A 57,671-nucleotide genomic window follows, 5' to 3' on the forward strand; every position below is an offset into this window, starting at 1 on the left:
TCCGTCCCTCCTCCCTTCCGAAGATCGTGATGTGTCTTCCTCATCCGATACCCGTGGAGGGGGAGGGAGAATCTGACGGAATCACGAACCTTTGTTCGTCATATTTGTCACAGGGGGAAAAGTTTTTTGGACCGGGCGATTCATCTCCCACCTACGCTGGGCTACGCCCCGAGACGCTTAGAGGAGGGAGAATTCTCGCCTGCTTTTGTTAAATCCCATCCCAACAGCTTCACCTCCATCTATTCGTTGCACTATTGATTATAACGAATACAGATAGGAAGTGGATTGCAGTGCTTCATACAGGAGCAGAAAACTCTCTTTTGATTTGTTCGATATCAATCATTGTCTTTTCATGAACATACTGAACGAGTGCATCATACTGTTCGACCGTGTTCAGTTTTTTAAATTTATCTACATCGCCTTTAAAACCTGCGAAATATTCACTTTGATATTCTGGGTTGTTGAAAAGTCTCAAATATTCCATATAGTCTTTGATGGTCATTTGGCTCACGATATGAGATAAAATGGTCTCCCACTCTTTTATCCGGCCCTCATGAATCTGTTTTTTGATGACAATGTCTCGTGCTTGCTCCATTTTGATTTGTTGAATACAATGCTCCACTTCCAACTTATATTCAAGTAACTCATCACGATTTCGAGTATCCAACGTAGGAGTCACTTCAGTTAAATAGTATTGATAGCGTTGCTTTCGCGGATGCATGTTCTTGCCTTTGACTATCTTAGAGCTTTGATTGGAATCATCGGATTTATTTAATCGTTTCTTTAAATTGACTGACCCTAGAGCTCCAATGATTTCTTTGTTATGTTTTAATGCAAGTTCGACCACTGTCGGACCATATTTTTTGACTCCATTCACGATCATTTCCGTCGATTTTTTAGACATGAGGAATTCTCCTTTGGTATGTATATTTTCATGACGATTTTTAAAAAACAACTCGTAGTTTCTATTCAACAAAGGGATGCTCAACCCCTTGAATCCATTCGAAAATCTAATGAACAGTGTCTGTTACCCATAAAGAAAAGGATTAATGAGCAGATACTCAATAATCCTTCGTCAAATCACTTCTTCTCTTGTTGCTTCTGCAAATACGCTTCACGAAGCTTGTTCAATCGTTCCTTCTTGTTCGAGACAGTCGGCTTTTTGCCGTCTTGATACTTCGCCGCAGCTACCTTGCTTCTCGTGTCTAATTGATATTTCCCCATGCTCTTCACCTTCCTTTCTCTGTGGCTGACTCTCAATCAAAAGCAAAGACCCTCTAATCTCAATGAAATTAGAAGGTCTTCATGAAAATCATTGATCGCAGTCGTTACAGACCGCTTAAAATGGAGACGGCGGGAGTCGAACCCGCGTCCGAAGGCATCGTAACGTATGCTTCTACGTGTGTAGTTTATCTATTGAATCTCGATGTGACACTGCCGATAAACAGGCGTTGTCGCATCCAGTCTGTTTCATCTCTTCTTCGCGCCCTCAGACGGCGAGGTTGAAGCGTAGCTTGCTTAGTTTGAGACCCTGAAAGTCATCCACACAAGCGATGGATGTCAGGATCCGCAGGGCACTTAGGCTGCTGCGAGTTGTGTGTTAGTTTTGCCAGTTATAGGCGTTTGCGTTTTAACGAGGCCGCCCCCTCGACACGCCACATACGACCGACCTACCCCCGTCGAATCCATAACGTCCCCGGGGTGGTAATTGGTACTATATTTAATATACCACAATCAGGATTCGTTGTCAGTATTTTTGCCGATCGCGCATTGCACGGTCGACGTCACGTTTCGCGTCTTTCTTCTTCAAGTCCTCACGTTTGTCGTACTTCTTCTTCCCTTTTCCGACGCCGAGCAGGCACTTGGCAAACCCGTTCTTGATATACACTTTGAGCGGGATGATCGTGTAGCCGTCACGCCCTGACGCCCCGATGAGCTGATTGATTTGCTTCTTATGCAACAATAGCTTTCGGACGCGGAGTGGTTCATGGTTGAAGCGGTTCCCCTGGTCGAACGGGCTGATATGACAGTTGTGAAGCGTCGCCTCGCCCCCGTCGAATCGGACGTACGCATCCGCGATGTTAATCTTCGATTGACGGACCGACTTGATCTCCGTCCCTGTGAGCACCATGCCCGCCTCAATCGTATCCTCGATCGCGTAATCGAAGGACGCCTTGCGGTTTTGGGCGAGTGCGTTCGAATCTTTCTTCTTGGCCATACACATTCAGTCCTTTATCTACAAGATACGGAGGAAGGGACGAGCCCTTCCCCGTCAGCGACGTTTCTTCGCTCCTCGTTTGGCGTCGCCTTTTCGTTTGTGCTTGTCTTTCTTCTTCAGGTCGAGTGCCGAACGGCCTTGGGAAGACTTCTCCCCGTCTCGTTTCGGTTTCTCACCTGGTTTACCCGGCTTTCCAGGTCTTCCTGGTTTGCCACGCTTCTTCTTGTCGTCCCGACCTCGACCGCCACGACGGTCTTTCTCGTCCTTCTTCGGACGACCGCCTTTCGCTTTGATCGTCGTCGGTTGGCGACGTGTCGATGGTTCCCGTTTCGGCATGCCGACGACCGTGAAGTCGATCGTCCGCTCGTCTAAGTTGACGGCGTCGACTTTGACACGGACGGCGTCCCCGATCCGGAACTGACGTTTCGTCCGCTCCCCGAGGAGCATGAGCTGTGATTCGTCGAAGTGGTAGTAGTCATCCATCGACTGGAGACGCACAAGCCCTTCAATCGTATTCGGGAGCTCGATGAACATCCCGAAGTTCGTGACGCCGGCGACGACACCATCGAACTCTTCACCGAGATGGGCTTCCATGTATTCGGCTTTCTTGAGTGCCTGCGTCTCGCGCTCGGCGTCGACCGAGCGACGTTCCCGTTTCGATGCCTGTTCGGCAATCGCCCCGAGACGGTCCTCGTACTTCGCAATCGTCTGCTCCGACAAATCGTTGTTGAAGACGTACGTGCGCATGAGACGGTGGACGATCAAGTCCGGGTAACGACGGATCGGTGACGTGAAGTGCGTATAGAAGTCCGTCGCGAGTCCGAAGTGACCGAGCGAGACGTCGTCATACTTCGCCTGTTGCATCGAACGAAGCATGATCGTGCTAATGACCGGCTCTTCCGGTTCCCCATCAATCGCCTTCAAAATCTTTTGAAGCGTCTTCGGTTCGACCGTCTGGCCCTTGATACGTTCAATGTGAACGCCAAAGTTTGCGACGAAGTCGAAGAAGAAATCGAGCTTGTCCGGTTTTGGATTGTCGTGGACACGATAGATGAACGGTACGTCCATCTTGTGGAAATGTTCCGCAACTGTCTCGTTGGCCGCGAGCATGAACTCCTCGATCAACTTCTCAGCGACCGAACGTGGACGAAGCACGATATCCGCCGGCTTCCCTTCCTCGTTGACGACGACTTTCGCCTCGGCGAAATCGAAGTTGATGGCACCGCGCGAGTTGCGGCGTTTCCGAAGCACTTCCGCGAGCTCTGCCATGAGGTCGAACTCACCGATGAACGGTTCGTACTTTTTCAACGTCTCTTCGTCATCGCGCTCGATAATCTCACGGACGTTCGTATACGTCATCCGTTCCGTCGTCTTGATGACACTCGGGAACAAGTCGTGGCGGACGACCTTCCCGTTTTGCGGGGAGATCTCCATGACGCAGCTGAGCGTCAAGCGGTTGACGTGCGGGTTAAGGGAACAGATGCCGTTCGAGAGTCGGTGCGGCAACATCGGAATGACGCGGTCGACGAGATACACACTCGTCCCGCGCTCGAGTGCCTCGACGTCGAGCGGTGAGCCCTCTTTCACGTAATGCGAGACGTCGGCGATATGGACACCGAGCTCGTAGTTCCCGTTATCGAGTTTTTTGACGTGGACGGCATCATCCAAGTCTTTCGCATCTTCGCCGTCAATCGTGAAAATCGTCTCGTCACGAAGGTCGACACGACCGATGAAGTCTTTCTCATCCGCCTCGTCCGGTACGGCGTTCGCCTGAGCGATCACGTCCTCCGGGAACTCCGTCGGAATGCCGTGCTTATAGACGATCGACAAGATGTCGACGCCTGGGTCGTTCTTATGCCCGATAATGCGGACGACGTCACAGGCACCGGCAAAGCGTCCGTCCGGATACTTCGTGATGCGCACGACGACTTTATGCCCGTCGACGGCACCGAGTGATTTGTCCGGGTTGACGACCGGCCAGAAGTTGATGCGCTTGTCATCCGGCTCGATGAAGGCGAACTGGTCGAGTCGACCGCTCGGGAGCGTATACGTCCCGACGAACTCCGAGAGTCCGCGCTTTAATACTTTCAATAGGATTCCTTCTGTCTTGCCACGGTTGTCCTCACGTTTTTTGACGAGGATTGTATCGCCATGGTAGACGTCCTTCAGTTGGTCGGGCGGCAAGAACACGTCTTCCGCTTCCCCTTCGACCGACAAGAAGCCGAATCCGCGCTGGTGAATCGAGATGATCCCCGCGACTTGGCCGAGCGAGGCGAGCGTCCCGTAACGGTTCGTCCGCGTCCGGCCGATGGCACCCTCTTCTTCGAGGGCATTCAATGTGCGGATGAGTTCTTTGAAGTCATCCGTCGACGCGAGCTGTAGTCGCTCGGTCAGTTGATCGACAGAGAGCGGTTTCTCGCTCGCCTGTAAGATCTCTAGTAATTGGTCACGTAAATTCAACGTGACACCTCCTTCTTAAACTGACCAGTCTAACGTTTCGAGAAAATCGAGCACGTCCTGGTGCAGTTTCTCTTTTTCTTTGTCGAGCGTGATCACATGTCCCGAGTTCTCATAGATGAGCAACTCTTTTTGGAACGTGTTGACCGCCTCGTAAATCTGATTCGCCGATTCCGGGTCGATCATGTTGTCTTTGGCGCCTTGGACGACGAGTGTCGGGACGAAGATGTCCTCGAGTTTCGACGCCGTGTCGCGGACGAAGGCACGGAGGTCTTTTAGCGTTGGCATCGGTTTGAACTCTGCCATCTCCTGCTCGATTTGTTCCGGCGACTTTTCTTCTCTACCCTTATATTCTCGGGCATATGCCTGGACTCCTTTGTACAAGCGGTCCTCGGCATCGATTCCAGTCGGCGCGCACATCGGGATGACCGCCTTGACGTCTTTCTCCTCGGCGAGACGGAGCGACATCACGCCACCTAGCGATAGTCCGCAGACGACAATCTCCTCATGGCCTTTGTCTACGAGTGTCTGGTAGGCGTTCAAGACGTCTTCCCACCAGTCTTCTGGTCCATATTGGAGTAAATCTTCCGGTGGGACGGCATGACCACGATAGATCGGTCCCATACATGTGTATCCTTCTTTTTGAAGGAAGCGACCGAGCATGCGGACATCCGCGCTCGATCCAGTGAAGCCATGTAACATCAACACGGCACGTTTTCCGCCCTCGAAGAAGAACGGTTTTGGTGCAGTCACTTTCATTTTATCTGTCATCTCCTCGTATCTACATTATTCCCAAAAAATAAATCGAAAAAACAAAAGCTGACCGCCTCACGTGAAAATCGAGAACGATCAGCCTTATCATCATAGTGATGCGACTAGTAATCCTAAAATGAAAAACAAAGTGCCTAGTACAGCTGCAGTTCGGTTCAAAACAGCATCGAAGCCGCGCGCTTTCTGGCGTCCGAACAACTGCTCCGCGCCACCTGCAATCGCTCCAAGACCTTGCGACCGACCTGACATGAGCAGTACGACGACAATCAATAAGACAGCCACGACAAGTAGGCTGATTGTAGCGATCGTTTGCATAGTAGTCAGTTCCTCCTTCTATTTACACGCCTTTTATTATATAGAAGTTATCGTCAAAACACCAGCATTCAAATTATCGGGACGGGTAGCTGAACCCTTCCCCGATGACTTCCTTCACTTGGTGGATGACGACGAAGGCACGGTCGTCCGTCACTTGGACGATTTTTTTGAGTGGCGCAATCTGCCGTTTGTCGACAATCATATACAACATGTTCTTATCTTGCTTCGTATAGTAGCCATGTCCATGGATGATCGTTGCCGAGCGCCCGAGCGTTTCCGTCAAGACGACGGCGAGCTCTTCTTGCTTGTCGCTGATGATCGTGACGGCCTTGCGGATATTGAGTCCTTCCGCTACGAGGTCGATGACCCACGAGCCGATGATGATGGCGATGAGCGTATAGAGGACGACCTGCTCCCCTAAGAAGAAGCCAGATGTCGCGACGACGATCGCATCGATGATGAACATCGAGACGGCGACACTCAAATGGAGATAGCGCTCCATGAGGCGGGCGATGATGACGCCCCCACCGGTCGTCCCGCCGACACGGAGCACCATGCCGATCCCGACCCCGATCATGATCCCGGCGTAAACGGCCGCGAGCAGTTTGTCCTCAGCAGGGCTGCCCCAGTCGTGCGTCAAACTAAGGAAGAATGACGTTGCGACGACGGCGATGACCGAATAGACCATTGTCCGACGGTCAAGCAGTTTATAGCCGACGATAAAGAGAATCCCGTTCCCGATGATCGACGTGAGCCCGAGGTCCCAGCCGAACACGTAGTACAGGATGATCGTGACCCCGAGCAGGCCACCTTCCGAGAAATCGTTCGGTACGGTGAAGTAGTTGACCCCGAACGAGAGAATGAATGAGCCCGTGATGATCCAGGCGATATCCTTCACCGAGATGGTTTGTAGCTTGCGCCATACTTGTTGACGTAATAGATGTTGCTGTTGACGTTTCATAAATGTCCTCCCTCCATATAAAAAAGACCGCGGCCAAAGCCGCAGTCTTAAGATTGTACTGGCTTTGGCGCACCGTCTTTCATAATCGGCAACTTGCGCTCCGCAGCATTCGCGTAGACGTTCAAGAGTGCCTCTTTTTCCAAATCCCAGTTATATTTCTCACGCGCGGTCTTCGTGTTCTCTTTGACACGCGCATAGAGTGCTTGGTCTTCAATCATACGGTTGACGCCGTCTGCGATCGATTGTGGATCGTGCGAGTCGACGAGCACCCCGACATCGTTCCCCGCAACGACCCGTTCGATTTCAGGGAAGTCACATGAGACGACCGGTACTTCGGCCATCAAATACTCGAACAATTTGTTCGATGATGCCGAGTAGTGGTTGAAGCAGACGTTGTTCAACACTTGGAAGCCTAGGTAGGCGTTCATCGTATAGTAAGGTAACGCTTCGACCGGTACTTTGTCAATCATCTTGACACGATCGCCGACGCCTTCTGTCTCGATCAACTGTTGAATCGTCGGTTTGAGCTTCCCGTCCCCGATCATAACGAGCGTACCTTCTTTGAAGTATTTCGCCGCGAGCACGAGCTGTTCGAGACCGCGCCCTGCTTGGATCCCACCTTGATACAAGAGGATCTTCTCGTCTTTTGGCAAGTCGAGGAGCGCATGTAAGTCCTTACGGAGCGAGAAGTCGAGCGGACGATAGAACGGGTAGTTGTGGAGCACGTACGGATAGAATCCGTATAACTCTTCGTTATGTGCCGCACGTGTATGATTCTCGACCATCATCGTGTCGACGAACGGCAAGAGCCATCCTTCAAGGTTACTTTGGATGTAGCCGTAACCGGTACGGTCCGTCTGTACCTCGTGCGAATCATAGACGATCCGGCCTTTGTTGAACACTTTTCCGGCGAGGAGTGCCTGCGGGAGCGTGTTCAAATCGTTCGCATGATAAAAGTCGTATGACTTCTTCGTCGACGTGAACACCATCTCGAGCATCGCACTCGCGTTGACGATTTGCTTACGCACTTGCGGCAACAAGATTGTCCCGACCGCTGCCCCGAGAGCGAGCATCGTGAACGGTGCGAGTAGGAACAAGCCGGCACCGACGAGTCCGGCACCGATTTGACGGGTCCGTTTCTCGCTCACCCATTGGTACGTCTTCTTCGCGAACTTGAGCGCGTTGACGAGAATCGATGGCTGACGCTTCACGCGGATGACGCGGAAGCCTTCCGGACGCATCTCTTCTTTCGGTAACTCTTTATTTTTTGGATCTTGAAGCGCAATCAAATCAACTTCATAACCTGCCTCAGCGAGTGCCGAGCATTCGCGAAGGACGCGCGCATCATTCGTAAAATGGTTCCATACAAACATACATACTGACTTCATCGTGTTTCCTCCATCACTAACTGTTGTACGACTTGATCTAACACGTCGATATTCTCTTCCCAACATAAATTCTCTTTGACGTAACGAATCCCGTTCGCCCCGAGCGTCTCCCGAAGGTCCGGTCGGTCGAGGAGCTTGCGCAGGATTCGTTCAATCTCATCGATATCTCGTTTCCGTGAGACGAACCCGACCTCGGCCGCTTCAATGACATTCGCCGCATGGCCTGACACTGCTGCGACAATCGGTTTGCCGACCGCCATATAGTCGATGAGTTTCCCCGGAATGACCGTATCGAACACTTCTTGCTCGATCAGGCTGACAAAGGCGACGTCCGCATTTTTAATCGCCTGGAACGCCTCGGTCCGTGGCATCGCTTCTAGGAACAAGAAGTTTTGGAAGCCACGCTCTTTGATCGTCTGCTTCAACTCTTCTTTCCGGTACCCGTAGCCGATCAGTTTGAAATGAATCCGTGGTTCGTCTCGGAACCGTTCGGCGAGTTCGAGCAAGAGCGAGACGTCCTGCGCGAGCCCCATGTTTCCGGCATATAAAATCTCCATCCGGTCGTCCGGTGGGATCGTCCGCTCAAGCGTTCGTTCCGATTCCCGAATCGAGTTCGGCATATAGTGAATCTTCTCGTTCGGGACACCGCGTTGACGAAGATAGCTGCGGAATCCTTCCGAGTTGATGATGACCTCGTCGGCGGCACGATATAACCGCTTCTCGAGCCAAAATGCCGGTGCGAGCACCCAATCGTGTTTGAACACACCGACCCCTTTCACCGATTCCGGCCAAAGGTCACGGACGTCTAGAATGAGCGGGACACGGTATTGCCGTTTCGCATATACTCCGACAAACGCCATAAAAAAAGAAGGGGTCGTCGCAAATACGACGTCTGGCTTCAATTTTAACTGACGGACGGACCCGATCCCTTTCACCATCTGTTCAAGGAACAAGAAGAGACGGCTGACCATGTTGGACGTATGTTTCCGCTTCTTCGTGATGAGCCGTTTGATGAACGGTTGGTTGTTCAGCTCCCGGTCATTCCAGAAACGGTCGTCCTGATACATATCAAAGCTCGGGTACGAAGGGGCGGCCGTGATGACCTCGACTTCATACCCGCGCTGCTTCATCAAATGCGTAATGTTTTGCATCCGGTTGCCGGCACTGCCGATCTCCGGATAATAGTTTTGACACACCATGAGCATTGTTTTCAAAAATAACACACCTTACTGTTGATCAAGTTCGTCCACGAGCCGTTTTAACAAGGCATGGACGTCATCTTTTAAATCAGGATCGCTGAGCGCGTGGCAAATCGTCGTCTCGACGAATCCGATCGGCTCCCCGACGTCATAGCGTCGACCGTCGAACTCGTAGGCGAAAATCGTCTGCGCCTCATTCAAGCGTGCGATCGCATCCGTCAATTGAATCTCGCCGCCGGCACCTGCTTCTTGCCCCGATAACGCCTCAAAGACGTCCGGTTTCAGGATGTAGCGACCGAGGATGGCGAAGTTCGACGGGGCCTCACCGATGGGTGGTTTCTCAACGAACGTCCGCACCGGAATGAGCTTCCCTTCGACGGCAAGCGGGTCAATTATACCATATCGGTTCGTCATTTCATACGGGACGCGCTGCACACCGATGATGGAACGGTCATGTGCCTCGTATTGATCAATCAACTGCTTCGTCGCAGGTACGTCGGATTCGATGATGTCGTCCCCGAGCAAGACGGCGAACGGCTCGTCCCCGATGAATTTCCGGGCGCACCAGATCGCATGACCGAGACCTTTTGGCTCCTGTTGGCGTATGTAGTGAATATTCGCCAAATTCGAGGAGTGTCGGACGGATTCGAGTAAGCGGGTCTTCCCTTTTGACTCCAAGTTTTGTTCCAACTCGAGCGCGCGGTCGAAATGATCTTCAATGGCACGCTTGTTCTTACCCGTGACGATGATGATGTCTTCGATTCCAGAAGCGACGGCTTCCTCGACGATGAACTGAATCGTCGGCTTGTTGACGATTGGCAACATCTCTTTTGGCATGGCTTTCGTGGCTGGTAGGAAGCGGGTACCGAGACCGGCGGCTGGGATGATAGCTTTACGTACTCGTGTCATAAGCAATGGCTCCTTTACGCATTATGTAAAGAGTATACCCAAAATTTGTGTGTTCTGACACAAAATAGAGGTCATGACAAAATCGTCATGACCAATCGTCGTCGCGCTTCGTTCTCAGATAGTACCACACTCCAAATGCGATCAGACCGATGACCAGAAGAATCCCTAGCATCATCATGAGAAACGCCTCCCTCATTTATGCTTCACTAGTTATATTCCCTTCCCACATCGCTTCAGAACCATTTCGATCCATGCATTTGAATGAAACGAAGTTCTTCTTGATAATGATCGTAATGCCCTTCATCCATCATCTTTTGAAAGGCGATATCCCCTTCGTTCGCTTTCCGCTTCATCAAGAGGCAGAGTGCCTCGATGCGTAACTGTAGCATCTCAAACAAGTCTTCTTTTGCGTCATCCCAACCATATGCCTTTAAGAATAATGAAACACGTTTTTTATACGTCTCATTATCTCGAACCGCATCGTAATAGATGGCCTCTCCCGATTCAGCTTGATGGCGGCGACTGAGCGGAACGAATGTGTAGAGTGCGTAGACGATGTCCCAAGCTCTCGGACCTGGCGCAGCCAAATCAAAGTCGATGATCCCCGATACTTTCCCCTCATAAAAAATCGTGTTGTAGACGGCGAAGTCATTATGGCAAATGACCTCTAACGGTTGAGGTGTGTTGTCAATCGGTACCCACTCCGCTGACCACTCAAAATCTGACGACGCATCATGTAGCCGTCTCATCAGTCGTGCAGCACCTTGAATCGCCTCATCGGACCACATATAGGATTTGAGAGGATAGTCTGCAGTTTCTCCATTTAAATACGTTAAGATTTCGCGACCTTGCTCGTCGATTCCCACAAACCGTGGAACCTCTGAAATCCCCTTCGCCTCCAGATGCCTCAACAACCGATGAATATTCGAACTGCCATCCTTCTGCGTACGATAGACGTAATTCCCTTTTTTATAGACGGTCGATACGTTCCCCCCGCTCAGTCGTTCTTCTTGTTCATTCAATTCGTCCACCCAATCCCCCCTACTGTTTTTCAGTCATGTTCAGTATACAGCAACATAAGATATCGATGACGAGGAGTTCCGACACAGAGCGTTCACGCCCGTCGATTGAATGGATATTCCACAAAAAAACAGGCCCGCCATGCGGCGAGCCTGAAAACAATCAATTATTTTTTGAGGTTGTAGAACGACTTGATGCCGTCGTATTTCGCTACATCGCCGAGCATGTCTTCGATGCGGAGAAGTTGGTTATATTTCGCGATACGGTCTGTACGTGAAAGTGAACCAGTTTTGATTTGTCCAGCGTTTGTCGCAACAGCGATGTCCGCGATTGTCGCGTCTTCTGTTTCACCAGAACGGTGTGAGACAACTGCTGTGTAACCAGCTTTTTTAGCCATTTCGATCGCGTCGAATGTTTCTGTGAGCGTACCGATTTGGTTAACTTTGATGAGGATCGAGTTCGCGATTCCTTTTTCGATACCTTCAGCAAGTTTAGATGTGTTCGTTACGAAGAGGTCATCCCCAACGAGTTGAACTTTGTGTCCGATTTTGTCTGTGAGAAGCTTGTGGCCATCCCAGTCGTTTTCGTCACAACCATCTTCGATTGAGAGGATTGGGTACTTGTCAACGAGCTCAGCGTAGAAGTCTACAAGCTCAGCAGTTGTGAGTGACTTGCCTTCACCAGCGAGTTCGTATTTACCAGTTGACTTGTCGTAGAACTCAGAAGATGCAACGTCCATTGCGAGGTAGACGTCTTCGCCTGGTTTGTAACCAGCTTTTTCGATCGCTTCAAGGATAACTGTGATCGCTTCTTCGTTCGATTTCAAGTTTGGTGCGAAACCACCTTCGTCACCGACTGCTGTGTTAAGACCCATACCAGAAAGAACTGATTTGAGGGCGTGGAATACTTCAGCACCCATACGGAGCGCTTCACGGAATGTCGGTGCGCCAACAGGCATGATCATGAACTCTTGGAAGTCCACGTTGTTGTCCGCGTGTGAACCACCGTTGATGATGTTCATCATTGGTGTTGGAAGTGTCTTCGCGTTGAATCCACCGAGGTATGTGTAAAGTGGGAGACCAAGCTCATCTGCTGCTGCGTGAGCTGCTGCCATTGACACACCGAGGATTGCGTTAGCACCAAGTTTAGCTTTGTTTGGCGTACCGTCGAGTTCGATCATTTTCGCATCGATTGCGTTTTGGTCGAAGACATCGTAGCCGATGAGTTCTGGTGCGATTGTGTCGTTCACGTTCGCAACTGCTTTCAAGACACCTTTACCGAGGTAACGTGACTTGTCGCCATCGCGAAGCTCAACTGCTTCGTGCTCACCTGTTGATGCGCCTGATGGGACGAGGGCACGGCCGAAACCGCCGTCTTCTGTGAAGACTTCTACTTCTACTGATGGGTTACCGCGTGAATCTAAAATCTCGCGTGCGTAAATTTCTGTAATCATTGACATGAAAAATCGCTCCTTTTCGTTTGAAAAATAGTTGTATTATTTTGTAACGATTGATGAACCAGTCATTTCAGCTGGCTGCTCTCCACCGAGAAGGTCGAGAAGTGTTGGGGCGAGGTCGCAAAGTGCGCCTTCGAGAACTGGTTTCAGTTCGACTCCCTCTTTTGTGATGATACACGGAACAGGTTCCGTCGTGTGCGCCGTCATCGGCGAGCCGTCCGGGTTCGTGACGATGTCTGCGTTCCCGTGGTCTGCTGTGATGATGGCCGCGCCGCCTTTAGCAAGTAATGCGTCCACTACTTTACCGAGGCACTCATCGACTGCTTCGATCGCTTTCTTCGTCGGCTCAAGCTTACCTGAGTGACCAACCATATCCGGGTTCGCGAAGTTGATGATGTATGCATCATACTCATCCGACTCGATACGCTCGAGCAAGCCGTCTGTGAGTTCGTACGCACTCATTTCTGGTTGCAAGTCGTATGTCGCGACTTTCGGTGAAGGTACGAGGAGACGATCCTCGCCTTCGAATGGCTTTTCTTTTTGCCCGTTCAAGAAGAACGTGACGTGTGGGTACTTCTCTGTTTCTGCGGCACGGAGCTGTTTGTATCCTTGCGCAGAGAGTGTTTCCCCGAGTGTGTTTTTCAAATCTTCCGGTGGGAAGACGATGTCCGTGTCGATATCATCCGAGTACTTCGTCATCGAAACGAGAAGAAGGTTCTCAGGATGGTTTTCAGAGAGTTTGAAGCCTTCGAATCCAGCTTTCTCTTTGAATACTTTCGACAACTGGATCGCCCGGTCCGGACGGAAGTTGAAGAACATGATCGCATCGTTGTCTTGAATTGTTGCGATCGGCTTGCCATCTTTTTCGATGACTGTCGGTAAGACGAACTCATCCGTCAAATCGTTCTCATACGACTTCTTGAGAACCTCGACTGGGTCCGTACCGACTTCGCCTTTTCCGTTTACGAGGACGTCGTATACTTTCTCGACGCGCTCCCAACGGTTGTCGCGGTCCATGGCATAGTAGCGACCAGACACGCTAGCGACTTGACCGACACCGAGTTCAGCGAGCTTTTCTTCTGTTTCCTTGAGGAAACCAGCACCTGACTTCGGATCACAGTCACGGCCGTCCGTGAACGCGTGAATGTACACTTTTTCAATACCGTGGAGTTTTGCGAACTCAACGATGGCATACATGTGTTTGATGTGCGAGTGAATCCCACCATCTGACACGAGGCCCATGATGTGGAGGCTCGAGTCATGTTTCTTCACATGTCCTGCCAAATGGTTCATCGCCTGACGGTCGAAGAACGAACGATCCTTGATTGCGTTGTTGACGCGTGAGAGTGACTGATAGACAACTCGACCGGCACCGATATTTAAGTGACCGACTTCCGAGTTCCCCATCTGCCCTTCTGGAAGACCGACGTACTCGCCTTTTGCGTTTAAGAGCGTATGTGGATACTGCTCCCAGTAGCGATCGAAGTTCGGCTTGTCTGCAGCCAAGACCGCGTTACCGAACGATTCGTCACGCATCCCGAAACCATCTAAGATGATGAGTGCGACTGGTCTAGCCATTTAAATCGCCTCCAACAATTTGAGGAACGAAGCTGCTTCAAGTGAAGCACCGCCGACGAGTGCGCCGTCGATATCTTCTTGTGCCATGTACTCTTTGATGTTCTCAGGTTTTACAGATCCACCGTATTGGATGCGTACTGCAGCCGCTACGTCTTCGCCGTAAAGACCTTTCACCACGTCGCGAACATACTTACAAGAGCTTTGTGCGTCAGCTTCGTCCGCTGATTTACCTGTACCGATTGCCCAAACTGGCTCATACGCGATGACGAGTTGTTTGACTTGGTCAGCAGAGAGGTCAGCAAGACCGCCTTCGACTTGTGTTTTGATGACTTCTTCGAACTTGTCGCCTTCGCGCTCCTCGAGTGTTTCACCGACACAAACGATTGGCGTAAGACCGTGTTCGAACGCTTTTTTCGTTTTGCTGTTGATGAACGCATCTGATTCGCCGAAGTACTCGCGACGTTCTGAGTGACCGAGGATGACGTAAGTCACGCCGAGGTCAGCGACCATAGCTGGGCTGATTTCGCCAGTGTAGGCACCGCTATCTTTGTCGTACATGTTTTGTGCACCGAGCTTCAAGTTTGACCCTTTAGCTGCTTCTACCATCGGTGCGAGGAAAAGTGCCGGAGCACCAATCGCTGCATCTACTTTGTCAGTAGACGGGATGTTGTTTTTAACTTCCTCTACGAAAGCGACTGCTTCCGAGAGTGTTTTGTTCATTTTCCAGTTACCTGCAATAATCGGTTTACGCATCGATAACCCTCCTCTAAATTACTTGTCGTTAAGCGCCTCGACACCTGGAAGTTTTTTGCCTTCCATGAATTCGAGTGACGCGCCACCACCAGTTGAAATGTGACTCATCTTGTCAGCAAGACCAAACTTGGCTGCCGCAGCGGCTGAGTCGCCACCACCGATGATTGAATATGCATCGCTGTCTGCAAGTGCTTGAGCGACACCTTTCGTTCCGTTTGCGTATTTATCAAGTTCGAATACGCCCATCGGTCCGTTCCATACGACAAGTTTCGATTCGCGAATCGCGTCCGCGTAAAGTTCGACTGTCTTCGGTCCGATATCAAGACCCATGTGATCCGCTGGGATCGAGTCGATATCGACTGGGCCGACATACGTTTCTTCGCCGAATTCTTTCGTGATGACACAGTCGACAGGCATCAAGAACTTCACGCCTTTGTCTTCTGCTTTCTTCATGAATTGACGAGCGAGGTCAAGCTTATCCTCTTCAAGGAGCGACGTCCCGACTTCGTGCCCGAGTGCTTTCGAGAACGTGTACGAGAGTCCGCCACCGATGATGAGTGTGTCAACGATGTCAAGAAGGTGGTCGATGACCCCAATCTTGTCAGCTACTTTCGACCCGCCGATAATCGCCGTGAACGGACGGTCTGGGTTAGAAAGAGCTTTACCGAGAACTTCAAGTTCTTTTTCCATCAAGAGACCAGCAACGGCTGTATCCACGTGGTGTGCAATTCCTTCAGTTGAAGCGTGTGCACGGTGAGCCGCGCCGAACGCGTCGTTGACGTATACGTCAGCAAGTGCTGCGAATCCTTTTGCAAGTTCAGCGTCGTTTTTCGTTTCACCTGGGTAGAAACGAACGTTCTCTAAAACGACGACATCGCCTTCAGAGAGTTTAGCGACCGCTTCTTCTGCGACCGGACCGTATGCTTCTTCGACGAGCGGTACATCTTTTCCGAGGAGCTCAGCGAGACGCTTCGCTACTGGAGCAAGTGAGAACTCAGGGTTCTTCTCGCCTTTTGGACGGCCGAGGTGGCTCGCAAGGACGAGTTTCGCACCACCGTCAAGCAAATGCTTGATTGTTGGAAGTGCGGCTTGGATCCGAGTTTCATCTTGGATGACGCCATCTTTGAGTGGAACGTTGAAGTCAACGCGGCAAAAGACGCGTTTCCCTTTTACATCGATGTCACGAATAGACTGTTTGTTCATAACTTTCGCCTCCATATGTCGTGCGTGTCATTTCATAAATAGAGCGGAGAACAATCTCTTGTTTCCGCTCCTATTTGATTCTATTTAGTTCACGAAATTACTTCGCGATGTTAGCGAAGTGCTTAACTGTGCGAACCAATTGTGCAGTGTAAGACATTTCGTTGTCATACCAAGAAACTGTTTTAACGAGTTGCTTGTCGCCAACTGTCATTACTTTAGTTTGAGTCGCGTCGAAGAGTGAACCGTATGTGATTCCAACGATGTCAGAAGAAACGATTTCGTCTTCAGTGTAACCGAATGACTCGTTTGCTGCTGCTTTCATCGCTGCGTTTACTTCGTCTACAGATACTTGCTTGTCGAGTACAGTTACGAGCTCAGTAAGTGAACCTGTAGCAACTGGTACACGTTGTGCAGCACCGTCAAGTTTTCCTTGAAGTTCAGGGATTACGAGACCGATTGCTTTAGCAGCACCTGTTGTGTTAGGTACGATGTTCGCTGCAGCTGCACGTGCACGACGGAAGTCACCTTTCGGGTGTGGAGCGTCAAGCGTGTTTTGGTCGCCAGTGTAAGCGTGGATCGTAGTCATGAGACCTTCAACGATTCCGAACTGGTCTTGAAGTACTTTAGCCATTGGTGCCAAGCAGTTTGTTGTACAAGAAGCACCTGAGATGACTGTTTCAGTACCATCGAGGATGTCGTGGTTTGTGTTGTAAACAACAGTCTTCATGTCACCTGTAGCAGGAGCCGAGATAACAACTTTCTTCGCGCCAGCTTTCAAGTGAAGCTCAGCTTTTTCTTTAGAAGTGAAGAATCCAGTACATTCGAGAACGATGTCTACACCGAGGTCTCCCCATGGAAGTTCTTCAGGGTTACGGTTAGCAAGCGTGATAACTTTCTCTCCGTTTACGAGGAAGTGATCGTCATGTACTTCAACTTCTCCGTCGAAACGACCTTGAGTCGTGTCATACTTGAGAAGGTGCGCAAGCATCTTCGTGTCTGTCAAGTCGTTGATTGCAACAACTTCGATCCCTTCGTTTTTGATGATCTCGCGGAATGCCAAACGACCGATACGTCCAAATCCGTTAATACCAACTTTTACTGCCATGTTAATTTCCTCCTTAGGGTAGAAGCTATTTATTGAAGAGCCAACGGGGGGTCAACTCTTTAATAACAAGTTAATAATTCTTTCGCCGCACCTTCGTCTGTGACGAGGATGATGTTCGACGTGTGTTTCGCATAAGCGGCGATCGCCTGTGCCTTCGATTTTCCTCCAGCAACCGCGATGACGGTATCCATGTCATCCAGCTCTTCGAGTTGGATCCCGACCGTCTTGACGCGATGAACGATCTCACCTTCCGCATTGAAATAATATCCGAATGCTTCGGCGACGGCGTCATGCCTTTCAATCATCCGCAAATGCTCCGGTGATGCATGACGGCGTTTTGCCATCGTTTCTGCCTCACCAATTCCATGTACCACAATTCGCGCCGCTCTAATCATTTCCAGTACATTTTTAATACTAGGTTCCTCCACCATCCGGTCGAATGTTTCTTGTGACACTTCATCCGGAATATGTAGAAGATGATAGTCTGCGTGGGCCCGGTCCGCCATGCGTGAGCAGACGGTATTCGCTTGAAGTTCAAGCGTTTCACCAAGACCTCCGCGTGCGGGCACAAAATGCATCGGGCGTTCTTTTTTATCGGGCGACATCATCGCCGCAACCGATGCCATCGTCGTTCCACCTGTTACCGCAATCACGTTATCATCCGGTGCGAGCCGCGCTTTTAACTGCGTGACCGCTGCCCGTCCGATATCGCGTTGGACCCAGAATGTCTCATCTGAATCACCTGGTACAATGACGACTTGGCGAACCCCTAATTTCTCTTCGAGCTCTCTTGCCACTTCTGAGATTCCGAGAAGTTCTCCCATGATCTCGTGCAAGTCCCGTAAGACGTTTCGTCCCGTCTCACTAAGGGAAATTCCTTGAGTAGCGACGTAAAGAAGACCTTGGTCTTTCAAAAAGTCGACTTCTCGTCTGAGCACCCGTTCGGTCAGTCCCAAACTCGTTGCGAGTGTCCTGCGGCCAATCGGCTGCATCAAGCGGACATAATGTAAGATATCGTAACGATGTCGGAGCGTATCGAGCAGGTCAGGGACAATTTGCTTCTGAACGTGAATCAGTTGCTGGATCATGCTCTTCCCCCCTCGACTTTCAGTGTGGACAACTTTTGTCCCACTTTTTTATTTGCGTCCCACCGCTACGAGTTCATCTTATCAATCACTTTTCCGTCTGGCAACCCCTTCAAACGTTTTTTTTCGATGTAAGCGTATACTTAACAAAATCTTCAACTTTGTTGTCATCATATCGCCCTTGACTGATGACTTGTCCTTCGTGTATAAGAACGGGGATTTCGAAGAGGTACTTCGCCTCAAGTACCTCGTCTCCCGTGATGTCGACCTGTTCGAGTTCGATCGGATAATCTTCCTGCAACCATTCGAGCATGACGATTGCCTCGTCACAGAGTGAACAATTGTCACGTTTATATAATGTAAATTTCATTTTCGTCATCCTTTCCATAACTGTCGCTCACGCTCACGTGAATTGCCGAATCCGAGTTCTTCACGATAGTTCGTCACGGTCCGTCGCGTCACGAGATATCCGTATCGGGCGAGCTCTTTAGCGAGGGCTTGATCACTTTGCGGCGCCTTCTCTCGTTGGATGAGTTCCGCGAGCGTCCGTTTGATCATGAACGGCGAATGCCCATGACTCGTCGACCGGACGAAAAAGTGTCGCCATTCCATGATTCCGCCCTCGGTCTTCGCGAACTTCCCTTGTATGGCACGCCCGACCGTTGATTCGTGCTTTCCGATTTGTTGCGCGACGGTACGACGTGTCAACGGATGGAGGACAAGTTCTCCTTTGAGCCACTCGGTCTGACGCGACTCGATGACCGCCCAAATGTCTCGAAGCGTCTCGTTACGCATCGCAAGGGATGTCATCCACCATTTCGCCTCGCGGTCATTCCCGACACGCGTCTCGTCAAGTTCAGGACTGAGCCACGTCGTGACAAGCTCCCCGTCCTCCACACACACTTCGACTTCCGGATAGACGTGCCCCGTTTCTTCATATAATAAAGGACGCTTCGGGAGTGTCGCGACAATCCGTTCTAGACGGGCTAGTTCTTCTTCCGAAATCGCGAGCGCGCTTGCCATCTGTTGATGGCTCACTCCACTCTCAATCGCATCGAATACATCGACGACGCGCGGGTCCTCATGCTCAATCGCATGCCGATACTGACACTCCCGTTCCGTTCTTGCCCCGATCCCCGTCGGTTCAAGAAATAGGAGTGCCTGTCTCGCCTGTTCGATTTGAGAGACGTCGATACCGAACCGCTCCGCCAATCCCTCATTCGTGTCCGGCAACAACCCTCGATGATCGAGCAAGAGGACGAGTTGTCGTCTCAGCTCCTTCTCCGTCTCGCTTCCGCTTCCTTCCCGAATCTGCGTGAACAGCTTCTCTTCGAACGCACTCGCCGCATCTGCAATCCATCCGAGATCCCCGCTCCCGAAATGAATGTTTGGATTATGTCGCGCGAGCCGTGCTAGACGAAACGTGAGCGCGAGACGATCCGCCTCGAGTACCGGCAGCCGTTGCACAAGGTCTTGTGTCATCTGTTGCTGTTGCACCTGTTTTTGTTCTTGCCGTTGCATCGTTCTCCCCCCTCTCTTCTATTGTAACGAACCCGCTCCACTCGCGCTCAAAAAAGCGTAATGAACAGGATTGCTTTTTCAATAAAACAAATGTATAATAAATTCGTGTCACACACATGCACCCGTAGCTCAGGGGATAGAGCACTGGTTTCCGGTGCCAGGTGTCGGGAGTTCGAATCTCTCCGGGTGTATTACATAAAAGGACGAAGGCCTAATTAAGGTCTTCGTCCTTTTTTTTGTTTTCTCCCTCAATTTCAAACCACCATCCTTTTTATGTATCCTTTATATAGTATATTTAAGTAAAAGGATTGGAAACGAGGTGTCAATTAATGGCTCATACTGTTCCTGAAACGATTCGTTCATCCGCAACAGCAGGAGAGCGGCTCGTATTTCGTACGTTGAAACGCTACCTTCCAGACGATTACATCGTTTATTTTGAACCCAATATACACGGTCGAAGACCTGATTTCGTCATCATCGGACCTGATTTAGGGTTAATCGTTTTAGAAGTGAAAGACTATACGCGTTCTACTCTCTACCAACTGAACCATGATGAATGGATGATCACTCCCGCAAACGGATCTCAAAAGAAAGTAAAAAGTCCATTTCTACAAGCCCGTGAAAATATGTTCAAACTGACTGACGTCCTAAAAAAGGATCAAAACCTGATTCAACACGAAGGAAAATATGCGACGACATTAAAATTCCCTTATGGATCAGGCGTCATTTTTACACGATTGACACAAGATGACTGTATTCGTCATGGACTCTATCAAGTCATTGATCCTTGTTTTTCTCTGATGCGTGATGAAATCAACCCGGATGATTCACAATTCTCAGAAGAAATCCTCATCGAAAAAATTCTGAATATGTTCACGGTTCCTTATCGCCTGAGGCAACCGTTGACTAGTGAAGAAATCGATGCGATTCGTTATCATCTCTTCCCAGAAGTTCGAATCAGCGCCGAATTTAAAAAAGTCACACCATATCAAGACCAGCTTTTACTATCCCTTCACAACATCCGGGCGATGGACCTACATCAAGAGAACTTGGCCAAACAACTCGGTGATCAAAATCGTTTAATTCGAGGTGTTGCAGGTAGTGGCAAGACCCTCATTTTGGCGAGTCGCGCTAAACTGTTATCTAAACAACATCCCGAATGGAAGATTTTAATCCTATGTTACAATATCTCGCTAGCCCGTTTTATCGAACAGATGGTACAACAGATGATGTTAGAACCGGATGATTTATTCGATTTCGATCCTCAGTTGAAACAGAGGAACCATTTGATTGAAGTTCGAAATTTCCACGCCTGGTTGCAGAATGATTTACACATCTCGGAAAGAAGAATACCGGCGATACTTGAAAAGTTAAGGAAGCGAGAAATCATCTTCCCGTCTTACGATGCGATTTTGATTGATGAGGGACAAGACTTCGAACCCGAATGGCTCGAACTTGCAAGCGAACTTTTAAATCCTGAAACGAAATCGCTTTTACTCGTCGAAGATCGAGCGCAGTCTATCTATAAACGAAAACGTAGTTATGTACAGGATACCGGTTTGGATTTCCGAGGAAGGTCCAAAATTCTAAACATTAATTACCGAAACACTTCTCAAATCGTATCGTTCGCCTGGTCGTTTTATCAATCCAATTCCTCCCTAAAAGATAAAGTTGTGACGAAGGAATTAGATGGTGAAATCATTGCTCCTCAAAGTACGCTTCGAAGAGGTCCTGAACCAGCCATTATTAAATGTGATCATTTCTTCAAAGAGGCAGATCTCGTTGCTCGGCAAATAAAAAAATTACATGACGAGAAAAAAGTCCCCTATTCTGAAATGTTGATCCTGTATCGCGTCCAGAAGTTCTCGACGATGCATTATGTCGACACGTTACAACGTGCCCTAAACTACTATGGAATCGAGTACTTTTGGATTACGGAGAGTAGCGAGACGAAACGTACCTTCTCAAAAGATGATCAACGCGTAAAAATTAGTACAATTGACAGCAGTAAAGGTCTTGATTTTCAAGCCGTTTTTATCGTAAACGTTGAAAATATGCCGTTTAAATATGAAGAAGATCTTGAGCGTGAAGTCTCTCTCCTTTACATCGGAATGACGCGTGCTAAAGAATATCTCTTCTTATCCTATTCAGGTGAATCCACTTTCACACGTTATTTTGAATCACGTCGGGTAATCAAACCAGCTCGTCCAAAGCTAAATGGGTAACCATCACGTCTTGAGACGTTTTACACATCGAGGGTCGTGGAATAAGCAGTAGAAAGGGTTTCTGTTTGACCAACATTGACTATACAGGTATGATGAACTTACAACCTACATAAAGGAGGCAGATTCAATGTTAATTCCAACAGTTATCGAACAGACAGGCCGTGGGGAGCGCGCGTACGACATCTACTCACGCTTGCTCAAAGACCGTATCATCCTTCTCGGAAGTGCGATTGACGACAACGTCGCGAACTCAATCGTCGCACAGCTCCTCTTCCTCGCAGCTGAGGATCCAGAAAAGGACATCTCGCTCTACATCAACAGCCCAGGTGGTTCGATTACAGCAGGTATGGCGATTTATGACACGATGAACTTCATCAAGCCAAACGTGTCGACGATTTGTATCGGAATGGCTGCATCGATGGGTGCCTTCTTGCTCCAAGCCGGTGAAAAAGGAAAACGCTTCGCACTTCCGAACGCAGAAATCATGATTCACCAACCGCTCGGCGGCACACAAGGCCAAGCGTCAGACATTAAGATTCACGCAGAACGCATCATCAAAATGCGTGAGAAATTGAACCAAATCATGGCTGAGAACACAGGACAGCCACTTGAAGTCATCGAGCGCGACACAGAGCGTGACTACTTCATGGCAGCTGACCAAGCGAAAGACTACGGTCTCATCGACAAAGTCATGACACGCTAATCATACAAAAGACGTTTCCCGATTGATTGGGAAACGTCTTTTTCTATTCGATGGGCATCCAGACTTCAATCATGTCATCCGCCCCTGCCTGCCCGTGAATGTAGCGTTCAAAGTCGACCGCATCGCGAAGCGTCACGTCTGGAACGTTTAACAGTTGCTCATATGTCGTAGGAATCATCGGGATGCCCCCTTCGACCGTCGCGACGATATAGTTCCCTTCCGTCAGTTCGACTTGTCGCGCTCCTTCCCCACTCACGGGCTTCGTCATGCCAGCCACATAGCCGTTCTCATGTGGGAGGCAGACGCCATATGACTCATCTGTCGTCAATTCTGGTTGAAGTTTCACCCATACCTGAGGGATTTCTTCTAGCGTGCTCCCATAACCATATACTAAAATCGGTTCACGCAATGTTTCATATCGAATGTTCATGTCGTCCCCTCCTGACTGCATCGACCGAATCTGTCCCTCGATTCGATGAAGCTGTTCAATTTCCGTCCTGACTTCACGTAACCGCGTTTCAAGCAATGCCTCGATTGATAAATTAGACTGGATTTGTTCCATACTCAGTCCAATCTGACGCAATCGTTTGATTTCGCTTAAACGTCGAATCTCGTCCATCCCATACATTCGATAGTGATTATCGGATCGGATTGGTCGCACGAGACCTCGTGCTTCATAAAATTTGATGGCTTTGACCGACAACCCGGTCACATGCGCCACTCTCCCAATTGGAATCAAAGTTTCCCCACCTCCTATCTTCACTGTACAGCCGTCCCTTGGAGGCAGGTCAACCCATTAGTTTTCAGGTACCCTGACACCGAACACGTATCGGCTGTCGCCTTGTGTCCATTCCCCACCAACCTCATATACATAAATACCTGGTTCGTCTGGCACGACCGGTTCAGCCGGGACGAGTTCTCCGTCGTCGACTCGATAAAAAGTCGATTCCATCGGGTCGGCATGGTAGACGACGTCAATCGCATCACCCGGTTTGACCGTGATCAGTTGCAGGTCCTCGGCTTCCGGCAAGCCGTAGTCGGCGCACGTTGCACGATTGCCGGCTTCCCAACAATAGGTCGATTGCTCCACTTCCGCTGTCACCGAGCCGACACGAACCGTCGGGAGCGGCGGCTTGACCGGGTCGTCCCCATCACCGAACCAAGACACTGCGACATAAATCATCCCCACACCGACAAGTAACCCAATCAATACGATCCAAAAACGTCGATTGCTCTTCACGGTCTCATCTCCTTTCCTCACTCATTCCCTATCGTGCGGTAAAATCCCTACTCCAACAAAAAAAGACCCACTTCCGTGAGTCTTGTGCGTCATTTCGGACGACGCAGTCCTTTCATCATATAGCCGCCTTTGAAGTCGATTGGGTCGAATGCGACGAGAAACGCCTTCGGCTCATGCTTCTCGACGAGTTCACGCAATTCTTTCATCCGTGTCCGGGCTGCCAAGACGTCCAGACGATAACGGACACCGTCTCGCCCTTGACCTTGGTAATGCGTCACCCCGTAACCATTGTCACGCATCTGTTGGATGAGCTCCGCCGGATACTCTTTCGTATGGACTTGAATCATGTTGTAGCCGATGGCGAGTTTACGTTCAACGTAGCCACCGAGTAAAATCCCAAGTCCGAACCCGACCGCATAAACGATCATACCGAGCGTCGTCAAATCTTGGAATACAATCCCGAGCGCGAAGATGTAGATGAGCGTTTCAAGCGTCCCGAACAGACCCGCGATGACCGTCTTCCCTTTCACGAGCATAATCGTCCGGAGCGTGAGCACCGGGACGTAGATAAGTTGTAGCAATAGGATGAGTAAGATTTGACCCATTCGATCGACCTCCGTTCAAATTCATTACCACCACTATTCCAAATTTCCGAGAGAGATGCAACTAAAAAAGGCTGACCGAAGTCAACCTTATTATTTCGTATCTAGATTTTTCACGCTTGTGAGCAATTCGTAGTCTTTACGAATCACTTCGTAGATCGCGTTCTTATCTCCGTTCAACAACTCTTCCGCACGAAGCTGGTTCAAGAGAAGGCTTGTTGCGAACGTGACGAGTGCACTCTTCGGAATTCCGATTTCTTTTGCGCGCTCCGTGATGACTTGGTCGAGCTTAGCGTCAATCGTGAGCGATAATCTTTTCTTTTCATTCGACATAGTGATGAAGCTCCTTTAATTCCTATTCAGTAAACCTATTCCAGTTGCTTATTATATAGGAAGAATGGTTTTGGTGCAACCGCGTCACGAAGAGGCGATCTCATCGCCGCTCCGCACACGCTCTGCAATTTGGTCAATTTTACGAAGTCGATGGTTGATTCCAGACTTCGAAATTGGACCAGACTCGAGCATTTCCCCGAGTTCTTGTAACGAGACGTCTTGATGCGTGACGCGCAGTTCAGCGATTTCTCGAAGTTTTTTCGGCAAGACATCGAGGCCGACCGTCCGTTCCAAGAACTTGATGTTCTCGACTTGGCGTAACGCCGCCCCGACCGTCTTGTTCAAGTTGGCCGTCTCACAGTTGACGAGGCGGTTGACGGAGTTGCGCATGTCTTTGATGATGCGTGCATCCTCAAATTCGAGCATTCCTCGTGTCGCACCAATCAACTTGAGGAAGTCGGAGATCTTCTCGCTCTCTTTCATATAGAGGATGTGCCCTTTTTTCCGTTCGAGCGTCTTCGCGTTCAAATCGAACCGATTCGCCAGATCGCGTAGCGCCTGGTTATGGTTTTCATACAAGCTGTAGACTTCGAGGTGATACGACGACGTCTTCGGATGGTTGATTGACCCTCCGGCGAGGAAGGCCCCACGCAAGTAGGCGCGTGCCAAGTTCTCATCACGTGTCATATCTGAGTTCAGCGTCCGAATCATCTCATAGTGCTCCCCGAGAATCTCGAGGTCACGAAGCATCGTCTCCGCATGCTGTGACACACGGACGATATAGACGTTATTCTTTTTCAGACGCATTTTCTTCCGTACGAATAAGTCTAGCGGATGGTCATAGAGGCGTTTCATCAACGAATACATCCGACGGGCGATCGAGGCGTTTTCGGTCGAGACGTCGAGCGTCATGCCTCGTCCTAGGGCGAGTGAGATGACGCCGTTCATCCGAACGAGTGCCGACAACTCTGCTTTCGCCTCGGCGTCGTTCACTTCGAGTTGTGTCAATTCTTTCTTCACATCTGATGCAAAGCTCATCGAGTCCCCCTCCTTTCTATCTTTCAAACAATTCTTATTTCAATTCAAGCTGCTGAAACGAACGTGGTTTCTTGATTCGGAGCACGCGTTGCATGACGAGTCCGGCGATGGCGTCGGAGTCATGACGGATGTAATCCCGATTGTAATCGACGATATCCCCCGCAAGGACATTCGTTCCATAGTTTCGGAGCTTTTTCCGGTCGAAGCGGACTTCTTCCGATCCGTCTTCGAGGTAGCGCTCCAAATATTCTTCATCGATCGGCTCATTATTGACGACGATCGTATCAATCGACGCCTTCCCGAGATAGGCTTCGATGGCCTTCAAGTGCTTCATCGCATCATAGCCCTTCGTCTCGCCCGGTTGCGTCATGACGTTACAAATATAGACGACCGGGACTTGTGAGCGGACGATGGCTTCCCGCACCGCTGGAATGAGCAGGTTCGGGATGATGCTCGTATAGAGGCTACCTGGACCGAGCACGATGACGTCGGCCGACTCGATTGCTTCCACGACCCCTGGGGCCGGCTTGATGCCGTCCTCGAGTAAAAACAGGCGTTTGATCGGCTGTTGATGAAGCGGGATCTTCGATTCGCCTTTGACGATCGTCCCGTCCTCAAACTCCGCCGCGAGCGTCATGAGCGTCTCGGTCACCGGCAACACTTTCCCTTGTGCGTTCAAAAGCTGTGACATGACGTCGATTGCTTTGACGAACGACCCTTCACAAATATGGGTCGCCGCCGTCAGCATCAAGTTTCCAAGAGAGTGACCTTCTAGGCCGTATCCCGTGTCGAAACGATACTGTAAAATCTTATCCATCAACGGCTCGACTTCTGACAAGGCCAAGATGACGTTACGGATGTCTCCCGGAGGCAACATATGAAACTCGTCACGCAGGCGCCCTGAACTGCCTCCGTCGTCTCCTACCGTGACGATGGCAGTGATGTCGAGTGGATAATGCTTCAAACCACGGACGAGGGTGGACAATCCCGTCCCCCCACCGATGGCAACTACTTTCCGTTCTCGTCTCATATCATTTCTCCTTCGTCGCGTGGGCAAGGTCACGGTGGACCGTCTTCACGTTGTAACGCTCTGCGAAATGCTCTGACACTTTCTCGGCGAACGTGATCGAGCGGTGTTTGCCGCCTGTGCAACCGAATGCCACCACGATCTGCGTCTTCCCTTCCCGCTTATATTGCGGAAGCAGGAATTCGAGCATATCAATCAACTTCTTATAAAATGCCCGCGCCTCCGGATGCGACATGACGTAGTCTTGCACTTCCGTCGTCTGACCCGTGAGCGGTCGAAGTTCAGGGATATAGAACGGGTTCGTGATAAAGCGGACATCAAACAGTAAGTCCACATCGAGCGGGACCCCGTGTTTGAACCCGAACGACATGAAGTTGACCGTGAACGGAATACGTTCCTCGTTGAACTGTTGCAAGATACGGTCCTTCAGCATCTGCGGCTTCAAGTCACTCGTATCGTATAGCGTATGGGCACGATCGCGGAACCCTTCTAACAGTTCGCGCTCCATCTGGATGCCGACGAGTGGCGCATCTTCTGGGGCGAGCGGATGTGACCGCCGCGTCTCTTTATAGCGACGAACGAGCACGTCGTCGCGCGTCTCTAAGTACAGAAGATGCGGGTGTACATTCTTCTTTTCCAAATCGTCAATGACGATGAACAAACTATCGATAAAATCTCTCGTACGTGTATCAATGGCGACCGCGATTTTCGGTCGGACCGAGCTGATGACATCAATCAATTGTGGTAATAGAACCGGTGGTAAGTTATCGACACAGAAATAGCCGAGATCCTCGAAACTATTCATCGCGACGGACTTCCCAGCCCCGCTCATTCCGCTGATGATGATCAATTCTTCTAATCCTTTAAAATCTTCCATCTCGCTGACGCCCCCTTAAAATTGACAACCGAGCCGTGTGTGTAGCCCTCTCCATCTAGTATAACGAACGTCCGAAAAAAAGAGAAGGACCGCGGTTCCCCGCAGTCCTACCTTCTTGAATCATGCGTTTTGTTCTTGCAACGATTCGAGGAGCCCCTCGATGAAGTGTTGAGCGTTCTGAGCGGCAATCGATCCGTCGTTCGTCGCCGTGACGACTTGGCGGAGTGTTTTCTCACGAACATCACCGGCAGCGAAGATTCCTGGGATATTCGTTTCCATCGCCTCGTTCGTGACGATGTAGCCTTGCTCGTTCGTGATCCCGAGGTCTTGGACGAATCCAGTGATCGGGTTCATGCCGATATAGATGAAGACGCCGTCGATATCGTGGTCTGTCTCTGTACCGTCAACCGTGCTGACGAGACGAGCCCCACCGACTTTTCCGTCTTTCTCTGTAATTTCTTTCAATGTGTGGTTCCAAATGAAATCGATTTTCTCATTGTCGAACGCACGTTTTTGAAGAATTTTTTGAGCACGGAGCTCGTCGCGACGGTGAACGATTGTCACCTTGTTTGCGAAACGTGTCAAGAAGACACCTTCTTCAACAGCTGAGTCGCCACCACCGATGACGAACAAATCTTTCCCTTTGAAGAACGCTCCATCACATACTGCACAGTACGATACGCCACGGCCACCGAGTTCTTCTTCACCCGGTACACCGATTTTCTTATACTGAGCACCAGAGGCGAGGATGATCGCACGCGCCTTGTAGTCGCGGTTGTGCGCATGGACGATTTTATATTCTGTTTCATCCGAGATGCTTTGCACGTCCCCATATGCATACTCCGCACCGAACGCTTTCGAATGGTCGAACATTTTCTGAGACAAGTCAGGACCGAGAATGCTGTCGTATCCTGGGTAGTTCTCGATATCTTCCGTGTTGGCCATTTGGCCACCTGGAATTCCGCGTTCGATCATAAGTGTTGAAAGGTTCGCACGTGAAGCATATAGCGCAGCGGTCATTCCGGCAGGACCGGCACCGATGATAATGACGTCATAAATTTTTTCTTCTGTCATGTTGATTCCACCTCTGCAAGAAATTGATTGCCTTTAGTATAAGAAACCTGTATGGGTATCGTCTATCTTTATGCTTGTTCGAGTGTCCGTTTGAACGAACGAACCGTCTCTGTCAACGTATCGACCGGGAGATGGAAGGCGTTCGCACAGTCCTCAAGAATCAAGGCGTCACGTTTCGTATAAAACATCCAGACGAGCGCAGCGGCCGATGCCGTTACGTCCATAAATGTTTCATCAGACAACAATAGCGTCGCAAATCGTTCATAGAAGTCACCTTCAAGACTCATCCGTTCCGCTTCCGAAACATGCGCTTCGGCAAGGACGAGGGCGTCAAACGCGCGCTTGACGCGAACGTCTCCGTGGAACGGTTGTTGACAGAGGTCGGCACGACACATCTCTGCGAAGGCACGGACCGTCTCATTCTCCGTGACGGCGTTCGTCAGCGCAAGCGCCTCAAACGCCTCATCATCTTTTAAATTAGAAATGATTCGAATGATCTCGACTCGCGCTAGGTCGGTCTCTTGACGAAGACCTTGTACGAGCGCCGAACGAAACTCGAGGTTTTCCCGAATGTCGAAACTTTGCTTCTCTTCGAAACGTTTCATCTCTTCATTGTTCAAGTAGGTGGCTGCCTCTTCTAATCGTCCTGTCTTATAGGCAGACACGCTGAGCCAATGCCCAAACAATGGGTCTCCACGAAAACCGCGGTCTTTCAATAGACGTAACTCTTCATACGCACGGTCATAATGTCCGACGAGCGCAAGTGTCGTCGCCAATTTATAACGTAGGTCAAATTGGAGTGGACGGACACGTGTGAGTGGCGTCGATAACTGCGTCGCCGCTTCGGATTGTCCCGCCTCATGCAGCAATAGAATCGTGTTCAAAATCGCATGCAAGTTGCCCGGGTTCTGGTCGAGCACATATTCGAGCGTCCGGAACGCCGCTTGGTCATCGCCGAGGTAAAAACTGACGACGGATAGGTTGTTATAGGCTGGCCAAAACGATGGGTACTGCCCGATCAAACGTTCGAGCGTCGCCTTCGCCGCAAAAAGTCGGCCTTTGTCGATTTGACGCTGTGCTTCTGTATGCCATGTGATCAATTCGTCCTCTTCCTCGTCCTCGAGCTCTTGTTCGAGTTCGATCAGTTCAAGAAGGGATTGCACGGCTTCCGCGTAGTGACCTTTCGTGTCACGGGCGAGATATTCAGAAGCATAGTTCGCCGCTTCTTCATATTGAGAGACATAGGCACAGTTGCTCGCTAAGTGATAGAGCGCCTCTGTCGCGGTCTCGTCGAGCTCTAATACTCGTTTCCACACGTCATTGGCGTGGTAGACCTCCCCTACTTCAAATAACAGTTCTGCGTACTGTTTATGATAGTCGACGCGATGCGTGGCTGCTGCTGTCGCTTCAGCCATGAAAAAAGTCGCTTCATCTAGGCGACCTTCCCGTAACGCACGACGACCTCTATAGTAGTGGAGCTCCGCAGCGAGCGGAGATTCTGGTTCGGGTAGCGTCATTACTGCTTCATAGTTCGCTTCCATATTCTAAATCCTCCACATCATCTCTAAATCTTTTTTTAGTTGCAGGGATAAGAATACCGCACTCGAACAACGAGGGCAACTGAAAAAGTTAAAAAAAATTGCGACTATATTCCCTCTATAATGAATATTTTTTACTAGGTCCAAAAATTGTTTTTGAACGAAAATATGATTCCGTCAATTCGGTTCATTTTCCCATTAAAAAGCGGCATCTCTTTTAAAAAAAGTGATACCGCTCAAGTATTCTTTTATGCCTCTATACAAAAAATGCATAAAAACATTTTGCGAAAAATTGTGTCAAATATGTGTCAGCGACTGGAGCTTTGAACCGACGACCCGCTCACCTGGTAAGACGTCGCGGTGCACGACCGCACCCGCACCGACGACCGCACCGTCGCCGATTGTCACACCTGGTAAGATGGTCACGTTCGCCCCAATTAAGACTTCATTTCCGATAACGACGTCCCCGATCCGGTACTCATCGACGAGATACTCATGACAGAGAATCGTCGAATTGAATCCGATGACGGTGTTGCGACCAATCGTGATCCGTTCCGGGAACATGACGTCCGGCGTGACCATGAGGGCGAGGGCACTATACTCGCCGATCTTCATACCGAGAAACGTCCGGTACAGCCAACGCTTCGCCTTCACCGAAGGGAAGTAACGACCGATGAGCACGACCGACGTGTTTTTGAAGACACGCAGGAAGCGAATCGTCCGATACATCTGCCAAAGCGGATTCGGTCCGTCGATGCGAAACCGTTTCGTCTTACGCATGAACGCTGACCTCGTCAAGCCATGCCTCAAAATGTTCCATCGAGTCGATGATGACATCCGGCTCGAGTGACTCAAGGAACGGACGGCCTTTTAATGCCCAGCCGACAGCGACCGTCTTCGTCCCTGCATTTTTCCCGCTGAAGATGTCTGTATCGTTATCCCCAACCATGACCGCTCGCTCCGGTGACGAACCAAGCGCTTGGAGCGCACGTTCGACCGGTTCGGCGTGTGGTTTTTCATTCTCGACATCGTCCGCCGTCACGACGACGTCAAACAAGTGGTCGATGTTGAACAACCGAAGACCGCGTTCGACGACCGGACGACCTTTCGATGTAACGACGCCCATCTTGTATCCTTTCGCATGAAGGCGATATAAGCCTTCGATGACACCCGGATACTCGGCGACGAGTTGGTCGTGCATGGCGATATTGAAACTCCGATAGAACGCTTGCATCTCTTTCCATTCCGCTTCGTTCAATTCACGGAACGACTTCTCGAGCGTCGGTCCGATGAAACGATAGATGTCCTCATCCCGATACGTATGTTCCGGGAAATAATACTCGAACGTGTGGCGGAAACTGGCGATGATGAGCGGGTTCGTATCGAGTAACGTACCGTCTAAGTCAAATAAGAGCGTATCCATTAATCAAACAATCCTTTCTCTGATGGGTCATTGTATCGTTTCGCATTGCGGCGAAGGATCATCATGACGATACCGAAGAGAATCAGCGCGATTGAAACCATTTGGGCTGCACGCAAATCGCCTGACATGAGACTATCTGTCCGGAGTCCTTCAATATAGAAGCGACCGATTGAATACCAGACGAGGTAAGACAAGAAGATATATCCACGACGTGGGTTCCCAATCATGCGCCAAGCGACGAGGAGGATGACCCCGATGATGTTCCAAACACTTTCATAGAGGAACGTCGGGATATAATATGCGCCATCGATATACATCTGATTGACGATCCAATCCGGTAACATGAGCGTATCTTGCAGGAAGCTACGCGTCGTCTCGCCACCATGGGCCTCTTGGTTCATGAAGTTCCCCCAGCGCCCGATTGCTTGTCCGAGGAGAAGTGATGGCGCCAAGATGTCCGTCACTTTCCAGAACGACATCGATTTTCGCATACAATAGACGATGACGACAAGGAGTGCCCCGAAGATGGCACCGTGAATGGCGATCCCGCCTTGACGGATATCGATGATCTGCCCGAGGTTCTCTGAGTAGTAATCCCATTGGAACGTCACATAGTAAATACGCGCGAAGATGATACTGATTGGAATCGACCAGATGACGACGTCGACGAGTCGTTCCGAATCATAGTTGATCCGTTTCGCCTCATAGAGGGCAAGGACGAGTCCGAGCATTGCTCCGAAGGCGATAATCATGCCATACCAATATATCGGAAGAGAGCCAATTTCAAACGCTACACGATCAAATGTCGGTTCTACCATGATCACAAGTCTCCTTCAGTGTCCTGAATCGCGTTCGCGAGACGTTCCGCAAACTCTTCAGCCGTATTGATCCCCATGTTTTGCAGACGATAGTTCATCGCTGCGACCTCGATGATGACCGCCAAGTTTCGACCTGGGCGGACCGGGATCGTGAGGAGCGGGACTTCACTGTCGATGATTTTCATCGTGTTGTGATCGAGCCCGACGCGGTCGTACACTTTTCCAGCGTCCCAGTTCTCTAAGTTGACGATGAGACTGATCTTTTTATGGGACCGGACCGCACCTGCACCGAACAAGGTCATGACGTCGATGATGCCGATTCCACGAATCTCAAGCAAATGACGAATCAGCTTTGGTGCTGAACCGACGAGGAGCTGGTCACCCGTTTGACGAATCTCGACCGAGTCATCGGCGACGAGACGGTGTCCGCGTTTGACGAGCTCGAGTGCCGTCTCCGATTTCCCGACACCGCTTTGTCCTTTGATGAGGACGCCGACGCCATAAATATCGACGAGAACCCCGTGCATCGCCGTCATTGGCGCGAGTTCCATCTCAAGGAAGTTCGTGATTTGCGATTCAATCGAAGTCGTCACCGCATTCGTCCGCATGAGTGGGACGTTTGCCGCTTCCGCTTCTTCTTCGATTTCTTTCGGAATGTCAAATCCACGTGTGATTAAAATCCCAGGTGTCGATTCCGTACATAAGATCCGGGCACGCTCGCGACGCTTTTCTTCCGATAAGCTCGCATAGAAAGTTAACTCTGTCTTCCCTAGCACTTGAAGACGGTTTTTCGCATAGTGCGTGTAATAACCGGCGAGGACGAGTCCAGGACGACTTAGGTCGGGTGTAGCGACCGGACGATGAAGCCCCTCTTCTCCCGCAATGACTTGAAGTTTAAAACGCTCAACGACTTGAGCTGTACGTACGATATTTTGCATCAGTATCTGCCCCTTTCACGCTCATTATTGTATCATAGCTCTTTCTATGTAGGGTTAGAGAAGTGATGAAGAACGTGTCAAAAAATTGTTGAAACTTTCATACATAGCGTGCGTAGGAAGGGTATAGGCAAATAGAGGAGGTGAAAATATGGATGCTTTATTTTGGATTGTCGTAATCATCGCGCTCGTCATCGGAATCGGGACGCTCATCTACATCATCAAGTCGCTGATTGATATGTGGAAAGAGTATGCGGCGACGAAAAACGAGACGGTCTTGCTCTTGTTCATTTTGAATATCATCGGATTCTTCTTGTCTGGTGCACTCATCTCGATGATTGTCGCCATCATCTTCTACTGGAATCGCTCGAAATCGATGCGGCTCCTCGGCATTATCTTGCTCATTGCCGGTCCGGTCCTCTTTATCGTCTTCGCAGTCAGTGCATTCACGCTGTTTGATACACAGATGATGGATTGGCAACAGATGGAATATGAAATGAATCTTTAATCAAAAAAGTCCCGAAGGCTAAGCCTTCGGGATTTGCTTATTGTTGATGGAACGGATTGTTCAAATCAGCTGGGTCGACGGGATCGACCGGATCCGATGGCTCCGCCTGTTCTTCCTCAAGGAATGTCGACGGTGTGTATACCGATCCGTGTTCCAAGTCGATTGTACCGGTACGCGTACCCGCTTCGACTTCGATGCGAGGCGTTTGACCACGACCGGACAAGAATTCAAGCCGACGCTGAGCGACGTCTTTTCGGTCACGGATGATTTCAAGTTCGTCGAGCAAGCAGTGGAGTCCACCGAAGTTCGTCTCAAGTTCACCTTCGACTTCGACACCATGCGGTAACACGAGTCGAACGTTTCCGGCGAGCGAGGCGAGTTCGAACTTGGCCGGACGAGCAGTCGCAAGCTCCGCGCGAATGTTTCCATTACCCGTCTTGAGGGATGCTTTGTCGTACTTCCCGCCGACGATGACGGCCCCATTTCCGGTACGGACATGGACGAGCTCTGCTTCGACACCTTCGACCTCGACTGTCCCGTTTCCGGTGTTAAGGAGGAGTTCCGATGCATGCACGTCATGTAAGACGACGCGACCGTTCGCCGTTTGAACCCGGACGTTCTCGACGTCAAGACCATCGGCACGAACTTCCCCGTTCAACGTCTGAATATGAAGATGGTTGAAATGGTGATGCGGGACGTACAGTTCCACATGAGCCCGGACGAGTTTGTCACGCAAGGAGACGACGAGACGGTCTCCGATGACGGAATGTTTGACCGCCGACTGCAACTGTTCGAGCGCTTTGTCCGCGTCTTGTTGGCGAAGCGGACGACCCGTCACGATGAGCTCACAATCTTCTGCATCTGACGAGACGATCGTCGCCGATGCGTTGAAGAGATCGAGTGAGATGTCGGTGCCCGTGAATGGGAATGATTTCGAATACGTCACTTCTGGCCCGAAATTCGAGCTGAAGGAGAAGTCGCTGTCACGAAGCTTCGTGACGAGCCCCTCTACCGCAGACGTCAGTTTCGTCGTGAGCGATTCGACCGAATAGGCATCGACCTTTTCCGTGTCTTGTCGCTCTTCTAACGCCTTGACTTGTTCTGGTTCAAGGCGTTCGAGACGCTCGAGTTGCGTCATCGCCTCCTCGATTGTCATCTTGCCTTCCTTCACTTGCTGGAGAATCAGTTCACGCATTTCTTGTTTCACGTTCGTTTTCCCCCTTCAATTTGGTTGCACGTCAATTACCTTCCCGTTTCTCACCATTTCTATACTTATTTCTTTTTTCCTGCTTTTGGTTTCACACGAGCCGCATCTCGTTCGAGTACCGGCTTCAAGTACTTGCCGGTATACGAGCCAGACACTTCCGCGACTTCTTCCGGCGTTCCCGTCGCGACGATGAGTCCGCCACCGTCTCCGCCCTCTGGTCCGAGGTCGATCAAATAATCGGCCGACTTGATGACGTCGAGGTTATGTTCGATGACGAGTACCGTATCCCCGTTCTCGACGAGGCGCTGCAACACTTTCAACAAGCGCGCGATGTCGTCGACGTGGAGACCTGTCGTCGGTTCATCCAAAATATAAATCGTCTTCCCGGTCGAGCGTTTATGGAGCTCCGAGGCGAGTTTCACACGCTGCGCTTCCCCACCTGAAAGTTCCGTCGCCGGCTGACCGAGTTTCATATAGCCAAGACCAACGTCATAAATCGTCTGGATTTTTCGCTTGATTTTCGGAATCTTGTCAAAGAATTCGAGCCCTTCCTCGATTGTCATATCGAGGACGTCGGCAATCGTCTTCCCTTTATATTTCACTTCGAGCGTCTCACGGTTATATCGTTTACCGTGACAGACCTCACACGGTACGTACACGTCCGGTAAGAAGTGCATCTCGATTTTGATGATCCCGTCCCCACGGCACGCTTCGCAGCGTCCGCCTTTGACGTTGAAACTGAAACGTCCTTTCTTATACCCTCGCATCTTCGCTTCGTTCGTCGAGGCAAAGACGTCGCGGATGTCGTCGAAGACGCCCGTATACGTCGCCGGGTTCGAACGCGGTGTACGTCCGATTGGGGATTGGTCGATATCGATGACTTTGTCGATATGCTCGAGACCTTCAATCTTCTTATGCTTCCCTGGTTTCGCTTTGGCACGGTTCATGTTGTGCGCGAGCGATTTATAGAGAATCTCGTTGATGAGTGTCGACTTCCCAGAACCCGATACGCCCGTCACGGCGACGAACATCCCGAGCGGAATCGAGACGTCGACGTCTTTCAAGTTGTTCTCTTCCGCCTTGATGATTTTCAAGAAACGCTCGTCCGGCATCTTCCGTTCAACCGGGAGCGGAATGAACTTCTTCCCGGCGAGGTATTGCCCCGTGAGCGAGTTCTTATTTTTCATGAGTTGCTTCGGTGTCCCGGCGGCGATGACTTGTCCACCGTGCTCCCCGGCACCCGGTCCGATATCAATCAAATAGTCGGCTTCCATCATCGTGTCCTCATCATGCTCGACGACGATGAGCGTGTTGCCGATGTCCCGCATCTGTTTGAGCGTCGCGATCAAGCGGTCGTTATCTCGTTGATGTAGACCAATCGATGGTTCATCGAGGACGTACAAGACACCTGTAAGGCGTGAACCGATTTGCGTCGCGAGGCGAATTCGCTGCGCTTCCCCACCTGAGAGTGTTCCTGCAGCACGAGACAGCGTCAAATAGTCGAGACCAACGTTATTCAAGAAGCTGAGTCGTTCCCGAATCTCCTGCAAGATGAGACGGGCGATGGCGATATCTTTTTCACTGAGCTGTTCATTGAGCCCTTCGAAGAACGCGAGGGCGTTCACGACCGACTTCTCCGTCACTTGTCCGACGTGCTGCCCGGTGATCTTGACGGCGAGTGACTCTTCTTTCAAGCGATAGCCGTGACATGTCGGGCAGGCGTGGGTTGCCATATACATCTCCATCTGTTCACGGATATAGTCGGACGTCGTCTCGCGGTAGCGGCGTTCGATGTTACGGAGCACCCCTTCAAAGAAGATTGTGTTCGTCCGAACTTGACCGAAGTCGTTCTCGTAGCGGAACAGGAATGACTCTTCCGAAGAACCGTTCAAGACGAGCTCTTGGTCACGCTTCGACAGGCGCTCGAACGGCACGTCCATGTCGATGTTGAAATGCTGACACATCGCCGCCAACAGTTGCGGATAGTATTGGGAACTCGTCGGCTGCCACGCAGCGATTGCCCCTTCTTTTAAGGTTTTCGACGGGTCTGGAATGACGAGTTCTGGGTCGACATCTAATTTCGTCCCGAGTCCGTCACATGTCGGGCAAGCCCCGAACGGTGAGTTGAAGGAGAACATGCGTGGCTCGAGCTCTCCGATCGAGAATCCACAAATCGGGCAGGCATGGTGTTCGCTGAAGAGAAGCTCAGTACCGTCCATCTTGTCGATGATGACACGTCCGTCGGCGAGACGTAATGCCGTCTCGAGAGAGTCGGCGAGGCGTCCTTCGACATCAGGTCGGACGACGAGACGGTCGACAACGACTTCGATGGAATGCTTTTTGTTTTTGTCGAGCTCGATTTCATCCGTCAGCTCGATCGTCTCTCCGTTCACACGGACACGGACGAACCCTTCTTTTTTCAACGAGTCGAACACTTTGACGTGCGTCCCTTTACGACCTGACACAATCGGTGCCAAAATCTGAAGTCGCGTTCGTTCCGGCAACTCCATCACTTGGTCGACCATCTGAGAGATGGTCTGACTCGAAATCTCGATTCCATGGTTCGGACAAACCGGTTTCCCGATACGTGCGAACAGGAGTCGGAGATAGTCATAAATCTCGGTCACCGTCCCGACCGTCGAACGTGGGTTTCGGCTCGTCGTCTTCTGGTCGATTGAGATGGCAGGACTTAATCCTTCAATCGTATCGACGTCCGGTTTATCCATCTGTCCGAGGAACTGACGGGCATACGCAGACAAACTCTCGACGTAGCGTCGCTGTCCTTCCGCATAAATCGTGTCGAACGCGAGCGACGATTTCCCGGAGCCGGACAAGCCCGTCAAGACGACGAGCTGGTCACGTGGGATATCAATATCGATATTTTTTAAGTTATTGACGCGTGCCCCTTTGATGACAATCGCATTTTTCTTTTCAGCCATTTAATTCCCTACCTTCAACTCCAAGATTAAGTCACGCAATTCGGCCGCTCGTTCGAACTGAAGATCGCGCGCCGCTTGCTTCATTTCTTCTTCTAATTTGGCAATCGCTGCCTCGCGTTCGGCCGGTTTCATCGTGCTGAGCGATTCGAGCGCCTCTTCCTCGGCCTCGACCGTCGCTCGGATGACGCCACGAACGTCTTTACGAATCGTCTGTGGCGTGATGCCATGTTCTTCATTATAAGCCTGTTGAATCGTACGACGACGATCCGTCTCTTCGATGGCTCTGGCCATCGAATCGGTCATCTTGTCCGCGAACAGGATGACGTGACCGTTCGCATTACGGGCCGCCCGTCCAATCGTTTGGATGAGCGAACGGTCGGAACGAAGGAATCCTTCCTTATCGGCATCAAGAATCGTCACGAGACTGACCTCAGGAATGTCGAGTCCTTCCCGCAACAAGTTGATTCCGACGAGCACGTCGTATTTCCCGAGACGAAGATCTCGGATGATTTCAATCCGTTCAAGCGTCTTGATCTCGGAGTGCATATAGTTGACCTTGATTCCCGCTTCACGCAAGTAGTCGGACAAGTCCTCTGCCATCTTCTTCGTGAGCGTCGTCACGAGGACACGCTCGTCTCGCTTGATGCGTTCGCGAATCTGGTCCATCAAATAATCGATCTGACCTTTGATCGGATGAATCTCGATTGTCGGGTCGAGTAGTCCCGTCGGACGAATGATCTGCTCGATCATGTGCGGTGTATGTTCGAGCTCATACGGACCTGGTGTCGCCGAGATGAAGATCGCTTGTGAGACTTTCTTCTCGAACTCATCGAACTTGAGCGGACGGTTGTCCTTCGCTGACGGGAGACGGAACCCGTGGTCGACGAGCACTTGTTTCCGCGCCTGGTCCCCGTTATACATCCCGCGTACTTGCGGCAGCGTGACATGCGACTCATCGGCAACGAGCAGGAAGTCTTCTGGGAAGTAATCGATCAATGTATATGGGGTCGAGCCTTCCGGCATTAAGTTCAAGTGTCGCGAATAGTTCTCGATGCCTGAACAATACCCCATTTCACGCATCATCTCCAAATCGTAATGCGTTCGCTGTTCGAGACGTTGCGCTTCAAGCAGCTTCCCTTCCTCACGGAACTTTTCGAGTTGCTCTTCGAGTTCCGCTTCGATATTAACGATTGCCTTTTGAAGTTTTTCATCGCGTGTGACGAAGTGGGATGCCGGGAAGATGGCGACGTGATCTCGGTCTGCGATGATTTCTCCCGTCAACGGGTCCATCTCACGGATTCGATCGATCTCATCACCGAAAAATTCGATTCGCATACAGTGTTCGTCACGCGAAGCCGGGAAGATCTCGACGACGTCCCCACGGACACGGAACCGTCCGCGCTGGAAATCGATATCGTTTCGTTCATATTGAATGTCGATGAGCTTACGAAGCATCTCGTCACGCCCCATCTCTTTTCCGACCCGAAGGCTGAGGACGAGACTGCGGTATTCTTCTGGGTTACCGAGACCATATATACAAGAGACCGATGCGACGATGATGACGTCATCCCGCTCAAAGAGAGCCGACGTCGCCGAGTGACGCAGCTTATCGATTTCATCGTTAATGGAAGCATCCTTCTCGATGAACGTATCGGTCGAAGGAACGTACGCTTCCGGCTGATAATAGTCGTAATAACTGACAAAGTATTCGACCGCGTTATTCGGGAAGAACTCTTTGAACTCGGAATAGAGTTGACCCGCGAGCGTCTTGTTGTGGGCAAGGACGAGTGTCGGTTTCTTCACTTCTTGAATGACGTTTGAGACAGTAAACGTCTTCCCTGTTCCAGTCGCCCCGAGGAGCGTCTGATAACGGTCTCCCCGATTCACGCCTTCGACAAGTTGCCGAATCGCTTCAGGCTGGTCACCTCCTGGTTGAAATTCAGATTGTAATGCAAACGGGATCGATTCCATAAGATACTCCTCACCTTCTCATTTCATAAGTGCCTTAATTATATCATAGACACGAACAAATATTCGCTTATTAGCTTGTAGATGGATATATTCCATTTATCTTTCATATCATCTTTTCTTTTTCCGTTACCATCTCAAAAGAAACATCCAATCTCACGCCAATTATCATCTGAGAGATTGATCGTAATCGCTTTCGTGACATAGGACACGAAAAGTCGAATCCTGGACCTTGTTCCTATTCGGTTGAAATTCCCACGATTTTAAAAATGGAAGCCAAATTGGTGAATATTTCGCTCCCTGTCTGCTCCTTTATGTGAAGTTTACAGGTGTAAATGTGAACATTTGTAGGAAAAAAGTAGGATTTTTGAAAAACACTGTTTTAAAACGCTTACATTTTGGGCATATAATGAAGTGGTAAGTCAAATTGCATAGGGAGAAAGGGGAGTATCACATGTCAGCATTTGTAAGTGAAATTATCGGTACGATGCTATTGATTCTGCTCGGTAACGGTGTCGTCGCCGGCGTCGTCCTCCGCCATTCCAAAGCGGAAAACTCTGGCTGGATTGTTATCACAATGGGTTGGGGTCTCGCGGTTATGGTCGGGGTCTACGCAGCCGGTATTTACGGAGGCGCACACATCAACCCTGCCGTCACGATTGGTCTCGCGACAGCAGGAGAATTCCCATGGGCCGATGTCCCACTCTACATCCTTGCTCAGTTTATCGGAGCGTTCATTGGGGCATGTTTGGTGTATGTCCACTACAAGCCGCATTACGATGCGACGGAGGATCCAGGTTTGAAACTCGCAACGTTCTCTACTGCACCAGGTATTCGCAACACACCATCTAACTTGATTGGTGAGATTATCGGAACATTCGTCCTTGTCTTTGCATTGTTGTCATTCGGGGCAAACACATTCGCAGATGGACTTAACCCGCTCATCGTCGGTTTCTTGATTGTCTCAATCGGTCTCTCACTAGGTGGTACGACGGGATATGCGATCAACCCAGCGCGTGACCTTGGGCCACGTATCGCACACGCCATTCTTCCGATTAAAGGAAAAGGTTCATCTGATTGGGGTTATTCATGGATTCCAGTCGTTGGTCCGATTATCGGTGCTGTCATCGCCGCTCTCGTATATGGCATTCTCGTCCCTTAACACATAATTTTGAAGGAGGAAATCACATATGGCGAAAGAAAAACGTTATATTCTAGCATTGGACCAAGGAACGACAAGTTCACGGGCAATCATTTTTGATCATGATGGAAAAATTGTCACAGTCGCACAACGCGAATTCAAACAATACTTCCCAAAACCAGGCTGGGTCGAGCATAACGCCAATGAAATTTGGGGTTCTGTCCTCGCGGTCATGGCGGAAGCGTTCGGTTCGGCGGATATCGATCCGAATGAAATCGCTGGAATCGGGATCACGAACCAACGTGAGACAGCAGTCGTTTGGGAGAAAGAAACAGGACGCCCTGTTTACAACGCGGTCGTTTGGCAATCACGTCAAACTGCTGATATCTGTGAAGAACTAAAAGCAGCAGGTCACTCGGATATGGTCCGTGACAAAACAGGTCTCCTCATCGATGCCTACTTCTCAGGTACGAAAGTGAAATGGATTTTGGATAACGTCGAAGGCGCTCGTGAGAAAGCCGAAAACGGTGAACTCCTCTTCGGAACAATCGATACATGGCTCATCTGGAAACTCTCAGGTGGTAAAGCCCACGTAACGGATTATTCGAACGCATCACGTACACTCATGTATAACATTTACGAACAGAAGTGGGATGACGAGTTACTCGAAATCTTGACGGTACCGAAATCAATGCTTCCTGAAGTCAAGCCGTCGAGTGAAGTATATGCAAACACGATCCCGTATCACTTCTTCGGATTCGAAGTACCAATCGCCGGCGCGGCTGGTGACCAACAGGCTGCCTTGTTCGGTCAAACATGCTTCGAAAAAGGTGAAGGAAAGAACACGTACGGTACAGGTTGCTTCATGCTCATGAATACGGGAGAAGAAGCCGTCAAATCGGATCACGGTCTTTTGACGACAATCGCATGGGGCTATAACGGAAAAGTTGAGTATGCGCTCGAAGGTTCAATCTTTGTGGCCGGTTCGGCAATCCAATGGCTCCGTGACGGATTACGGATGTTGAAATCAGCGAAAGACTCAGAACAATATGCGACGCGTATCGAATCGACAGAAGGCGTATACGTCGTACCAGCCTTCGTTGGTCTTGGTGCACCATACTGGAACTCTGACGTTCGTGGTGCCATCTTCGGCCTCACACGCGGAACAGAGAAAGAACAGTTGGTCCGTGCGACGATCGAGTCACTCGCTTATCAGACGCGTGACGTCCTCACATCGATGGAGAACGATTCAGGTATCAACTTGAAGACACTCCGTGTCGATGGTGGAGCCGTCAGCAACAACTTCCTCATGCAGTTCCAATCGGACATCCTCGACGTTCCGGTTGAACGTCCGGAAGTGAGTGAAACGACTGCACTCGGTGCCGCTTACTTGGCAGGTCTCGCTGTTGGTTTTTGGAAAGACCAAGCAGAGATCAAAGAGCAGTGGAAACTCGATAAGAAGTTCGAGCCAAACATGGACGAGTCTCATCGCGAAGCACTCTACAAAGGTTGGCAACACGCCGTCGAAGCAACGATGGCATTCAAACCATCAAAACTTGACGTATAAGATGAAAGGGCATCCTCACGGGTGCCCTTTTCGTATGCAAAAAAAGAGTACCCGTTAGGATACTCTTACAATTTACGGAGGCGGACACGTGGACTCGTCGGCTCCCCGACGAACAAGATACCGAGTTCGTGTGGATCGGTCTCATACATCGCACGCTGAACGAAACGGATGTCCCCGTTCAGATTCAGCACTTCGAGCTTGATGTACGGTTTATGTTGCTGGAGCGCCTCGTAAAAGCTATGCCCTCCCGTGATGATTGTTCCATTGACTTTATAAATCGATTCACCTGGGATGAGTTGCATCGCCTCTCCCGGTGAATTCGGAAGCGTGTCGACGATGACCGCCCCGCGATTTCCATTGATGAAGACAGGTGTCGTGCCACGATTTTCTCGTTTGATCCACTGAAGCCCAAGCTCATATAGCACGAACAAGGCAAACACGGCATAGTCGACATACGGAATCTCCCATACATACGAGAGACCAAATAGACCGAGAGCAATCAATGCGAGTACTGCGCGATAATTGCTCAATCGTGCAAGTAACGTTCCCGGCAATGCGCCGGTCGACAACAAGCTGACTCCGATTGGAATCGGAAGAATGATGGGAACCATCGGCCAGTCGAGACCGAACGTCGGTGGCAAGAAGACGACAAGCGGGAAAAACCAAATCCGTTTGACGACATGCCCCCCGATGAACTGACCGCGTTTCGATAAGATCAGTGTCGGGGACGTCTCTTTTGGTCCATTCCAGCGTAAAAGGATCGCTTCCGCGAGCGTGACGAGCCCGAACGTGAGGGCATAGACCGTCCAATCGACTCGAGCGAGCTCGATCACCCAATCACTGAGCGCCCCATAAGAGACGACATCGCGCAACATGACGACCCCGAACAAGACGAGAAGCGGAAGCACCGGATTGAAGAATCGCGGATGCATCGTCAACACCACTAGCGTATAGAGCACTGTGAACGAGACGGCCCACTCAAACGTGATGGTCGTCTCAAGTACGATCGTCGCGGCTGATGCGAGGACCGCTAGAAGAAGACTTGGCCAGATGAAATGCTTCCATTCCGACTTCGGCGAGCGTCGTCTCGAACGAAACATGGCTCGTTCTCGTTTGACTCGTGTCATCGATATGTATGTAAGGGCGACGAGCGTCACCCAAAACAGCGGACTACCTAACAACGTCAATAAAGCCGTAACACTCATTCGTACAACTTCCACGCGGTCCAATCCTTTCTTTCATTCAACGTTATTTTGCGGCTTCTTCGAGCGCTCGGTTCAATTGGGCATCGTTCGCCTCATCTTGAATCGCCTCGAGCAACTTCGATTCGAGCGCCGAAGCGGTCTCTTCATCGACAGTCCCTGAAGCCTCGAGACCATTGTCTGTCTGGAATGCTTTCACGGCTTCTGCCATCGTGTCTCCGAAGTATCCCGGTTGACCACCTGGCTCGTAGCCGATTCCCGTCAAAATTTTATGCAAGTTCGAGACGGCATCGCCGTAATCGCCGACTTTTAGTGACTCTTCTTCTGTCAAGACACGGGTCACATTAAAGTAATCTGGTTGAGCCACTTCAATATCCGGCTCGATTCCTTTTTTATTGATCCAGTTCCCGTCTGGCGTGAGCCATTTGCTCGTCGTCAACTTCAAGTTGCTACCGTCCTCTAAATCGAACGCCGTCTGAACGACGCCTTTTCCGAACGTCTTCGTTCCGATGATCGTTGCGCCTGCCCCTTCTTTCATCGCACCCGTCAAAATCTCAGATGCCGAGGCAGAGCCCTCATCCGTCAAGACGAAAAGATTGTACGGTTTCGCTTCGCGGGCGCGACCATTTTGAGCGTCACGGTCCCCGTCCGCATTCTCGATTTGAACGACCGGTTTTGATGTCGGGACGAACCCTTCAGACATCTCGATGACGGCTGGTAAGAGCCCACCTGGGTTCCCACGCACATCGATGATCAAGCTATCGATATCCTCTGACTCGAGCTGATCGAGCTGTTCAAGAAACTCATCGGCCGTCGGTTCGGAGAACTGTGTCACTTGAAGATAGCCGATTTTTTTACCGTCCTGCTCCTTCACTTCTGAGAACACCGTCTCAATTGGAATCGTGTCACGCGTGATCTCATAGTCCGCCGTCTGACTGCCACGGCGAATCGTCAATGTGACGGTCGTCCCTTTTTCCCCTCGGATGAGTTGGACGGCTTCCTGCACATCCATTCCTTCGATCGACTCCCCGTCGACCGCTGTGATGATGTCACCGGGGCGAAGGCCCGCCTCCTCGGCTGGAGCGCCTTTGATCGGAGCGACGATTAAGATGTCTTCTCCTTTCTTCTCCAAAGTTGCGCCGATTCCTTCAAAACTCGATTCAATCGAGTCAGTAAATTGCGATGTTTCTTCCGCGTCCAAGAAATCCGAGTAAGGGTCATCGAGTGCTGCGGTCATGCCGTCGAGCGCTCCTGTCAATAAATCCTCTTCCGAGATGTCTTGTAACGAATGTTCCTCAATCAAATCACGCACTTGGTCGACTTTATCCCAGCCTTCCGCATTCGTCTGAATCGGAAGTGATGTGTCTGTAAACGCCATCGTCGCAAGGCCTGCACCGGCCCCAGCCACGAACGTTGTGCCAGCGAGTAGTCCTGCGGTTGAATTTTTCACGGGTTGGTCCCTCATTTCTCTTTGTAAGTCTTTTCATTAGTATAGCAAAAACGAGAGGAAAAGCGGACGCGTTCCACATATTTGGGACGCGTCCGCTTTAGTCAGTATCCAATATACGAGGCTGGGTCAATCGCATTCGGTTGTCCCGGTGCCCATTTTCCTCGATGTAACTCAAAGTGGAGGTGCGGTCCGGTCGACCAGCCGGTGTTGCCGAGCGTCCCGACCGTCTGTCCAGCCGCGACTTGTTGACCGGCGCCGACCGTAATGGCATTCAGATGGGCGTAGACGGTCGTCCAAATCTCCCCGTTCATGACGTGAGAGACGAAAACGACGTTCCCATACCCGGTCGCCGGTGCCGCCTTGATGACCACACCCGGTGCGCTCGCGACAATCGGTGTCCCTTGGGCGTTGACGAGGTCGATCCCCTTATGGATCTCAGGGACACCTGTCAGCGGATTGTTCCGCGGTCCGAACGGGCTCGAGACGTAACCGGACACGGGGCGGACAAATCCAGTCGACGTGGACACATTCGTCGGCGTTTCAGCCGGCTGTGCTGGCGGTGGAGCCACTTCAGGTACTACGACCTCTGTCTCCGCTTCCCGTTTCTCTGCTTCGGCGCGCGCCCGCTCTTCCGCAGCACGTGCCTCAGCTTCCCGTTTCGCGCGTTCTGCAGCCTCGGCGGCTTCGCGTTCTGCCGTTGCGATTGCCTCGAGCTGTTCGCTGATAATCCGGTTCTGTTCGGCCATGACCGCCTGCTCTTCACTGCGCGTCATTTTCTCGAGTTCGAGTTGCTCGACTTGTTCGTTCAGTTCGACCAACAAATCGCGCTTCTTCTCGGCCGTCCGGTCAAGGTCTTGTTTCGTGATGACGAGTTCACGCTCTTTTTGTTTGATGAAAGAGAGTTGGGTGCGCTGAGTCGTCTCTAACGACTCCAAGCGTTCCATCTCACTCATATAGTTATGTATGAGCTCCCGGTCCTGCTCAGCGATCGTGCGGGCCGTCATGACCCGTGTCACGAAATCACCGAAGGAACGGGACTCAAAAATGACTTGTAGATAGGAAGTATCTTCATGTACTTGCAAGACGCGAAGGCGCTCATTCAATAAATCCTTCTGGCTTTCTAAGTACTCTTCCTGTACTGAAAGTTGTTGGCGGGTCGCCTCGAGCTCTTCACGGGCCGTATCGACCTCGTGTTGTTGAATCGCGATTTGTTCACTCAAATCATTCAATCGGTCATCGACGACGTGAATCTCCGTCTGCACGGCATCACGCTCTGCCTCGGTGACCTCGAGCTCGGCGTCTGTCTCGGCCTGCGCTTTTTTCGACTCCTCCAATTCATTGGACAATCGATTTTGTCGAGCTTTTAACGTGTCTTTCTCTGTCGCCATGACTGGCATGGCAAGTAACGATACACACAACCCTAGCGCAAGCGAACGTTTCATCCGCCAACTCCTCCTTATTTAAGTTAGATTTTCAAGAAGCGACCGAGCGATGTCGTCGATCCCCAGATCCCGATGAACGCACCGAGTGCAAGTAAGACGAGCGATACTTGTACCGTGAGCGTCGATGGATCAATCAACTTAAATATATCACTATTCAATTGATCAAGCGATGGTTGTAAAGCACTATATGCGACGTCATATCCGAAATAAATGACGAGAATCGGGACGAGAGCACCAAGCATACCGAGAAGCAGTCCTTCGATAAAGAACGGCCAGCGGATAAAGCTGTTCTTCGCTCCGACGAGTCGCATGATTTCAATCTCACGACGACGTGAGAAGATTGTCATCTTGATCGTATTCGAGATCAAGAACATCGCCATCAATGTCAATCCGACGATCAACGCGAGTCCACCGATGCGAATCCCGTTGAAGAAGGCAAACATTTTATCGATGTAGTCTTTTCCGTACTTCACATCGTCGACATTATCGAGTGAACTGACCGATTCGGCCACTTTCTCTAGTTCTGTCGGGTCTTGTGCTTTGACGATGTAACGGGCGTGGAGCGGATTGTCTTTCTCAACTGTTCCGTATGCTGCCGCATCATCCCCGAGTTGAGTTTGGAATTTCTGTAACTCATCCTCTTTCGAGCTGAACGTGACCGTCGAGACTCCCGGTACCTGTTCAATGTTCTGTCCGAGCTTCTCTACCGAGTTCTCATCCGCTGTCCGGGTGATGAACACTTGAATCTCGACATCGTTCTCGACGTTGTCTGAGATCTCGTTGACGTTGAACATGACGAGTGCGAAGACACCGACAAGCAACAAAGTGATGGTCACGGCACTGATTGCCGCGAACGACATCCATCCATTACGAAGTGTTCCTTTGAACCCTTCACGCAAATGGCGCAATCCAGTCTTAAACATCATAGCCATATGCTCCTTTCTCTTCATCGCGAACTACTTTACCACTCTCAATCGCGATGACGCGATGACGAATCTTATCGACGATGTCACGGTTGTGCGTTGCCATGACGATTGTCGCCCCGCGGCGGTGAATTTCTTCAAACACTTCCATAATGCCCCATGCCGTTTCCGGGTCTAAGTTCCCCGTCGGCTCATCGGCGATGATCAGCTTCGGCTTGTTCACGATCGCTCGAGCGATCGAGACACGTTGCTGTTCCCCACCTGAGAGTTCATCCGGATAGTTGCGCGCCTTGTTTTTCAATCCGACAAGGTTCAACACATCCATGACTTGTTTACGAATCGACGACGTGTCTGCTCCGACGACTTCTAACGCGAACGCGACGTTCTCATAGACAGTGAGTGTCGGCAACAATTTGAAGTCTTGGAAGATGACGCCGAGTTGGCGACGTAACTTCGGCACATGCCGGTCTTTTAATTTTCCGACATCGAGCCCATCAATCAATAATTGACCGGCTGTCGGTTTCTCCTCACGATAAATCATCTTCATGAATGTCGACTTTCCGGCTCCGGAAGGTCCGACCACATAAAGGAACTCGCCGTCGCGAATCTCTAGATCGAGGTCATCCATGGCAACGACGCCGTTTGGATATACTTTACTGACTTTTTGCATCGAGATCATAACGTATTCCCTACCCTTTTTTTAATATTTGCATGCATCTATGACGAAGTTGAATCAATTGTTTTAGTTACTGTATATTTCGCCTAGAGTCTTTTTTACAGGAAACAACTCCCCCTGTCAAGGTATCGTTTTTCATGTTCGCCTGGTCAAAAAATCATCTAGGGCATAGTTGAAGCGACTACAATTATATCAATCCAACTTTTAAAAGACCATTACAGGAGTATTTCAGTTCGATTGAGTTCGGTGGGAAAATGTCGCCAAGAACCTTGCCTTCTCTATATGTAAGAAAAAGTTGAAACTGAACTTCAAAAAGGGTGCTCCCGTAGGAACACCCTTCACGATATCGTCAAATGTTAGTCATGTGGTTTTTCTTTCAATGCATCAAACGGAGATTTTTTCCGCTTCCGATATTTGATATGAATCGTCGAAGACTCATAATCATCGGAGGCACGAATGTCCCGACTCGACACCCGGACGAACGACCACGCCAGGAGGAACATGATAAAGATTAACGGGAACCCACCGACGATACTTGCCGTCTGTAACGTATCAAGTCCACCGAGGAACATGAGCGTAAGAGGCATGATGGCGAGTGCGAATGCCCAGAAGAGACGGTTCCAAACGATTGGCTCGTCCTCGACATGCTTCTGTGTGACTGACGCCAAGATGTAAGACGATGAGTCGAACGTCGTCGCCAAGAAGATGATGGCGAGAAGTGTGAATACGCCGACAACGACCTTCCCGAACGGCAATTGACTGATGATGGCAATAATCGTCGGAGCCGGACCGTTCGCCGCCATGTAACCGACGACATCGAACGTGCCGCTCAAGTGGAGGTAGAGACCATAGTTCCCGAGTATCCCGAAGAACAGGATACAACCGAGCGTCCCGTACACCATCGTCCCAAAGATCATATTCCGAATCGTCCGGCCGCGAGAGATACGGGCGACGAACAATCCGACGAACGGTGCATATACGAGCCACCAAGCCCAGTAAAAGACGGTCCATGATTCAGGGAATCCGGTCGTCGTGAAACCACCGAAGTCACCGAACGGCTCCATCCATGTCGCCATGCGGAAGAAGTTGTCCATGACGATCCCGACTCCGTTGAATGTTGTCTCCAAAATGAAACGCGTCGGTCCAAAGATGAAGACGAACGTCAAAATCCCAAGCGCGAGCCAAATATTCAAGTCACTGAGCACTTTGATCCCGCCTTTCAGCCCGATATATGAGCTGACGGCGAAGATGACGGTACAAATCAACATGATGACGGCCTGCATACCAAGCGTGACCGGAATACCTGTCAGTTCGTTGACCCCTTCGGCAATCATCGGTGTCCCGAGAGCGAGCGTCGTCCCGGCACCACCTAATAATCCAAAAATAAATAAGATATCAATCAATTTACCGATTGGGCCGTCCGCCCATTTCCCGATTACCGGACGTACCGCCTCACTTACTTTCAATACTGATTTCTTACGGACATAGAAGAAATAGGCGATCGGCAATGCCGGTAACGTATAGATTGCCCAGGCAATCGGTCCCCAGTGGAACATGCCGTAAGCCGTCGACCACTGGATGGCTTCAGGTGACTCGGGTGTCAACCCGAACGGCGGTCCTTCATAATAGTAGACCCATTCAATGACCGACCAATAGAGGATACTAGACCCGATTCCGGCAGCAAACAACATCGCCGCCCACGAGAACGTACTAAATTCGGGTTCTTCATCTTCACGACCTAACTTGATGTGACCATTCTTACTAAAGGCAATAAAGATCAAAAATCCGAACGCGCCTAACCCCATGGCTAAGTACAATACTCCAAAGTTAGAGGTCATGTATTCGTTCGCCGCTCCAACCCATGCCTTTCCCGTCTCCGGGAAGAAGATGAGCGGTAACGTCACCCCTAACAGTAGTACAAACGAGCCGATAAAAGTCGGCCAGTCAATCAACTTCGTCTTCAATTGTCATCACTCCATTTCCATAACATCTACCATTACCCTAACAATAATTCCCCAAGGAATAACACCCCAAACAAAAAAGCACGAGGTGAATGTTCACTCCGCGCTTCCCTATCTTATTTTTTCTCAGCGAGCCAAGCGGCGACTGCCGTGATCTCTTCATCGTCTTCGAGGACGTTCGCAGGCATCGCGCCTTGACCGTTACGGATGACGTTTTCAATTTCTTCTGCCGACAAACGAGCACCGACTTGCTCGAGTGACGGACCACTCATTCCTTCAAGGTTCGCACCGTGACAAGCCGCACAGTTTTGTGCGTATACCGCTTCCGCGTCAACCGATGCCGTGTTCGAGCCCGAATCCCCGTTGCTCGATGTGTCTTCTTCTTCACCGCCGCCACATGCGCCGAGTGTCAGCATGGCGCCGAGGCCGATGGCCATCATCCATTTTTTCATAACCACGTTCCCCTCCTAAGTTGTAGAAATGACCTACATTTACCATTATAGCCGTTAACGTATGCTTTCTAACCTAATCTCACGAAAAGTACACAAAGATTCCACAACTTATGGCACGTTAATATAACGTTTGTCCGACGTGAACCCTTGTCCGAGCACCTCGTGCGCCTCGCTGAAGACGAGGAACGCCTCGGGGTCGATTCGACGAATGATTTCTTTCAGTCGGCTCACCTCGCTCTGACGGACGACAATCATGAGCATCGGACGGTCGAGACGAGAATACGCACCGATCGCCTGAATCTCCGTCGCGCCACGGTCGAGCTCTTCAAACACGGCACGCACGATGAAGTCCCGTTTCTCCGAGATGATATACGCCATCTTGTCCTGCGTGAACCCGAGCTGGACGAAGTCGATCATCTTGACCGTGATGAATAACGCGATAAGTGCATAGAGCCCGGTCGAGAACGAGAACGTGATGGCGGCCGTCAAGACGACCATGCCGTCAAGGATGGCGATACAAAGATAGAGCGGGATGTGCGTGAACTTATGTAAGATCTGCGCGATCAAGTCCATCCCTCCTGTCGAGGCACGCCCCCGGAAGATGAGTCCGAGCCCGACTCCGACTCCGACTCCACCAAAGATGGCGGCGAGTAACGTGTCGTTCACGGCAGCTCCCGCATCGATCGCCTCATAGAATAGGATGACGCCTGGTAAAAAGATCGAGCCGACGAGTGACTTCACCCCGAAGCCGAGACCGAGGATGGCCCACCCGATGATGAGCAGCAACACGTTCGCCACGAGCTGGAACGCCCCCGGCGAGATGCCGAACAGTTCATACGTGATGACCGAGATCCCGCTCACCCCGCCCGACGCGAGATTGTTCGGCAACAGGAATAAGCTGAAGGCCGAGGCGACGAACACCGAGCCGGACAACAAATACAGATAGTCTTTGACGATTTGCTTCATTAAAGAAATTCTCCTTTACAGACAACGTGGCCCAAAGACGGGAGTCTTTGAGCCACATGCATCACATATTTGTTTTACGAAGATATGCATCGATGAATGGCATGACATCGCCATCCATGACACCACTTGTGTTTCCGACCTCATGGTTTGTACGGTGGTCTTTGACCATCGAATACGGGTGGAAGACGTATGAACGGATTTGGCTACCCCAACCGATGTCCGTCTTCTCTCCACGGATCTCGTCGAGCTTACGTTGTTGCTCGTCGAGTTCGCGTTGGTACAATTTCGCTTTCAACATCTTCATCGCAGACTCACGGTTCTTGATCTGTGAACGTTCTGTCTGACATGAGACGACGACGCCTGTCGGCACGTGCGTGATCCGAACGGCAGAGTCCGTCGTGTTGATGTGCTGTCCGCCGGCACCTGACGCGCGGTACGTGTCGATGCGGAGGTCTTCTGTGCGCACTTCGATTTCGATATCGTCATCGAATTCTGGCATGACGTCACATGACACGAACGACGTATGACGACGGCCTGACGAGTCGAACGGCGAGATGCGGACCAAACGGTGAATCCCTTTCTCCGCCTTCAAGTAACCGTATGCGTTATGACCGACGATGCGGAGCGTGACCGATTTGACGCCTGCTTCTTCACCAGGAAGGTAATCGACCGTCTCGACTTTCCAACCTTGCTTGTCTGCGAAACGCTGATACATCCGAAGGAGCATCGATGCCCAGTCTTGTGACTCGGTACCGCCCGCACCCGGGTGTAATTCCAAGATCGCGTTGTTCGCATCGTACGGTCCGTTCAAGAGGATCTCAAGCTCGAAGTCGTCGAACTCTTTCTTGAGCGATTGAATCGTCTCTGCGAGCTCTTCTTGCATCTCTGCATCCGGCTCTTCCTTGATGAGTTCAAGCGTCACTTCGCCGTCCTCATGCTGCGTCGCGAGGTCTTGGTACTTGTCGACCATCGCTTTGAGACCGTTCGACTCATCGATGACTTTCTGTGCCTTCTCTTGGTTGTCCCAAAAATCAGGGTATGTCATCTCGTTCTCGAGTTCGGCGATGCGTGCTTCTTTCTCCGTTAAGTTGAGCGAAGCTCTGTAATTCTCGAGGCGCTTCGCCATTGCCTCAAGTTCGTTCCGAATATCTGAAATTTCCATAGTGTTGATTCACCTTTCCGTAGGAAAGAGGCGAGCGGACCCGCCTCTTCAATAATTAAGCCTGTTGTCTACCGTGACAGTTCTTGAACTTCTTACCAGAGCCACACCAGCACGGATCGTTCCGGCCGATGCTGTCTTCTTTCGAACGACGGACCGGTTTCTTCTTAACCGGTGCATCTTCCTTGCCTGAGACGGCGACTTCCTCTTCGACGACTTTCTCGCGTCGGAGGTTGTCCCCGACTTCGGCACGGAGCACGAAGCCTGTCACTTCTTCTGAGATGGCTGCGTTCATCGCATCGAACATGTTGATCCCTTCCGCCTGATACTCGCGGAGCGGGTCGTTCTGTCCATATGCACGGAGATGAATCCCTTGACGCAACTGATCCATGTGGTCGATGTGAGACATCCAGTGCGAGTCGACGGCACGGAGCACGATAATCTTCTCGAACTCGTTGAAGCGCTCAGGCGGTGCGAGTTGACGTTTCGCCTCGTACTGCTCGTTCACGCGCTCCATAAGGAGTTCGATGATCTCTTCGCGTTCTTTGCCGAAGAAGTCTTTGCCTTCGACCGCTCGTTCGAGCGCGAGCGTCTGGTTCGCCCAGTGCGCGAGCTCGTCGATGTTCCACTCTTCCGGTACGAGTTCGATCGGCGTGTATTGACCGACTCCGAGTTCGACCGTCTGTGCCATCATCGAACGGACGATATCCGTGACCGACTCGTTCTCGAGGATGCTCGAGCGGTCTTTATACATGACCTTCCGTTGGTCGGCCATAACGTTATCGTAACCGAGAAGCTGTTTACGCGCGTCATAGTTGTTACCTTCGACGCGTTTTTGAGCCGATTCGACCGCTTTCGATACCATGCGGCTCTCAATCGGTTGCGTGTCATCCATCCCGAGACGCTCCATCATATTCTGGAGGCTGTCCGTTCCGAAGCGACGCATGAGTTCATCTTCGAGTGACAAGTAGAACTGGGATTTACCCGGGTCCCCTTGACGACCTGAACGACCACGGAGCTGGTTATCGATCCGGCGTGACTCGTGACGCTCTGTCCCGATGATATAGAGACCACCGAGGTCGACGACACCTTCACCGAGCTTGATGTCGGTACCACGACCCGCCATGTTCGTCGCGATCGTGACCGAACCTTTTTGACCGGCGTTCTCGATGATTTCCGCCTCACGCGCGTGGTTCTTCGCGTTCAAGACGTCGTGACGAATCTTCTTCTTCGTCAAGAGCTTGCTCAAGTATTCAGACGTTTCGACAGCGACCGTACCGACGAGGATCGGCTGACCTGTCGCATGGACCGATGCGATTTCCTCGACGACGGCTTTGAACTTCCCTTCCATCGATTTGAAGATGAGGTCCGAACGGTCCTCACGAAGAATCGGTTTGTTCGTCGGGATCGTCACGACTTGCATGTTGTAAATGTTACGGAACTCTTCTTCCTCTGTCTTCGCCGTACCGGTCATCCCGGCAAGCTTCTCGTACATACGGAAGTAGTTCTGATACGTGATCGTCGCGAGCGTCATCGATTCGCGTTGAATTTCGACGCCTTCTTTCGCCTCGATTGCCTGGTGAAGACCTTCCGAGTAGCGACGTCCGTCCATGACACGACCGGTAAACTGATCGATGATCATGACTTGTCCGTCACGTACCATATAGTCGATGTCATGATGCATGACCGCGTTCGCACGAAGGGCGAGCCCGACGTGGTGGTTGACTGCGACGTGCTCGATGGCGAACAAGTTGTCGATGCCGAAGAACTTCTCGGCGAGGTCGACCCCTTGGTCCGTCAAGAGGACCGATTTCGTCTTGATATCGACCGTGTAATCGTCTTCCTCTTTTAACGTACGAACGAATGCATCCGCACGTGTGTAAAGCTCTGTCGATTTTTGAGCTGATCCCGAGATGATGAGCGGGGTACGCGCCTCATCGACGAGAATCGAGTCGACTTCATCGACGATCGTATAGTAGAGCTCACGCTGCACACGGTCTTCCTTATAAAGGACCATGTTGTCACGGAGGTAGTCGAACCCGAGCTCGTTGTTCGTCGAGTACGTGATATCACAATTGTAGGCCGCCTGCTTCTCGACACGGTCCATGTTCGACACGTTGAGGCCAACCGAGAGACCGAGTGCGAAATAGAGCGGCTCCATGAGTTCTTTATCTCGCTTCGCCAAGTATTCGTTGACCGTTACGACGTGTACGCCACGGCCCGTGAGCGCGTTCAAGTAGACCGGAAGTGTCGCGACGAGCGTTTTCCCTTCACCGGTTTTCATTTCGGCGATGTCACCGTTATGGAGCACGTAGCCCCCGATGAGCTGGACACGATAGTGACGCATGCCGAGCACACGCTCAGATGCCTCGCGACAGACCGCGAACGCTTCTGGCAAGATGTCGTCGAGCGTCTCACCTTTGTCTAAGCGTGCACGAAACTCTTCTGTCTTCGCTTGAAGCTGTTCGTCTGACAATGCTTTGATTGGTTCGGCGAACGACTCGATCAAGTCGGCCGCTTTCTCTGCTTTTTTCAATACTCGTTTCTGTGGAGCAAATAACTCTTTCAAAAAGTTCGCCATACTCATATCTCCTCTGCACTCACTAAAAAATGCATGTTTTTTCCCTAATGTACAGTTTAACCGAAGTGGTGCCACCTTTCAAGGAAAGGCAAAACGAAACGACCCTCCGAAGCCGGAGGGTCGTGTAAGGTCAAGTATATTATTCTGGTTCGATCAAGCCATACTTCCCATCTTTACGACGGTAGACGACGTTCGTGTTGCCCGTTTCCGCGTCAGAGAAGACGAAGAAGCTGTGACCGAGCATGTCCATTTGAAGAATCGCCTCTTCCGTGTCCATCGGTTTCAATGTGAAGCGTTTCGTCCGTACGAGTTCGAGTTCTGCCTCGTCCTCATCGTAGACGGCCGGTGCATCATCAGGTCCTTCGAGGGACTTGAAGTACTCGCCGACGCCACCTTCTTTCCCGCGTCCTTTACGGTTGAGCTTCGTTTTGTGTTTACGGATTTGACGTTCCAATTTATCGACGACGAGGTCGATTGCCGCGTACATGTCGAGGTTGATGTCCTCGGCACGGAGCAACAAGTTCGGCATCGGGATCGTCACTTCCACTTTTTGTTTCTCGTTATACACTTTTAAGTTGACGTAAGCCGTCTGTGCATCCGTAGGAGTTGTGAAATACCGAGTCAACTTCTCCAGCTTTTTCTCGACATAGTCTTTGATTGCTGGTGTGACCTCAATGTTTTCGCCGCGAATGTTATAAATCATCTGAACTCCTCCTTAAAATAACCGCTTGAACCAATGATTCGTCGAACGAGACGGAATCTCCTGCTTCATTTCTAAAAAGAAAGTGGAACCAGGTGGTTCACTAATATTATACCCCGAAATCGCTATGTTTGAAAACGTTATCATCAGAAAATAATGACAATTTTGTTCCGAATTCAACGCTCCCTAGAACGAGCGAAAGGTATAGAAAGAAAATACCCATTCCACCCATTTTTAAACGCGTTTTTTTATTATGTAGGCAAAATAAAAAGCCGACTCCCGAGGGAGCCGGCTTCACGGTTTGAAATTATAATTTTACAACGTTAGCCGCTTGTGGGCCACGCTCGCCATCAACGATTTCAAACTCTACGTCTTGACCTTCGTCAAGTGATTTGTAGCCTTCAGATTGGATTGCTGAGAAGTGTACGAACACGTCTTTGCCGCCTTCTACTTCGATGAATCCAAAACCTTTTTCTGAGTTAAACCATTTTACTTTACCTACCATGTGTAAATCCATTCCTTTCACCATTGGAGAATACAGAGGGTTGTCCTCTACGGCTAATCTTACCACCTTCTTGTAAGCGTGACAAACACTTTCTCAAATATTTGTAAACGTTTCGTCATTTGGCTTTCATTGGAATTCTATTTCCCTACTTTTCATATTGTCTTGTTGAATTTACATTTTTTGTGATATATCATTGAAGGGATGATTTAGGTTTGTGCCGTTTTGTCATTTAGCCGATCCTGAAAATCTTATACGAGGAGGATGGTGCAGCGTATGCGCTCCTACTATTCTGAGGAAAAATATCGCATCACAAAGCGAACCGTGGCGATTCTCCCTTGCTTTGATATCATGAAGCAGTCACGGATCATTCTCGAGGATGGCACCGAGATTTCAACCCCGCTCCGGCCGTACCAGTTGTTGCAACTTTCTTGCCGCCAGTACAACAGCTCGATCGAGGAACGAATCTTCATCGCCAAACGCGTCGCCGGCGTAAAAGGGAAAGTCCCTGTCGTGATCGAACCGACAACCGGACTCGTCTTCTTCCCGACGAAG

General features: G+C 50.6%; 53 protein-coding genes, 1 tRNA gene and 1 other RNA gene (1 of these 55 running past the window's edge). 7 read left to right on the forward strand and 48 right to left on the reverse strand.

Going from position 1 to position 57,671, the window contains the following annotated elements; translation table 11 throughout:
• Nucleotides 1-295 precede the first annotated feature (295 nt).
• The 20 genes from KNO87_RS00005 to KNO87_RS00100 all read right to left on the reverse strand — a co-directional run bounded on the left by KNO87_RS00005 (nt 296) and on the right by KNO87_RS00100 (nt 19,939).
• Entirely contained in the window at nt 296-904 is a 609-nt protein-coding gene (locus tag KNO87_RS00005) for a hypothetical protein (RefSeq protein ID WP_214795461.1), read from the reverse strand.
• A gap of 176 nt (nt 905-1,080) precedes the next feature.
• Nucleotides 1,081-1,224 (reverse strand): alcohol dehydrogenase, encoded by a 144-nt coding sequence (locus tag KNO87_RS00010; protein WP_214746089.1) that lies wholly within the window; start codon nt 1,222-1,224, stop codon nt 1,081-1,083.
• Between the two features lie 118 nt (nt 1,225-1,342).
• Nucleotides 1,343-1,698, reverse strand: a transfer-messenger RNA (tmRNA) gene (ssrA, locus tag KNO87_RS00015).
• Nucleotides 1,699-1,747: 49 nt separating this feature from the next.
• The gene (gene smpB, locus KNO87_RS00020; protein ID WP_214693541.1) at nt 1,748-2,218 is read right to left on the reverse strand and encodes an SsrA-binding protein SmpB; all 471 of its coding nucleotides are present in this window, start codon (nt 2,216-2,218) and stop codon (nt 1,748-1,750) included.
• A 54-nt stretch (nt 2,219-2,272) separates the two neighbouring features.
• Nucleotides 2,273-4,678, reverse strand: a complete 2,406-nt coding sequence (gene rnr, locus KNO87_RS00025; RefSeq protein WP_214795459.1) for a ribonuclease R — start codon at nt 4,676-4,678, stop codon at nt 2,273-2,275.
• A gap of 15 nt (nt 4,679-4,693) precedes the next feature.
• The gene (locus tag KNO87_RS00030) at nt 4,694-5,446 is read right to left on the reverse strand and encodes an alpha/beta hydrolase (protein WP_483298050.1); all 753 of its coding nucleotides are present in this window, start codon (nt 5,444-5,446) and stop codon (nt 4,694-4,696) included.
• Nucleotides 5,447-5,536: 90 nt separating this feature from the next.
• Nucleotides 5,537-5,761, reverse strand: coding sequence for a preprotein translocase subunit SecG (gene secG, locus KNO87_RS00035; protein ID WP_012726902.1), 225 nt, complete (start codon nt 5,759-5,761; stop codon nt 5,537-5,539).
• Between the two features lie 73 nt (nt 5,762-5,834).
• Nucleotides 5,835-6,722: a YitT family protein gene (locus tag KNO87_RS00040; protein ID WP_214795455.1), complete on the reverse strand. Its 888-nt coding sequence runs from the start codon at nt 6,720-6,722 to the stop codon at nt 5,835-5,837.
• Nucleotides 6,723-6,769: 47 nt separating this feature from the next.
• Nucleotides 6,770-8,110, reverse strand: coding sequence for a glycosyltransferase (locus tag KNO87_RS00045; protein ID WP_214795453.1), 1,341 nt, complete (start codon nt 8,108-8,110; stop codon nt 6,770-6,772).
• Nucleotides 8,107-9,315: a glycosyltransferase family 4 protein gene (locus tag KNO87_RS00050; RefSeq protein ID WP_251126725.1), complete on the reverse strand. Its 1,209-nt coding sequence runs from the start codon at nt 9,313-9,315 to the stop codon at nt 8,107-8,109. The genes KNO87_RS00045 and KNO87_RS00050 overlap by 4 nt, the downstream gene beginning before the upstream one ends.
• 21 nt (nt 9,316-9,336) lie before the next feature.
• Nucleotides 9,337-10,218: a UTP--glucose-1-phosphate uridylyltransferase GalU gene (gene galU / locus KNO87_RS00055; RefSeq protein ID WP_214795448.1), complete on the reverse strand. Its 882-nt coding sequence runs from the start codon at nt 10,216-10,218 to the stop codon at nt 9,337-9,339.
• 233 nt (nt 10,219-10,451) lie between these two features.
• Nucleotides 10,452-11,249, reverse strand: coding sequence for an aminoglycoside phosphotransferase family protein (locus tag KNO87_RS00060; protein WP_214795446.1), 798 nt, complete (start codon nt 11,247-11,249; stop codon nt 10,452-10,454).
• Between the two features lie 155 nt (nt 11,250-11,404).
• Nucleotides 11,405-12,697 (reverse strand): phosphopyruvate hydratase, encoded by a 1,293-nt coding sequence (eno, locus tag KNO87_RS00065; RefSeq protein WP_012726908.1) that lies wholly within the window; start codon nt 12,695-12,697, stop codon nt 11,405-11,407.
• A gap of 36 nt (nt 12,698-12,733) precedes the next feature.
• On the reverse strand, nt 12,734-14,272 hold the full coding sequence (gene gpmI / locus KNO87_RS00070) for a 2,3-bisphosphoglycerate-independent phosphoglycerate mutase (protein ID WP_214795444.1): 1,539 nt from the start codon (nt 14,270-14,272) through the stop codon (nt 12,734-12,736).
• Nucleotides 14,273-15,025, reverse strand: a complete 753-nt coding sequence (gene tpiA / locus KNO87_RS00075; RefSeq protein WP_034778525.1) for a triose-phosphate isomerase — start codon at nt 15,023-15,025, stop codon at nt 14,273-14,275.
• An 18-nt stretch (nt 15,026-15,043) separates the two neighbouring features.
• Entirely contained in the window at nt 15,044-16,228 is a 1,185-nt protein-coding gene (locus KNO87_RS00080) for a phosphoglycerate kinase (RefSeq protein WP_214746065.1), read from the reverse strand.
• 97 nt (nt 16,229-16,325) lie between these two features.
• Nucleotides 16,326-17,333, reverse strand: coding sequence for a type I glyceraldehyde-3-phosphate dehydrogenase (gap, locus tag KNO87_RS00085; protein ID WP_012726912.1), 1,008 nt, complete (start codon nt 17,331-17,333; stop codon nt 16,326-16,328).
• 59 nt (nt 17,334-17,392) lie between these two features.
• On the reverse strand, nt 17,393-18,421 hold the full coding sequence (locus KNO87_RS00090; RefSeq protein WP_012726913.1) for a sugar-binding transcriptional regulator: 1,029 nt from the start codon (nt 18,419-18,421) through the stop codon (nt 17,393-17,395).
• A gap of 109 nt (nt 18,422-18,530) precedes the next feature.
• Complete coding sequence (locus KNO87_RS00095; RefSeq protein WP_251126064.1) at nt 18,531-18,788, reverse strand: glutaredoxin family protein; 258 nt, start codon at nt 18,786-18,788, stop codon at nt 18,531-18,533.
• A 5-nt stretch (nt 18,789-18,793) separates the two neighbouring features.
• Nucleotides 18,794-19,939 (reverse strand): RNA polymerase factor sigma-54, encoded by a 1,146-nt coding sequence (locus KNO87_RS00100; protein WP_214795442.1) that lies wholly within the window; start codon nt 19,937-19,939, stop codon nt 18,794-18,796.
• Between the two features lie 118 nt (nt 19,940-20,057).
• Between KNO87_RS00100 and KNO87_RS00105 the strand changes: the two genes are divergently transcribed.
• The 3 genes from KNO87_RS00105 to clpP all read left to right on the forward strand — a co-directional run bounded on the left by KNO87_RS00105 (nt 20,058) and on the right by clpP (nt 22,867).
• A tRNA-Arg gene (locus tag KNO87_RS00105) sits at nt 20,058-20,130 on the forward strand.
• A 138-nt stretch (nt 20,131-20,268) separates the two neighbouring features.
• Nucleotides 20,269-22,164 carry a 3'-5' exonuclease gene (locus KNO87_RS00110; RefSeq protein ID WP_214795440.1) on the forward strand — a complete coding sequence of 632 codons (1,896 nt, stop codon included), beginning with the start codon at nt 20,269-20,271 and terminating at the stop codon, nt 22,162-22,164.
• A 127-nt stretch (nt 22,165-22,291) separates the two neighbouring features.
• Entirely contained in the window at nt 22,292-22,867 is a 576-nt protein-coding gene (clpP, locus tag KNO87_RS00115; protein ID WP_012726916.1) for an ATP-dependent Clp endopeptidase proteolytic subunit ClpP, read from the forward strand.
• A gap of 43 nt (nt 22,868-22,910) precedes the next feature.
• On the opposite strand, the gene KNO87_RS00120 is transcribed toward clpP, so the two are convergent.
• From KNO87_RS00120 to hprK, 13 genes are all read right to left on the reverse strand, one after another.
• Complete coding sequence (locus tag KNO87_RS00120) at nt 22,911-23,606, reverse strand: MerR family transcriptional regulator (protein ID WP_214795438.1); 696 nt, start codon at nt 23,604-23,606, stop codon at nt 22,911-22,913.
• Between the two features lie 57 nt (nt 23,607-23,663).
• On the reverse strand, nt 23,664-24,107 hold the full coding sequence (locus KNO87_RS00125; RefSeq protein ID WP_214795436.1) for a hypothetical protein: 444 nt from the start codon (nt 24,105-24,107) through the stop codon (nt 23,664-23,666).
• 89 nt (nt 24,108-24,196) lie between these two features.
• Nucleotides 24,197-24,712, reverse strand: coding sequence for a DUF2179 domain-containing protein (locus KNO87_RS00130; protein ID WP_074033625.1), 516 nt, complete (start codon nt 24,710-24,712; stop codon nt 24,197-24,199).
• A gap of 90 nt (nt 24,713-24,802) precedes the next feature.
• Nucleotides 24,803-25,042, reverse strand: coding sequence for a CopG family transcriptional regulator (locus tag KNO87_RS00135; RefSeq protein ID WP_074033629.1), 240 nt, complete (start codon nt 25,040-25,042; stop codon nt 24,803-24,805).
• An 84-nt stretch (nt 25,043-25,126) separates the two neighbouring features.
• On the reverse strand, nt 25,127-26,080 hold the full coding sequence (whiA, locus tag KNO87_RS00140; protein ID WP_074033630.1) for a DNA-binding protein WhiA: 954 nt from the start codon (nt 26,078-26,080) through the stop codon (nt 25,127-25,129).
• Between the two features lie 34 nt (nt 26,081-26,114).
• Complete coding sequence (locus KNO87_RS00145; RefSeq protein WP_214795434.1) at nt 26,115-27,110, reverse strand: gluconeogenesis factor YvcK family protein; 996 nt, start codon at nt 27,108-27,110, stop codon at nt 26,115-26,117.
• Between the two features lies 1 nt (nt 27,111).
• Nucleotides 27,112-27,984: an RNase adapter RapZ gene (rapZ, locus tag KNO87_RS00150; RefSeq protein ID WP_074033636.1), complete on the reverse strand. Its 873-nt coding sequence runs from the start codon at nt 27,982-27,984 to the stop codon at nt 27,112-27,114.
• Between the two features lie 120 nt (nt 27,985-28,104).
• Complete coding sequence (gene trxB, locus KNO87_RS00155; protein ID WP_214786950.1) at nt 28,105-29,058, reverse strand: thioredoxin-disulfide reductase; 954 nt, start codon at nt 29,056-29,058, stop codon at nt 28,105-28,107.
• Between the two features lie 68 nt (nt 29,059-29,126).
• Nucleotides 29,127-30,599 (reverse strand): tetratricopeptide repeat protein, encoded by a 1,473-nt coding sequence (locus KNO87_RS00160; RefSeq protein WP_214795432.1) that lies wholly within the window; start codon nt 30,597-30,599, stop codon nt 29,127-29,129.
• A gap of 294 nt (nt 30,600-30,893) precedes the next feature.
• Complete coding sequence (locus KNO87_RS00165) at nt 30,894-31,376, reverse strand: acyltransferase (RefSeq protein WP_214786945.1); 483 nt, start codon at nt 31,374-31,376, stop codon at nt 30,894-30,896.
• Complete coding sequence (ppaX, locus tag KNO87_RS00170; RefSeq protein ID WP_214795430.1) at nt 31,369-32,019, reverse strand: pyrophosphatase PpaX; 651 nt, start codon at nt 32,017-32,019, stop codon at nt 31,369-31,371. The genes KNO87_RS00165 and ppaX overlap by 8 nt, the downstream gene beginning before the upstream one ends.
• Nucleotides 32,019-32,837, reverse strand: a complete 819-nt coding sequence (gene lgt / locus KNO87_RS00175; RefSeq protein ID WP_214786942.1) for a prolipoprotein diacylglyceryl transferase — start codon at nt 32,835-32,837, stop codon at nt 32,019-32,021. The genes ppaX and lgt overlap by 1 nt, the downstream gene beginning before the upstream one ends.
• Before the next feature lie 2 nt (nt 32,838-32,839).
• Nucleotides 32,840-33,775 (reverse strand): HPr(Ser) kinase/phosphatase, encoded by a 936-nt coding sequence (hprK, locus tag KNO87_RS00180; RefSeq protein ID WP_214786940.1) that lies wholly within the window; start codon nt 33,773-33,775, stop codon nt 32,840-32,842.
• Between the two features lie 148 nt (nt 33,776-33,923).
• On the opposite strand from hprK, the gene KNO87_RS00185 reads away from it, so the two are divergent.
• Nucleotides 33,924-34,280 carry a hypothetical protein gene (locus KNO87_RS00185; protein ID WP_214795428.1) on the forward strand — a complete coding sequence of 119 codons (357 nt, stop codon included), beginning with the start codon at nt 33,924-33,926 and terminating at the stop codon, nt 34,278-34,280.
• A 37-nt stretch (nt 34,281-34,317) separates the two neighbouring features.
• Here the strand turns inward: KNO87_RS00185 and KNO87_RS00190 are convergent, their stop codons facing one another.
• The 3 genes from KNO87_RS00190 to uvrB form a co-directional block, all read right to left on the reverse strand.
• The gene (locus tag KNO87_RS00190) at nt 34,318-35,487 is read right to left on the reverse strand and encodes a DUF4097 family beta strand repeat-containing protein (RefSeq protein ID WP_214795426.1); all 1,170 of its coding nucleotides are present in this window, start codon (nt 35,485-35,487) and stop codon (nt 34,318-34,320) included.
• A gap of 65 nt (nt 35,488-35,552) precedes the next feature.
• Nucleotides 35,553-38,426 (reverse strand): excinuclease ABC subunit UvrA, encoded by a 2,874-nt coding sequence (gene uvrA, locus KNO87_RS00195; RefSeq protein WP_214795424.1) that lies wholly within the window; start codon nt 38,424-38,426, stop codon nt 35,553-35,555.
• A complete protein-coding gene (gene uvrB / locus KNO87_RS00200) occupies nt 38,427-40,397 on the reverse strand; it encodes an excinuclease ABC subunit UvrB (protein WP_214786932.1) in 1,971 nt (656 codons plus the stop codon). It lies immediately after the preceding gene.
• A gap of 451 nt (nt 40,398-40,848) precedes the next feature.
• Between uvrB and KNO87_RS00205 the strand changes: the two genes are divergently transcribed.
• Nucleotides 40,849-41,556 carry an MIP/aquaporin family protein gene (locus tag KNO87_RS00205; RefSeq protein WP_214795422.1) on the forward strand — a complete coding sequence of 236 codons (708 nt, stop codon included), beginning with the start codon at nt 40,849-40,851 and terminating at the stop codon, nt 41,554-41,556.
• Between the two features lie 28 nt (nt 41,557-41,584).
• Nucleotides 41,585-43,102, forward strand: coding sequence for a glycerol kinase GlpK (gene glpK, locus KNO87_RS00210; protein ID WP_214795420.1), 1,518 nt, complete (start codon nt 41,585-41,587; stop codon nt 43,100-43,102).
• A 65-nt stretch (nt 43,103-43,167) separates the two neighbouring features.
• Here glpK and KNO87_RS00215 read toward each other — a convergent pair whose 3' ends face one another.
• From KNO87_RS00215 to cspD, 12 genes are all read right to left on the reverse strand, one after another.
• Nucleotides 43,168-44,322 (reverse strand): PDZ domain-containing protein, encoded by a 1,155-nt coding sequence (locus tag KNO87_RS00215; RefSeq protein WP_353048756.1) that lies wholly within the window; start codon nt 44,320-44,322, stop codon nt 43,168-43,170.
• 28 nt (nt 44,323-44,350) lie between these two features.
• Nucleotides 44,351-45,754, reverse strand: a complete 1,404-nt coding sequence (locus KNO87_RS00220; protein WP_214795416.1) for a S41 family peptidase — start codon at nt 45,752-45,754, stop codon at nt 44,351-44,353.
• Nucleotides 45,755-45,855: 101 nt separating this feature from the next.
• The gene (locus KNO87_RS00225; RefSeq protein ID WP_214795413.1) at nt 45,856-47,196 is read right to left on the reverse strand and encodes a murein hydrolase activator EnvC family protein; all 1,341 of its coding nucleotides are present in this window, start codon (nt 47,194-47,196) and stop codon (nt 45,856-45,858) included.
• 23 nt (nt 47,197-47,219) lie between these two features.
• The gene (gene ftsX, locus KNO87_RS00230) at nt 47,220-48,122 is read right to left on the reverse strand and encodes a permease-like cell division protein FtsX (RefSeq protein ID WP_214795411.1); all 903 of its coding nucleotides are present in this window, start codon (nt 48,120-48,122) and stop codon (nt 47,220-47,222) included.
• Complete coding sequence (gene ftsE, locus KNO87_RS00235) at nt 48,112-48,798, reverse strand: cell division ATP-binding protein FtsE (protein WP_214795409.1); 687 nt, start codon at nt 48,796-48,798, stop codon at nt 48,112-48,114. Before ftsE ends, ftsX begins: the two co-directional genes overlap by 11 nt.
• Nucleotides 48,799-49,151: 353 nt before the next feature.
• Entirely contained in the window at nt 49,152-50,759 is a 1,608-nt protein-coding gene (locus tag KNO87_RS00240; RefSeq protein ID WP_214795407.1) for a BCCT family transporter, read from the reverse strand.
• Nucleotides 50,760-50,872: 113 nt separating this feature from the next.
• The gene (gene cccB / locus KNO87_RS00245; RefSeq protein ID WP_012726941.1) at nt 50,873-51,208 is read right to left on the reverse strand and encodes a cytochrome c551; all 336 of its coding nucleotides are present in this window, start codon (nt 51,206-51,208) and stop codon (nt 50,873-50,875) included.
• 108 nt (nt 51,209-51,316) lie between these two features.
• Entirely contained in the window at nt 51,317-52,174 is an 858-nt protein-coding gene (locus KNO87_RS00250) for a YitT family protein (RefSeq protein ID WP_214795405.1), read from the reverse strand.
• A gap of 61 nt (nt 52,175-52,235) precedes the next feature.
• Nucleotides 52,236-53,336, reverse strand: a complete 1,101-nt coding sequence (gene prfB / locus KNO87_RS00255; RefSeq protein ID WP_214693596.1) for a peptide chain release factor 2 — start codon at nt 53,334-53,336, stop codon at nt 52,236-52,238.
• A gap of 55 nt (nt 53,337-53,391) precedes the next feature.
• On the reverse strand, nt 53,392-55,914 hold the full coding sequence (secA, locus tag KNO87_RS00260; protein ID WP_214795403.1) for a preprotein translocase subunit SecA: 2,523 nt from the start codon (nt 55,912-55,914) through the stop codon (nt 53,392-53,394).
• Between the two features lie 139 nt (nt 55,915-56,053).
• Nucleotides 56,054-56,617: a ribosome hibernation-promoting factor, HPF/YfiA family gene (gene hpf / locus KNO87_RS00265; protein ID WP_214687196.1), complete on the reverse strand. Its 564-nt coding sequence runs from the start codon at nt 56,615-56,617 to the stop codon at nt 56,054-56,056.
• 304 nt (nt 56,618-56,921) lie between these two features.
• Nucleotides 56,922-57,119, reverse strand: coding sequence for a cold-shock protein CspD (cspD, locus tag KNO87_RS00270; RefSeq protein WP_012726946.1), 198 nt, complete (start codon nt 57,117-57,119; stop codon nt 56,922-56,924).
• A gap of 273 nt (nt 57,120-57,392) precedes the next feature.
• On the opposite strand from cspD, the gene KNO87_RS00275 reads away from it, so the two are divergent.
• Nucleotides 57,393-57,671: the 5' portion of a competence protein ComK gene (locus tag KNO87_RS00275; RefSeq protein WP_214745974.1), read on the forward strand. Its footprint extends 216 nt past the window's final position; the window shows 279 of its 495 coding nt (coding positions 1-279); its start codon is at nt 57,393-57,395; its stop codon lies off the right edge, out of view.

Origin of the sequence: Exiguobacterium sp. s34 (genome assembly GCF_018617435.1) — a bacterium.
Taxonomy (GTDB): Bacteria; Bacillota; Bacilli; order Exiguobacteriales; family Exiguobacteriaceae; genus Exiguobacterium; species Exiguobacterium aestuarii.

What these genes read in the sequence shown, in the direction of transcription:
- whiA (WP_074033630.1), bottom strand. Translation starts at nt 26,080, where the DNA reads ATGAGCTTTGCATCAGATGTGAAGAAAGAATTGACACAACTCGAAGTG.
- KNO87_RS00030 (WP_483298050.1), bottom strand. Translation starts at nt 5,446, where the DNA reads ATGACAGATAAAATGAAAGTGACTGCACCAAAACCGTTCTTCTTCGAG.
- gpmI (WP_214795444.1), bottom strand. Translation starts at nt 14,272, where the DNA reads ATGGCTAGACCAGTCGCACTCATCATCTTAGATGGTTTCGGGATGCGT.
- KNO87_RS00045 (WP_214795453.1), bottom strand. Translation starts at nt 8,110, where the DNA reads ATGAAGTCAGTATGTATGTTTGTATGGAACCATTTTACGAATGATGCG.
- gap (WP_012726912.1), bottom strand. Translation starts at nt 17,333, where the DNA reads ATGGCAGTAAAAGTTGGTATTAACGGATTTGGACGTATCGGTCGTTTG.
- KNO87_RS00165 (WP_214786945.1), bottom strand. Translation starts at nt 31,376, where the DNA reads ATGCGTAAGACGAAACGGTTTCGCATCGACGGACCGAATCCGCTTTGG.
- KNO87_RS00010 (WP_214746089.1), bottom strand. Translation starts at nt 1,224, where the DNA reads ATGGGGAAATATCAATTAGACACGAGAAGCAAGGTAGCTGCGGCGAAG.
- trxB (WP_214786950.1), bottom strand. Translation starts at nt 29,058, where the DNA reads ATGACAGAAGAAAAAATTTATGACGTCATTATCATCGGTGCCGGTCCT.
- eno (WP_012726908.1), bottom strand. Translation starts at nt 12,697, where the DNA reads ATGTCAATGATTACAGAAATTTACGCACGCGAGATTTTAGATTCACGC.
- prfB (WP_214693596.1), bottom strand. Translation starts at nt 53,336, where the DNA reads ATGGAAATTTCAGATATTCGGAACGAACTTGAGGCAATGGCGAAGCGC.
- KNO87_RS00130 (WP_074033625.1), bottom strand. Translation starts at nt 24,712, where the DNA reads ATGGGTCAAATCTTACTCATCCTATTGCTACAACTTATCTACGTCCCG.
- clpP (WP_012726916.1), top strand. Translation starts at nt 22,292, where the DNA reads ATGTTAATTCCAACAGTTATCGAACAGACAGGCCGTGGGGAGCGCGCG.
- KNO87_RS00095 (WP_251126064.1), bottom strand. Translation starts at nt 18,788, where the DNA reads ATGAAATTTACATTATATAAACGTGACAATTGTTCACTCTGTGACGAG.
- smpB (WP_214693541.1), bottom strand. Translation starts at nt 2,218, where the DNA reads ATGGCCAAGAAGAAAGATTCGAACGCACTCGCCCAAAACCGCAAGGCG.
- KNO87_RS00135 (WP_074033629.1), bottom strand. Translation starts at nt 25,042, where the DNA reads ATGTCGAATGAAAAGAAAAGATTATCGCTCACGATTGACGCTAAGCTC.
- KNO87_RS00100 (WP_214795442.1), bottom strand. Translation starts at nt 19,939, where the DNA reads ATGCAACGGCAAGAACAAAAACAGGTGCAACAGCAACAGATGACACAA.
- ftsE (WP_214795409.1), bottom strand. Translation starts at nt 48,798, where the DNA reads ATGATCTCGATGCAAAAAGTCAGTAAAGTATATCCAAACGGCGTCGTT.
- KNO87_RS00185 (WP_214795428.1), top strand. Translation starts at nt 33,924, where the DNA reads ATGGATGCTTTATTTTGGATTGTCGTAATCATCGCGCTCGTCATCGGA.
- uvrB (WP_214786932.1), bottom strand. Translation starts at nt 40,397, where the DNA reads ATGGAATCGATCCCGTTTGCATTACAATCTGAATTTCAACCAGGAGGT.
- KNO87_RS00040 (WP_214795455.1), bottom strand. Translation starts at nt 6,722, where the DNA reads ATGAAACGTCAACAGCAACATCTATTACGTCAACAAGTATGGCGCAAG.
- uvrA (WP_214795424.1), bottom strand. Translation starts at nt 38,426, where the DNA reads ATGGCTGAAAAGAAAAATGCGATTGTCATCAAAGGGGCACGCGTCAAT.
- tpiA (WP_034778525.1), bottom strand. Translation starts at nt 15,025, where the DNA reads ATGCGTAAACCGATTATTGCAGGTAACTGGAAAATGAACAAAACACTC.
- secA (WP_214795403.1), bottom strand. Translation starts at nt 55,914, where the DNA reads ATGGCGAACTTTTTGAAAGAGTTATTTGCTCCACAGAAACGAGTATTG.
- rapZ (WP_074033636.1), bottom strand. Translation starts at nt 27,984, where the DNA reads ATGGAAGATTTTAAAGGATTAGAAGAATTGATCATCATCAGCGGAATG.
- KNO87_RS00005 (WP_214795461.1), bottom strand. Translation starts at nt 904, where the DNA reads ATGTCTAAAAAATCGACGGAAATGATCGTGAATGGAGTCAAAAAATAT.
- cspD (WP_012726946.1), bottom strand. Translation starts at nt 57,119, where the DNA reads ATGGTAGGTAAAGTAAAATGGTTTAACTCAGAAAAAGGTTTTGGATTC.
- KNO87_RS00080 (WP_214746065.1), bottom strand. Translation starts at nt 16,228, where the DNA reads ATGAACAAACAGTCTATTCGTGACATCGATGTAAAAGGGAAACGCGTC.
- ftsX (WP_214795411.1), bottom strand. Translation starts at nt 48,122, where the DNA reads ATGATGTTTAAGACTGGATTGCGCCATTTGCGTGAAGGGTTCAAAGGA.
- KNO87_RS00160 (WP_214795432.1), bottom strand. Translation starts at nt 30,599, where the DNA reads ATGGAAGCGAACTATGAAGCAGTAATGACGCTACCCGAACCAGAATCT.
- glpK (WP_214795420.1), top strand. Translation starts at nt 41,585, where the DNA reads ATGGCGAAAGAAAAACGTTATATTCTAGCATTGGACCAAGGAACGACA.
- hpf (WP_214687196.1), bottom strand. Translation starts at nt 56,617, where the DNA reads ATGATTTATAACATTCGCGGCGAAAACATTGAGGTCACACCAGCAATC.
- KNO87_RS00250 (WP_214795405.1), bottom strand. Translation starts at nt 52,174, where the DNA reads ATGAAGCAAATCGTCAAAGACTATCTGTATTTGTTGTCCGGCTCGGTG.
- KNO87_RS00145 (WP_214795434.1), bottom strand. Translation starts at nt 27,110, where the DNA reads ATGAGACGAGAACGGAAAGTAGTTGCCATCGGTGGGGGGACGGGATTG.
- cccB (WP_012726941.1), bottom strand. Translation starts at nt 51,208, where the DNA reads ATGAAAAAATGGATGATGGCCATCGGCCTCGGCGCCATGCTGACACTC.
- KNO87_RS00090 (WP_012726913.1), bottom strand. Translation starts at nt 18,421, where the DNA reads ATGATCCAGCAACTGATTCACGTTCAGAAGCAAATTGTCCCTGACCTG.
- galU (WP_214795448.1), bottom strand. Translation starts at nt 10,218, where the DNA reads ATGACACGAGTACGTAAAGCTATCATCCCAGCCGCCGGTCTCGGTACC.
- KNO87_RS00050 (WP_251126725.1), bottom strand. Translation starts at nt 9,315, where the DNA reads ATGCTCATGGTGTGTCAAAACTATTATCCGGAGATCGGCAGTGCCGGC.
- hprK (WP_214786940.1), bottom strand. Translation starts at nt 33,775, where the DNA reads ATGCAAAATATCGTACGTACAGCTCAAGTCGTTGAGCGTTTTAAACTT.
- KNO87_RS00110 (WP_214795440.1), top strand. Translation starts at nt 20,269, where the DNA reads ATGGCTCATACTGTTCCTGAAACGATTCGTTCATCCGCAACAGCAGGA.
- ppaX (WP_214795430.1), bottom strand. Translation starts at nt 32,019, where the DNA reads ATGGATACGCTCTTATTTGACTTAGACGGTACGTTACTCGATACGAAC.
- KNO87_RS00205 (WP_214795422.1), top strand. Translation starts at nt 40,849, where the DNA reads ATGTCAGCATTTGTAAGTGAAATTATCGGTACGATGCTATTGATTCTG.
- lgt (WP_214786942.1), bottom strand. Translation starts at nt 32,837, where the DNA reads ATGGTAGAACCGACATTTGATCGTGTAGCGTTTGAAATTGGCTCTCTT.
- KNO87_RS00225 (WP_214795413.1), bottom strand. Translation starts at nt 47,196, where the DNA reads ATGAAACGTTCGCTTGCGCTAGGGTTGTGTGTATCGTTACTTGCCATG.
- secG (WP_012726902.1), bottom strand. Translation starts at nt 5,761, where the DNA reads ATGCAAACGATCGCTACAATCAGCCTACTTGTCGTGGCTGTCTTATTG.